The sequence below is a fragment of the Mesonia aquimarina genome, assembly GCF_003667275.1.
GTDB classification, from domain to species: domain Bacteria; phylum Bacteroidota; class Bacteroidia; order Flavobacteriales; family Flavobacteriaceae; genus Mesonia; species Mesonia aquimarina.
This window is the reverse complement of record NZ_RCNV01000008.1, coordinates 57,672-115,342: the sequence shown is the minus strand read 5'-3', so window position 1 is coordinate 115,342 and position 57,671 is coordinate 57,672. Positions and strand designations below refer to the sequence as shown.

Annotated in this window: 60 protein-coding genes, 1 tRNA gene and 1 pseudogene (2 of these 62 cut by a window edge); 44 read left to right on the top strand and 18 right to left on the bottom strand. The window is 33.7% G+C overall.

Translation table 11 applies throughout. The features are described 5' to 3' along the window. From D9R05_RS11240 to D9R05_RS11230, 3 genes are all read right to left on the bottom strand, one after another. A protein-coding gene (locus D9R05_RS11240) for a DUF4919 domain-containing protein (protein WP_121667327.1) crosses the window boundary here: on the bottom strand, positions 1–404 show its 5' portion. It extends 268 nt beyond the left edge of the window; the window shows 404 of its 672 coding nt (coding positions 1–404); the start codon lies at positions 402–404; its stop codon lies off the left edge, out of view. An 89-nt stretch (positions 405–493) separates the two neighbouring features. Further along, positions 494–1,318, bottom strand: coding sequence for a M23 family metallopeptidase (locus tag D9R05_RS11235; RefSeq protein ID WP_121667326.1), 825 nt, complete (start codon positions 1,316–1,318; stop codon positions 494–496). Between the two features lie 14 nt (positions 1,319–1,332). Beyond that, positions 1,333–2,160 carry a cyclase family protein gene (locus D9R05_RS11230; protein ID WP_121667325.1) on the bottom strand — a complete coding sequence of 276 codons (828 nt, stop codon included), beginning with the start codon at positions 2,158–2,160 and terminating at the stop codon, positions 1,333–1,335. Between the two features lie 60 nt (positions 2,161–2,220). On the opposite strand from D9R05_RS11230, the gene D9R05_RS11225 reads away from it, so the two are divergent. Further along, on the top strand, positions 2,221–2,910 hold the full coding sequence (locus D9R05_RS11225) for a DUF6705 family protein (protein WP_121667324.1): 690 nt from the start codon (positions 2,221–2,223) through the stop codon (positions 2,908–2,910). 39 nt (positions 2,911–2,949) lie between these two features. Continuing rightward, positions 2,950–3,591, top strand: a complete 642-nt coding sequence (locus tag D9R05_RS11220; RefSeq protein WP_121667323.1) for a DUF6705 family protein — start codon at positions 2,950–2,952, stop codon at positions 3,589–3,591. Positions 3,592–3,925: 334 nt separating this feature from the next. On the opposite strand, the gene D9R05_RS11215 is transcribed toward D9R05_RS11220, so the two are convergent. The 7 genes from D9R05_RS11215 to D9R05_RS11185 form a co-directional block, all read right to left on the bottom strand. Continuing rightward, entirely contained in the window at positions 3,926–4,897 is a 972-nt protein-coding gene (locus D9R05_RS11215; protein WP_121667322.1) for a DUF4421 family protein, read from the bottom strand. Between the two features lie 110 nt (positions 4,898–5,007). Continuing rightward, on the bottom strand, positions 5,008–5,826 hold the full coding sequence (locus tag D9R05_RS11210) for a hypothetical protein (RefSeq protein WP_121667321.1): 819 nt from the start codon (positions 5,824–5,826) through the stop codon (positions 5,008–5,010). A 406-nt stretch (positions 5,827–6,232) separates the two neighbouring features. Next, positions 6,233–7,618, bottom strand: a complete 1,386-nt coding sequence (locus D9R05_RS11205) for a hypothetical protein (RefSeq protein WP_121667320.1) — start codon at positions 7,616–7,618, stop codon at positions 6,233–6,235. A gap of 5 nt (positions 7,619–7,623) precedes the next feature. Beyond that, positions 7,624–9,783 (bottom strand): sensor histidine kinase, encoded by a 2,160-nt coding sequence (locus tag D9R05_RS11200; protein WP_121667319.1) that lies wholly within the window; start codon positions 9,781–9,783, stop codon positions 7,624–7,626. Further along, positions 9,771–10,991 carry a DNA cytosine methyltransferase gene (locus D9R05_RS11195; RefSeq protein ID WP_121667318.1) on the bottom strand — a complete coding sequence of 407 codons (1,221 nt, stop codon included), beginning with the start codon at positions 10,989–10,991 and terminating at the stop codon, positions 9,771–9,773. Before D9R05_RS11195 ends, D9R05_RS11200 begins: the two co-directional genes overlap by 13 nt. A 230-nt stretch (positions 10,992–11,221) precedes the next feature. Further along, on the bottom strand, positions 11,222–12,142 hold the full coding sequence (locus tag D9R05_RS11190; RefSeq protein ID WP_121667317.1) for a DUF4062 domain-containing protein: 921 nt from the start codon (positions 12,140–12,142) through the stop codon (positions 11,222–11,224). 81 nt (positions 12,143–12,223) lie between these two features. Then, positions 12,224–12,634, bottom strand: a complete 411-nt coding sequence (locus D9R05_RS11185; protein ID WP_162984962.1) for a helix-turn-helix domain-containing protein — start codon at positions 12,632–12,634, stop codon at positions 12,224–12,226. A 150-nt stretch (positions 12,635–12,784) separates the two neighbouring features. On the opposite strand from D9R05_RS11185, the gene D9R05_RS11180 reads away from it, so the two are divergent. From D9R05_RS11180 to D9R05_RS11030, 31 genes are all read left to right on the top strand, one after another. After that, a complete protein-coding gene (locus D9R05_RS11180; protein WP_121667315.1) occupies positions 12,785–13,048 on the top strand; it encodes a hypothetical protein in 264 nt (87 codons plus the stop codon). A gap of 1 nt (position 13,049) precedes the next feature. After that, positions 13,050–13,277, top strand: a complete 228-nt coding sequence (locus D9R05_RS11175) for a hypothetical protein (RefSeq protein WP_121667314.1) — start codon at positions 13,050–13,052, stop codon at positions 13,275–13,277. A 5-nt stretch (positions 13,278–13,282) separates the two neighbouring features. Further along, complete coding sequence (locus D9R05_RS11170) at positions 13,283–13,612, top strand: hypothetical protein (protein WP_121667313.1); 330 nt, start codon at positions 13,283–13,285, stop codon at positions 13,610–13,612. 147 nt (positions 13,613–13,759) lie between these two features. Further along, a complete protein-coding gene (locus tag D9R05_RS11165; RefSeq protein WP_121667312.1) occupies positions 13,760–15,409 on the top strand; it encodes a hypothetical protein in 1,650 nt (549 codons plus the stop codon). A gap of 5 nt (positions 15,410–15,414) precedes the next feature. Then, positions 15,415–15,717: a hypothetical protein gene (locus tag D9R05_RS11160; RefSeq protein WP_121667311.1), complete on the top strand. Its 303-nt coding sequence runs from the start codon at positions 15,415–15,417 to the stop codon at positions 15,715–15,717. After that, positions 15,714–16,109, top strand: a complete 396-nt coding sequence (locus D9R05_RS11155) for a hypothetical protein (protein WP_121667310.1) — start codon at positions 15,714–15,716, stop codon at positions 16,107–16,109. Before D9R05_RS11160 ends, D9R05_RS11155 begins: the two co-directional genes overlap by 4 nt. A 19-nt stretch (positions 16,110–16,128) precedes the next feature. Further along, positions 16,129–16,260: a hypothetical protein gene (locus tag D9R05_RS15705; protein WP_262696578.1), complete on the top strand. Its 132-nt coding sequence runs from the start codon at positions 16,129–16,131 to the stop codon at positions 16,258–16,260. A 48-nt stretch (positions 16,261–16,308) separates the two neighbouring features. Then, positions 16,309–16,593: a hypothetical protein gene (locus D9R05_RS11150; protein ID WP_121667309.1), complete on the top strand. Its 285-nt coding sequence runs from the start codon at positions 16,309–16,311 to the stop codon at positions 16,591–16,593. 55 nt (positions 16,594–16,648) lie between these two features. Beyond that, positions 16,649–16,987, top strand: a complete 339-nt coding sequence (locus tag D9R05_RS11145) for a hypothetical protein (protein WP_162984961.1) — start codon at positions 16,649–16,651, stop codon at positions 16,985–16,987. Positions 16,988–17,053: 66 nt separating this feature from the next. Next, complete coding sequence (locus D9R05_RS11140) at positions 17,054–17,518, top strand: hypothetical protein (protein WP_121667307.1); 465 nt, start codon at positions 17,054–17,056, stop codon at positions 17,516–17,518. Positions 17,519–17,843: 325 nt separating this feature from the next. Continuing rightward, on the top strand, positions 17,844–18,116 hold the full coding sequence (locus D9R05_RS11135; RefSeq protein ID WP_121667306.1) for a hypothetical protein: 273 nt from the start codon (positions 17,844–17,846) through the stop codon (positions 18,114–18,116). Between the two features lie 82 nt (positions 18,117–18,198). Further along, positions 18,199–18,444 carry a hypothetical protein gene (locus tag D9R05_RS11130; RefSeq protein ID WP_121667305.1) on the top strand — a complete coding sequence of 82 codons (246 nt, stop codon included), beginning with the start codon at positions 18,199–18,201 and terminating at the stop codon, positions 18,442–18,444. Between the two features lie 20 nt (positions 18,445–18,464). Next, complete coding sequence (locus tag D9R05_RS11125) at positions 18,465–18,647, top strand: DUF2158 domain-containing protein (protein ID WP_121667304.1); 183 nt, start codon at positions 18,465–18,467, stop codon at positions 18,645–18,647. Positions 18,648–19,075: 428 nt separating this feature from the next. Then, the gene (locus D9R05_RS11120) at positions 19,076–20,791 is read left to right on the top strand and encodes a hypothetical protein (protein WP_121667303.1); all 1,716 of its coding nucleotides are present in this window, start codon (positions 19,076–19,078) and stop codon (positions 20,789–20,791) included. Further along, entirely contained in the window at positions 20,778–21,860 is a 1,083-nt protein-coding gene (locus tag D9R05_RS11115; protein WP_162984960.1) for a hypothetical protein, read from the top strand. Before D9R05_RS11120 ends, D9R05_RS11115 begins: the two co-directional genes overlap by 14 nt. A gap of 52 nt (positions 21,861–21,912) precedes the next feature. Continuing rightward, a complete protein-coding gene (locus tag D9R05_RS11110) occupies positions 21,913–22,401 on the top strand; it encodes a hypothetical protein (RefSeq protein WP_121667301.1) in 489 nt (162 codons plus the stop codon). Positions 22,402–22,466: 65 nt separating this feature from the next. Beyond that, the gene (locus D9R05_RS11105) at positions 22,467–23,066 is read left to right on the top strand and encodes a hypothetical protein (protein ID WP_121667300.1); all 600 of its coding nucleotides are present in this window, start codon (positions 22,467–22,469) and stop codon (positions 23,064–23,066) included. A gap of 81 nt (positions 23,067–23,147) precedes the next feature. After that, positions 23,148–23,501, top strand: coding sequence for a hypothetical protein (locus tag D9R05_RS11100; protein WP_121667299.1), 354 nt, complete (start codon positions 23,148–23,150; stop codon positions 23,499–23,501). Beyond that, a complete protein-coding gene (locus tag D9R05_RS11095) occupies positions 23,495–23,767 on the top strand; it encodes a hypothetical protein (protein ID WP_121667298.1) in 273 nt (90 codons plus the stop codon). The genes D9R05_RS11100 and D9R05_RS11095 overlap by 7 nt, the downstream gene beginning before the upstream one ends. Before the next feature lie 39 nt (positions 23,768–23,806). Continuing rightward, positions 23,807–24,646, top strand: a complete 840-nt coding sequence (locus D9R05_RS11090; RefSeq protein ID WP_121667297.1) for a hypothetical protein — start codon at positions 23,807–23,809, stop codon at positions 24,644–24,646. After that, complete coding sequence (locus D9R05_RS11085) at positions 24,627–24,821, top strand: hypothetical protein (RefSeq protein WP_162984959.1); 195 nt, start codon at positions 24,627–24,629, stop codon at positions 24,819–24,821. Before D9R05_RS11090 ends, D9R05_RS11085 begins: the two co-directional genes overlap by 20 nt. Before the next feature lie 3 nt (positions 24,822–24,824). After that, the gene (locus D9R05_RS11080; protein WP_121667295.1) at positions 24,825–25,568 is read left to right on the top strand and encodes a hypothetical protein; all 744 of its coding nucleotides are present in this window, start codon (positions 24,825–24,827) and stop codon (positions 25,566–25,568) included. After that, complete coding sequence (locus D9R05_RS11075; protein WP_121667294.1) at positions 25,568–26,026, top strand: hypothetical protein; 459 nt, start codon at positions 25,568–25,570, stop codon at positions 26,024–26,026. Before D9R05_RS11080 ends, D9R05_RS11075 begins: the two co-directional genes overlap by 1 nt. 4 nt (positions 26,027–26,030) lie before the next feature. Further along, the gene (locus D9R05_RS11070) at positions 26,031–26,381 is read left to right on the top strand and encodes a hypothetical protein (protein ID WP_121667293.1); all 351 of its coding nucleotides are present in this window, start codon (positions 26,031–26,033) and stop codon (positions 26,379–26,381) included. 2 nt (positions 26,382–26,383) lie between these two features. Continuing rightward, entirely contained in the window at positions 26,384–26,986 is a 603-nt protein-coding gene (locus D9R05_RS11065; RefSeq protein ID WP_121667292.1) for a transglycosylase SLT domain-containing protein, read from the top strand. Position 26,987: 1 nt separating this feature from the next. Then, positions 26,988–27,236: a hypothetical protein gene (locus D9R05_RS11060; RefSeq protein ID WP_121667291.1), complete on the top strand. Its 249-nt coding sequence runs from the start codon at positions 26,988–26,990 to the stop codon at positions 27,234–27,236. A 2-nt stretch (positions 27,237–27,238) separates the two neighbouring features. Next, on the top strand, positions 27,239–30,247 hold the full coding sequence (locus tag D9R05_RS11055) for a hypothetical protein (RefSeq protein WP_121667290.1): 3,009 nt from the start codon (positions 27,239–27,241) through the stop codon (positions 30,245–30,247). Positions 30,248–30,492: 245 nt separating this feature from the next. Further along, positions 30,493–30,681: a hypothetical protein gene (locus D9R05_RS11045; protein WP_162984958.1), complete on the top strand. Its 189-nt coding sequence runs from the start codon at positions 30,493–30,495 to the stop codon at positions 30,679–30,681. Then, entirely contained in the window at positions 30,681–31,298 is a 618-nt protein-coding gene (locus tag D9R05_RS11040) for a hypothetical protein (protein WP_121667287.1), read from the top strand. The genes D9R05_RS11045 and D9R05_RS11040 overlap by 1 nt, the downstream gene beginning before the upstream one ends. Then, complete coding sequence (locus D9R05_RS11035) at positions 31,295–31,759, top strand: hypothetical protein (protein ID WP_121667286.1); 465 nt, start codon at positions 31,295–31,297, stop codon at positions 31,757–31,759. The genes D9R05_RS11040 and D9R05_RS11035 overlap by 4 nt, the downstream gene beginning before the upstream one ends. A 17-nt stretch (positions 31,760–31,776) precedes the next feature. After that, a complete protein-coding gene (locus D9R05_RS11030) occupies positions 31,777–35,034 on the top strand; it encodes a zincin-like metallopeptidase domain-containing protein (RefSeq protein ID WP_121667285.1) in 3,258 nt (1,085 codons plus the stop codon). Between the two features lie 136 nt (positions 35,035–35,170). On the opposite strand, the gene D9R05_RS11025 is transcribed toward D9R05_RS11030, so the two are convergent. Both D9R05_RS11025 and D9R05_RS11020 read right to left on the bottom strand, forming a co-directional pair. Continuing rightward, the gene (locus D9R05_RS11025; protein WP_121667284.1) at positions 35,171–36,478 is read right to left on the bottom strand and encodes a tyrosine-type recombinase/integrase; all 1,308 of its coding nucleotides are present in this window, start codon (positions 36,476–36,478) and stop codon (positions 35,171–35,173) included. A 61-nt stretch (positions 36,479–36,539) separates the two neighbouring features. Beyond that, positions 36,540–36,621 (bottom strand) — tRNA-Leu (locus tag D9R05_RS11020). 144 nt (positions 36,622–36,765) lie between these two features. On the opposite strand from D9R05_RS11020, the gene D9R05_RS11015 reads away from it, so the two are divergent. From D9R05_RS11015 to mgtE, 10 genes are all read left to right on the top strand, one after another. Further along, positions 36,766–37,707, top strand: coding sequence for a ribose-phosphate pyrophosphokinase (locus D9R05_RS11015; RefSeq protein WP_121667283.1), 942 nt, complete (start codon positions 36,766–36,768; stop codon positions 37,705–37,707). Positions 37,708–37,736: 29 nt separating this feature from the next. Then, positions 37,737–38,384, top strand: coding sequence for a 50S ribosomal protein L25/general stress protein Ctc (locus tag D9R05_RS11010; RefSeq protein ID WP_121667282.1), 648 nt, complete (start codon positions 37,737–37,739; stop codon positions 38,382–38,384). Positions 38,385–38,460: 76 nt separating this feature from the next. Then, positions 38,461–39,090 (top strand): aminoacyl-tRNA hydrolase, encoded by a 630-nt coding sequence (gene pth, locus D9R05_RS11005; protein WP_121667281.1) that lies wholly within the window; start codon positions 38,461–38,463, stop codon positions 39,088–39,090. 24 nt (positions 39,091–39,114) lie between these two features. Further along, positions 39,115–40,035 carry a bifunctional riboflavin kinase/FAD synthetase gene (locus tag D9R05_RS11000; RefSeq protein WP_121667280.1) on the top strand — a complete coding sequence of 307 codons (921 nt, stop codon included), beginning with the start codon at positions 39,115–39,117 and terminating at the stop codon, positions 40,033–40,035. A 6-nt stretch (positions 40,036–40,041) separates the two neighbouring features. Beyond that, complete coding sequence (locus tag D9R05_RS10995; protein ID WP_121667279.1) at positions 40,042–41,364, top strand: HTTM domain-containing protein; 1,323 nt, start codon at positions 40,042–40,044, stop codon at positions 41,362–41,364. Between the two features lie 113 nt (positions 41,365–41,477). Further along, positions 41,478–42,749 carry a serine--tRNA ligase gene (serS, locus tag D9R05_RS10990; RefSeq protein WP_121667278.1) on the top strand — a complete coding sequence of 424 codons (1,272 nt, stop codon included), beginning with the start codon at positions 41,478–41,480 and terminating at the stop codon, positions 42,747–42,749. Between the two features lie 282 nt (positions 42,750–43,031). Further along, positions 43,032–44,816, top strand: a complete 1,785-nt coding sequence (locus D9R05_RS10985) for a tetratricopeptide repeat protein (RefSeq protein ID WP_121667277.1) — start codon at positions 43,032–43,034, stop codon at positions 44,814–44,816. 121 nt (positions 44,817–44,937) lie between these two features. After that, positions 44,938–45,246 (top strand): DUF4286 family protein, encoded by a 309-nt coding sequence (locus D9R05_RS10980; RefSeq protein ID WP_121667276.1) that lies wholly within the window; start codon positions 44,938–44,940, stop codon positions 45,244–45,246. Then, positions 45,243–46,112 (top strand): 16S rRNA (adenine(1518)-N(6)/adenine(1519)-N(6))-dimethyltransferase RsmA, encoded by an 870-nt coding sequence (gene rsmA / locus D9R05_RS10975; RefSeq protein ID WP_121667275.1) that lies wholly within the window; start codon positions 45,243–45,245, stop codon positions 46,110–46,112. The genes D9R05_RS10980 and rsmA overlap by 4 nt, the downstream gene beginning before the upstream one ends. Then, the gene (gene mgtE / locus D9R05_RS10970) at positions 46,093–47,445 is read left to right on the top strand and encodes a magnesium transporter (RefSeq protein ID WP_121667274.1); all 1,353 of its coding nucleotides are present in this window, start codon (positions 46,093–46,095) and stop codon (positions 47,443–47,445) included. Before rsmA ends, mgtE begins: the two co-directional genes overlap by 20 nt. On the opposite strand, the pseudogene D9R05_RS15625 reads toward mgtE, so the two are convergent. Further along, a pseudogene (locus D9R05_RS15625) lies at positions 47,434–48,087 on the bottom strand (DUF4870 domain-containing protein). The gene mgtE and the pseudogene D9R05_RS15625 sit on opposite strands and share 12 nt — an antisense overlap. 90 nt (positions 48,088–48,177) lie before the next feature. Continuing rightward, positions 48,178–51,558 (bottom strand): transcription-repair coupling factor, encoded by a 3,381-nt coding sequence (gene mfd / locus D9R05_RS10955; protein WP_121667271.1) that lies wholly within the window; start codon positions 51,556–51,558, stop codon positions 48,178–48,180. 138 nt (positions 51,559–51,696) lie between these two features. On the opposite strand from mfd, the gene D9R05_RS10950 reads away from it, so the two are divergent. Then, positions 51,697–53,052, top strand: coding sequence for a dihydrolipoyl dehydrogenase family protein (locus tag D9R05_RS10950; protein ID WP_121667270.1), 1,356 nt, complete (start codon positions 51,697–51,699; stop codon positions 53,050–53,052). A 206-nt stretch (positions 53,053–53,258) separates the two neighbouring features. Here the strand turns inward: D9R05_RS10950 and D9R05_RS10945 are convergent, their stop codons facing one another. The 4 genes from D9R05_RS10945 to D9R05_RS10930 all read right to left on the bottom strand — a co-directional run. Next, positions 53,259–54,044, bottom strand: a complete 786-nt coding sequence (locus D9R05_RS10945; protein WP_121667269.1) for a tryptophan-rich sensory protein — start codon at positions 54,042–54,044, stop codon at positions 53,259–53,261. A gap of 9 nt (positions 54,045–54,053) precedes the next feature. Then, positions 54,054–54,692, bottom strand: coding sequence for a ligase-associated DNA damage response endonuclease PdeM (pdeM, locus tag D9R05_RS10940; protein ID WP_121667268.1), 639 nt, complete (start codon positions 54,690–54,692; stop codon positions 54,054–54,056). 8 nt (positions 54,693–54,700) lie between these two features. Beyond that, on the bottom strand, positions 54,701–55,162 hold the full coding sequence (locus tag D9R05_RS10935; RefSeq protein ID WP_121667267.1) for a protease complex subunit PrcB family protein: 462 nt from the start codon (positions 55,160–55,162) through the stop codon (positions 54,701–54,703). Positions 55,163–55,247: 85 nt separating this feature from the next. Next, positions 55,248–57,671, bottom strand: partial view of a ligase-associated DNA damage response DEXH box helicase gene (locus D9R05_RS10930; RefSeq protein ID WP_121667266.1) — the 3' portion only. 51 nt of this gene lie beyond the right edge of the window; only the last 2,424 of its 2,475 coding nucleotides appear in the window; its start codon lies beyond the right edge, outside the window; the stop codon is at positions 55,248–55,250.

The following is a 57,671-nucleotide window of genomic DNA, read 5'->3' as shown; positions in this document are numbered from 1 at the left end:
CGGTCCATTTTTTCTAAAACGTATGATTGATAATTTAAGGCTCTTATACTGAATGGGTTTGCCGATAAAATTGAATCGCTAAACTTTAAAATTTTATCGAGATCTTTTGGGTTATGATTTTCTTTTTCAAGCACAACTTTTAAACTGTCATTATAAGCTGACCGCGCATAAGGAGAATATTCGTCTTGAAAAGTGTAACCATAATAGAGGTGCCTTTTTTCTTGAAGCGTCATGGTAGCATCTGCTTGTAAATATTTCTTCATTAAGGTTTCATAAAACAGATTTGATTTTTTCTGTTGAATGTTTTTTTCAATTTTATCGTAGTCTGGAGCTTCAAAATCCCAATCTTGAGAAAACAAAGAGAAGCTCACTAGTAAACAAAATAACATCACAATTATTTTCATAATTTTAAGGCTGGATTAGATTTATTTTATATCATCAAAAAACAACAATTAAATATATATAATTTATTTGAAAAGAAACTTAGCAATCTTTATTTCACTTTATATAGCTTTCCTGTTTTAAGAGTTTTTCCCATATAGCCTTCAAAATATACAGGAATAGCAATATCATTTTCCTTTCGCACAACAAAATGTAAATGTGGACCTCTTGTATAACCGGTTAAGCCAGAAACTCCAATTTTATCTCCTTTATTTATGCGTTGTCCTTCTTTAACAAAACTTCCTTTGTAATCTAAATGTACATAAGAAGCCATGGTTCCATCATCGTGAAGAATTACAATTTTATTGGCCGCATGTATTAATTCTTTGCCACCTTGTTTAGTAAACCAATCAATTACTTTAACTACAATTCCTCCCCTGGCAGCATAGACTTTCTCTCCTGCATTTAACTGAAAATCTATCGCATATTTAGATTTTTTACTATGATGAGAATTTTTACCGTTAAAACTCTGGCTAACCTCATACTTACGCCCTTTTTTAAATGGAAGCCTGTAAGGATAATCTAACTTGGGATGTATTAAAGATTTATGTCCGAAAAAATAACCAACTCGAATACTGTCATTAAATCTATTGGTGATTAGGGAATCTTCTTTAGTACTAAAAATACTAGCTAACACCACACTATCCTTTGGTTTCAATAGAAATGAATTGAGTTCTGAATTGTTTTTTCTTGAATAAAAATAAAGTTGAATAGGAGCAAAAATTTTACTTCGCGCAATTAATTTTAACGTGTCATTATTTTCTTTCCACCCAAAGGACAAATCATCTTTATACGTAGTTGGCTCATCTGCTTTTTTCTGACTAAAAACAGCAAGCGTAAAAAAGAGAAGAATAACCGATAAGATATTATTTTTCATTACAGATTTTCTAACTATTTTTTTAAAGCTACAATTCTTAACGGCGCTCCACTACCTTCTTTAATTTTCATAGGCAATGCAATTATTTTAAATTCAGTGGCGGGTAATTTATCTAAATTAGTCAAATTTTCAAAAGCCGGAATATTTTCAGAAAGTAAGATAACATGACTCTCAAAATATTCAGATTGACCGTAATCTATACTTGGGGTGTCAATTCCAATAGCATTAATATTCCGTTTTTCCACAAGCCAAGTTGCGGCTTCTTTAGAAAGCCCTGGAAAATGCAATTGTTTTATAGCATCTTCTCCCCTATCTACAGTCCCCATATATTTTTCTTTATCCGGATAATATTTTGAATACCCTGTTTCTAACAACACAATACTAGCATTTGGAATTTTCATTTTCTGCTGATTTTCCCACGCAAGTAGATCATCAATTGCAATTAAATAATCAGGATTATTTAGTGCTTTTGCAGAAACATCGATTTTAATTCCTGGTCCTATTAATTTTTCAAGTGGAATTTCATCAACTGAAAGCCCTCCTTCAGCAAAATGTATAGGCGCGTCTATATGTGTGCCGCCGTGCTCTGCCGTACTAAAATTATTCGCACAATAATAAAACCCTTTATCGGTTTGACCTTTAAATACAGTATCTAATTGAAATTCTTCAGCAGTAACCCAATAAATTGTTTCGTTAGAATAATCGTGCGATAAATCTATTATTTTTTGATTTGTTGTAGCTCGATTTTTTTTCTCAACCTCCTGTAATGAAGATGTATTTTTCTCCTTACAAGCAAATAAGATTAAAAATACTGGTAACAAAAAATATAACAACTTTTTCATTTTAATATACTTATTAGTTAACTTGCTGTAAGAGCAGCTATTTGTACCACGCTAAAAACTATGAATCAAACAATTATAAAGATACACAATCTCAGCTTTACAATTATGAAGATATTTTTTATCCTCCCACTTTTATTCAGTTTTATGCTTTGTAAAGCACAATCGCCCGTTCTACCAAGGTATAGCAACCCAGATTACGCTTCAATAGCGGGCGCCTATTACAAAGATACGTTTAATGATTATGATAGATTTGAAGGTACTTGGCAATATAGTAGTGGAAACACGCTACTCACCATTACCCTAGTAAAGAAAGAAATGCAATACATTGACAATTCAGCAAGTCCTATGCTAGGCGTAAATTATTATGAAGACATTTTAATTGGTGAATATCGTTACGTAGAAAACGGAATTGAAAAAGTAAATACATTACCAAACTTACAGATTAACTATAGCGATCCTTATGCATATAACCTATACGGTGGGATCATTCAAAAATATAGTAGCATACCAGATGTTTGTATAGGATGTAATCCAGGGGAAGTAAGAGTAGCTCTTCTTTTTAATGAACCTAATATTAATATACCAGGCAGCGTAATGTTATATTATTTCAGACATTTTACAGAAAATGGTGTGGAAAAATCAGAATTAACTATGACGGATCAAGGGTTTATTAGCCATGAACAGGGTACCGTAAGTCTTAATAACAAATATAGTATACCTCAGCAGAGTTTTATATTAATAAAAGAATAAATGAAATAATTCAACTTTTTTAAGAATAAGAAAAATGTTATGACAAATACCACTTTTAAAAATTACTTTTTACTACTATTATTTCTCGCTTCAACTTTAATCTGTAAAGGGCAAATAGTAATTGAAAGAGGAAAAGAATATAATTTGCCAGCAGACTTCTATAGTTCAGGCTTATACTATTATAAAGATGTTAATGGATACTTAGACTATTTTGAAGGTACTTGGGAATATGTAAATGGCAATAAAAAGTTTGAAATTATTTTACAGAAGATCACGAAACACCATACGGTTACACCTGATGTCAATCTATATGAAGACGGAATTGGTCTAAGTTATAAGTTATATGAAAATAATACGTTAGTTTATAGTTCTCCTTTAGATAATTATCCTAGTTTATATGCAAAGTCTGGAACTTTATTGCAAGGATTAATTATAGATTATGGTAGACTAACAGAAGCATACTCTATTCCTTCTTTGAATATCTCTTTAGATGCCCCTGGAGGCGAACCAATAACACCAAGTGCGTTAATATCGAGAGTATTGAACTCTGACCCTAATAGTCCAGATAAAATTCATTTTGAAATTGCCTGTGTCTTTTGTGGTAATTATGATGAAGATGCATATCAAGGAGAGCCTTATTTTAGCATTCCAAATGATATAACCTTAGAGAGAGTTAATTAATTTTAAAAAAATAACCCTATTGTTATTCCAAATCGAGCATACCACAAACTATAAAAGTCTATTATTTTTTTGCATAGAGATCGTTTCAATCTTATAGATTTTTTACAACCCAAAAAACAAAAAACCCCTGAAAATTCAGGGGTTTTGTAATTAAGTACTCGAGGCGGGAATCGAACCCGCACTTCCGAAGAAACTGGATTTTGAATAAACATCCGCTGTTTTTACAAAAAATAGGGTTTGATTTTCAGGCTTGTATATTTTAAAAGTGAAATTTTTTACTATTAAATAGGTACAATTATAGGTGCATTTTTTGTTCACCTAAAAACAAGGTTTATTATGATTTGCTATTTAATTTTCTTAAGAATTCCGGAGGATCAAATCTATAACCTAAATAAAATACCCCAAACCAAATATTGTTTGTTACATCATCACTGGTTGTATTAAAATACGCCCCTTTAAAACTTCCTCGCAACCCCATAAATAATTTATCGGTATTATAAGAAAACTGAACACCACCTCCATATTTTGTAACAAAGTAAGAATCTTTTTCCTCTATATCTTCCCTCGTATATTTATAAAACCTAGGACCAATACCTGCATTTATATAAGGAGATATTACTAATTTAGATGATATCGCCCAATTATAATAGTAACCCAAGGCAGCATTAATATCTATTTGATTTTCTTTTGAATCAACCTCATTAGTACGATTAGTTAATTTTATAAAATCATATGACAGCTGAGGCACTAAACTTCCTACGCTTATAATTTGCCATTCCTGCTGATTGAGAGCAGATCTAATTGAAAAATCAGGATTTAGCACATAACCCGTACTACCTCCCCACGTAGTGGCTTTTAAGTCAGGAAACTGTAAATAAGCATCCTCGCCTTCTGTCCAGTTAGAGAAAAAGTCTTCTGTATTTTCCACATAGAAACCTTTTATTCGCCGATAATGTAAGCTTTGAACAAATCTCCCCGGAAATAGATTAAGCTGATAATCGGTGAGTGAGCTTTCCCCTTTTAATTCATCATCATCATTACCTGGTAAAAAACTTGGCGCAAAACCAAAACTAAAATTTATAAAACTATAATTGACTTGTGCCGATAGTTTTACTGAATTATTAGATTCTAAATGTACTGATATATCACCATCAGATATAAAATACTCTTCTATATCTGTACTGAAATTCAGAGAATACGCTAACTTATCTGTATAGCTTTTAACCGTAGTACTGTCTGCAGTCTGTGCTTTTACTTTTACGATGATAAGAAACAAAAACAATAAGGCAAGTTTAATTTTATACATAAATTCAGTAATTAAGATTAAAGAACAATCAACCTAAGCGGCCAAAAAAAGAGTTTTTAAATTGAATAAATCAAGTGTTAAGCTTACAATCAATATACATATAACTAAGTTTATTTACCTTTAGAACCCCACGGACACCTCTTGATCAGATAATCCAAAGTAGCCTTATAAGAATCTAACGATGAACCAAAAGAATTCCTTTTTACACTATAAACATTGTTCCCTTTATCATTATAAATAGTCATCTCTATATTTGTATTATACTCCTCAGTAGTAGAAGAGTAATTAGAACCATAGGATTTACCTGTTGTTTTGCCTTTAGATTTTTCATCTTTTTCTTTATATACACTGCTTGTACTACCTGAAGATCTAGAACCTTTGTAATTAATGGTCGCAATACCATACACAACGTATTCAACTCCTAAAATTTCTGCCAATTCATTAGGCATAAACTGTTTTATACTTTCTGATGTAATACTATTTTTAATCAGTAACGCATTAACTTTTAAAGGATCTACGATGGTTAATCCTGTTGTGTGCTTTTCAAAGGAAATTACTGAAGAATGCTGTATATCTTCCGCTACAGTTTTTTGAGTTAGAGCGGCATCGTTAGACACCATGGTAAATGGAATAATAGCAAGTTTATTTTTTGTACTTACAGATGCAGTCTTGTGTTCTACTGGGTTTATTTCTTGTATACGTCCACTAGAAAATTCTATTTTATGAATTTTTTCTTTTTTAAAAGAATACTCCAAATCTTCACCTGTATAAATAAATTTAATAGAATTTTGTTTAATAGCGGTTACCTTCCCTTCATTAACTTTGCCGTCTAACATATAAACCATGTCACTAGTTTGAGCAACAATTATGTTTATAAAAAAAAGTAATACATAAAAGTAAAGCTTTGGAATTCTGTAGACTTCAACCATAATTTATAAACAATTCAATAGATAGCTTATAAAATTATGACTTTTAATTTATTTTAACAACATTATTATTTAAATGTCAATTTATTTTAAAATAAGATAATATTATATAAACAACAAAACCTCTGCATTTACAGAGGTTTTTAATTCAGTACTCGAGGCGGGAATCGAACCCGCACTTCCGAAGAAACTGGATTTTGAATAAAGATCCTCTGTTTTTATAAGAAATAGGCGCTGATTTTCAGGCTTATATAATTTTAAATTAAACTTTTTTAGTCGTAAATAGGTGCACTTATAGGTACACCTCCTTACAACTATATTAGGAATTTGATTTTAAAGAATTATTATAGACTTCAGGAAAATCCTAAGCTCAAATAGATCATTAAAATATGAAAGAAGATAACATTAATTAAAAGTCATCTAAAAAAAGAATTCCCTGCCTATTAACGTGTCTAGCTAACTTCGACTGAATTTCACTCAGAATTTGTCTTCTAAGACGAAAAACTATATTTAAATTATCTTTTTCTTTTATACCTCCTTTCAAAATCGTAAAAAAATAGCGAAAATCACATATAAGTACCATGCTTTTACCTTCAAATGTAAACTTTGGGGATAAAAAAACTGCTTCAGACTTAGTGTCAATATACTCAAGAAAACTTGATTCGATTAATAAGCCATATACACATCTGTTATACTTGTATTTTGCTTGGGCAAAATCACAAAGAGGAGTTAAATTTACGTATATTTTCTTCCAGTTTTCCCGCATTTTCCCTCTAATTTTCTTAGCCTCCTTATCAACCTCTTTAGCTAATTTTCTTTCTTCTAACTCTGAGGATTCTTTTTTAATTCTATCTATTAGCAAACCTCTATTTATTAAATTATTTTGAAGAGCTTTAAAATTTCCTTCTTGAGTATGATTTAATTCCTCCACTACACATCCAGGGTATTCGAAATCATTTTCATTTCTAGAAATTAAAAATTTCGAATTAATACTATGATTTATAGTAGTATTATTTATGCTATCTAACGTTATTTCTTGATACTCACGAAGATCTAAAGAATTAATTTTTGTTTCTAGGGTGTCATTAAACAAATAAATCATGGCATTAAATGAACTACTAATTTTTTCTCTTGGTGATGACTTTTTAAATGAGGATTTTCCAAGTGTATTTAAAGATAATCTGGAAAAAATATAATTTGCGTGATGTTCCCACTCTTTTTCGTCGTGATAATCTTTAAAAATGTCTTGCAAAGTTGAATCAGCGGAATTATGAATTAAATTTTCCCAATGCAAAAGATATTTATATACAGGTATCTTATTCAACAAACCTGTTATTTCTTCAAAGAGAGAATCAATAAATTCTTCACTTCCTTCCTTCATTTCTCCGGCGTAACTGAAAATCTTATCTTTTGAAACACTTTTAAAAGCAATAGGAGCTCTATCTTTAAGATCATTTTTAAAGATATCATTTTCAATCATTTTCGTATGATCCTCCTGACGAGTCCAATAAACGATTACATATGGATAGTTTTTTTTTGTGATAATACGTTTCAGTACGGGGATCAATTTTGCTTTAAGTTCTTTGGGCTTTCTAACTTTGTTGTCTAAAAGATTTACATCCAAGAATAATACTCTTATATCATTTTCTACATTGTCTTCCTCAGGAAGATTTTCATTAGTTGCATCAAAGTAAGAAAAAGGAATTTTTCTTTTTGAAAAATTATTCATTAATGGGAGAGCCTGTTCAATCTTATCATCTACAATTGCAATACGGCCATTAATAGGTAAACTCATAATATTTATTTTTTAAACTCAAAAACTACTGATGCACCCTCCTTAAATTCATCTGGTATATCAAAATCTCCTTCATCGGGAAAAATTAACCTCCCCTTTTGGGCTTCCATAATTTCACTAGCGATATGAAGACCTAACCCTATACCTCCTGATTTGGCCGTAACGAATGGTTCAATCATATCTTCGGTAGGTATCATAAATCCAGTTCCATTATCAGCGATAATTATATTAATTGTCTTTTCTTCAACTACAATATCAATAAAAAGTTTTTTTATGAATTTCTCATTATTTTCAATCTTGTTTATTTTTTTTCTATCAAGCCAATAAATTGAATTATCTATAATATTCATAATACTTCCAATCAGTAAATTTTTGGCAATTTTAACGTTAGGGAAATTAGGTTTTTTCTCTTTATACCCTTTTATAACTTCTATTTGATGCGATTGAAGTCTATATTCCACATTAAAAATTGCCTGCTCTACAACATTTAGCAAATTACTGCTTTGTTGATCTGAAGTTCTGATTATTTCCGAATAACCATCTATTAAAGATGAAAGGTGCTCAACAAGTTTTAATACTCGCTCAGAAGCCTTTTCTTTTTTAAGTACAGTATTAACTTCATAAATAATCTTCTCTACCTCATGAACCACTACTGACATACTCAAACCGGCACCGGCAGCTTTTAATAGATTTTTACTTAAAGCTTTATAATCTGCTTCAATTTTATCAAAATAATTTATAATCGTTTTCTGTGTATTACTTTCTTTTACCTTATCATGAACAAATTGTTTAGCTTCATTCAAAGTTGACATAACAGGAGCAGATTTTGGAGTTGGCCCGTATCGTTCCTTTAATTTTCTTTTGTCCTGTGCTCTTATTATTTCAATGATTTCAATACAATGAAGTATAGCCCCTTTAAATGCTTGATATGCATTATTTTCTTTAAATCCTTCTCTATTGGTTTTTTCTTGTAAATCACCGCTTTCACTACGCTGTAGAGATACAGCGCCTATTAAAATATTATTACTAATTCTTTTAGCAGGTTGTTGAAATCTCCGGTAATCTAGTCCTAACCAGTCATTTTCACGCTCTCCATAATCATAAACCCTCAGGTTATCCCTAAAAACCCGAACACCTCCGTTTGAATTTAAGTAACCCTTAAAACCTGATTTATCAGAAACCCCCATTTTCATTACAAAGCTATCACGATCAAACACATATCCCTTAAAATTAATTTCTCCAATATTATAATTATTCAAATGAATAGTTTTACCTGCAACCTCCTTTTCAAAACTATTAGGATACTCTAAGTTTATATAGTTACTCACTATATTTGCTTCTTCTGTAATTTTATTAGGAAAAACTTTACTCATAGTATTCCATGGAGTAAAATTATATTCAAATTTTTCTATTTTGCTTCCAGATAAAGTAATATCAAAGTTAAACAAAGAATATTCCTGGATATCTTCCCACTCCATAATACCATCAAACCATTTCGGTTTATCTACAACTTCATAATTAGGCTGAAAAAAATCTGATCTATCAAATGGAGAGGATAATGCATTTATAGATCTTTTTACATTTCTTGCCATTCCTCTAGTCCAAGATTCTCTTAATTTTGATATAGTTATATTAGTTCCGGTTTTTCCCTTAGAAAAAAGTTTAGGCTCTTTCCGTTCAATAATTGTTATAGGTACATCGCTTAAATAATCATATTCATCAAAATGTTCCCAATTAATTTTAACGTATACTTCATTACTGTTTTTTGCTTTTGTAGTAAGCTCGATTATATTTCCCAGCTTATGAACTCCAAAACGACCAATACCCTTTTCTCCAATTGGAAGTCTTTTGTATTTTGGTGTTTTTTCTTTATTTTTTATTTGTTTTGATTTAAAATCACTACCTGGTTCAAGCCAAACATCTTCCACAATTTCAGGAGTCATACCAAATCCGTCATCTTCAATTATAATAACACCCTCTTCTTTATTTTCAACATTCTCCATATAAATATTGACAATGTTAGCGTCGGCATCATAGGAATTTTTAACTAATTCAACTAAAGCAATACTTTCATTTTTTATAAGCTGATCTCCTAATTGCAAAAGCAATCTTGCTTTAGGCTTGAAATTAGCCTCGTGTTCTTTTGAAATATTTAAATCTGACATAAATATTCTCTCATTTTATTTGCAATAGCACTGGCCATTAATGGCGGTACTGCATTTCCAATTTGTTTAAAAGCAGCTGTTCTTGGCCCTTCAAAGAAAAAGTTATCTGGAAAAGACTGAAGTCTCGCAGCTTCTCTTACAGATATTGAACGGCACTGTTTAATATCCGGGTGAATATAATGATGTCCGTCTTTTGCAATATGAGCGACCACCGTATGAGAAACACCCTTACCATCTACAACTTTAAACCTGTCAATAAACGAAGACTCATTCTTATGTGTTTTAAGATGTGAGGGCAAATCCGGATATTTAATACGTACTCTTTCTCTATTCCACTTTTTAATGGCTGTTTTATATATATTTAAATCTCTCTCATTATGAGGTCTGGCTATGTGTTGAGTAACAAAATCTACTCCGTTTCTCAACTCATACTTCTCTAAATATTCATTTTTATTTAATGAATATGGTGTAACCTTTAATGCCTCACCAGGTTTTAATTTGGGCAGATCCTGAAAGCAATCATTAACTGTAAACTTTCTTTTAATTTTTTCAATAGCTGGGAACCCATGATCATTATCTTTTCTCCATCCTACTATTATAATTCTCTTGCGCGCCTGTAACACACCATAATCAGCTGAGTTTAATTTATCATGATATACTTCATAACCCATTTTACGAAAATATGTTTTTAGGTTTTTAAAATGCTGACCTTTCTGTGCGCTCAATAAACCCGGAACGTTTTCAAAAACAAAAGCTCTCGGTTGATATTTTTTTAAAAATCTACCGTACTGAATATATAATTTATTTCTAGGATCGTTTTCTATATTTTCTTGATGCCTTCCTAATATAGAATATGCCTGACAAGGAGGACCTCCTATAATCAAGTCAATTTCTTTATCGCCCAGTCTTTTATCTATTTTTTCAAAAATAGATTTTATAGATTTATCATTAATTTCAATATTTAAAACGGAATCTAAAATTTGTTTAGGAGCATGCTCATATAATTCTTCCCTGGAAATATTCCCTTTTAAATAATCATTATAATAATCTTCTTTATCATTTTCTTTTAGATAATGATAAACCGCTCTGGTTCTGATAGAATCACAGGCATATTTATCCATTTCTATATGTGAAACAGGTACAAAGCCAGCATTAATAAAACCCTCTGACATACCTGATGCACCGGCAAATAAATCTATAAAATTCATTCTATTCTCAGCTATAAATAAACATATATTGGGTCAATATACTAATTTATTCAGACCAGACCTGGTAAAATTCCATATATCTATATATAATTATACTCTAAGATATAAAATTTATCTAATAATTAGGACTTAGTATATTCATTTTGACTTACAGTTTTTCTAACACAGAATCCTATCGCTTTTTAATTTGTCTCCACAAAAATCTTAGCACATCCGAGCAATTATAAATTTTATTTTTTTAATGGTAATTCGTATGTGACTTTTTGAGGTTTAATAAGAGTTCTTAAATAATAATTATGTCCATCTTCAGTAAATGAGTAAAAAGACTGATGAGGATTTTTTAGCGTTCTTACTTCTTTAAGCAATTTAAATCTTACTAATTCATCTGCAGTCTTCTTATCATCACCTAGAAACCAATTAACATTGACAGCAAACGAAATTCGCCGTAATGCTTGATATAAGTCTAACTCGATTCCATCAATTTTTGTTTTATGTCTCTTCAATAATTCTGTTAATTGCTCAAAACTCAGTCCGTTATAGAGTACATTTTCTTGAGAATTTGCTTTTTCTCTTAATTCTGAATTCTCCTTTGTAAGTCTTGCAATTTCTTCAGCTAAAGCTCCTGAATTTACTTCTTGATCGCCTCTTACCCAACCTATCAACTTTTTAGTATGGCTGAATTCTGCAACAGTTTCATGAATGGCTAATTTAATATCTTTTTCATCGGACCAGAACTTTACCATGTTTTGTAAAACTTTCTTTCTAAACGTTTTTAATTTTTCAGCGTTGGTAATCTCAATAACATCCGACCCGAATTTTTTTACTCTTTCCTCTATAATATCTTCATTAATTACAACAGAAAATAATGGTTTTTCTAGTTCCAAAGCATAATCATATTCTAACTCCGTATAGCTTTTTTTAGTAGTTTTTTCAAGGCTTCCATATCTACCCCCTAGAATTAAAAGAAATATATCAGATTCGTCAATCCACCTTTTAATAACAGTCATTTGTGATTCATCACCCGCCGAAAACAACTCCATTCCAGCAGGAATATTACTCGAACTTAATATAGCTTCAACAGCTGCTTGACGCTCATTGATTAAATCTGTATAAGTTGAAGAAACAAATATTTGAAATTTCTTATTTCTCATCTTTTATAAATATAATTACGGCTTAAAATAAACCAATTCCAAACAAATTTTTTTAGCTTCGCTCCCCATTCCAAACTACACTTAGCCGGCTTTGTTAGGCTTATTGTTTTCGCTTTCGTACTTTATTTTATACAATTCAATACGATCTTCTAAAAGTTCAATGGTTCGAGCTTGGGTATTTTTAAAGTCAGTCAAGGTTTCAATTTGAAGTTTTAACTGCTCATTCTCTTTCAATGCTTCTTGAAGCTTATTTTCTAACTCAGTATCTGTTTCTTTTGAAAACTCCGGAAGATTATAATTTAGAGCTGCTTCCTCGCCTAAATATTCGCCAAAAACATAAGGAAATAATTTCTTTATTGTATTACTAGGCTCTCTTTCTCCTCCTTCAATTTTTTGAATAGTTCCAACTCCCACACCTAATTTCTCACCAAATTCTGTCTGTTTTAACTTGGCTTTGTGCCTAATTTCTTTAAATAAATCACTGTAATTCAAGAGTGTACAAATTTTAACAAAACAAATACCTCTTTTGTACACGTTAAACCAAATATTTACATGTATATTTGTTGTACAAAATGAGTTTAACCCGTACAAAAAATTGTTTAGCCGCATTTGTGCGGGTTATTAAACGCTAATATATAAATTATGTTTACTGAAAAGGATAAAAAAAGGTTAAAAAAGATATTTCCGCATAGGTACGGAAGTTTCATAGAAGCCCAACTTCTAAGAGAAGGCATCACACAATTAAACGGTAAACCATTTAAAAACCAATCAATTAAGCTCTGTATAAAAGGTAAAAGACCAAACCTTTATTTAGAGGAGGCGATTGAAAAAATAGCTGAAAAAGTTAAAAATAAAGAGCTGGTTACTCTGAACTCTACTCACAACGCAAAGCAACCAAGATCATAAAATGAGCCAATTAACTGCAAATAGCGTACTGCCAATTGTTTCTTCTCTACCCCAAGAGGAGCAACGTGCGCTATTGCAGAAATTGCAGCAAATGGTAGAGCCGGTAAAGGCTAAGTCAAAATCTAAATCACGAAAAACAATAGAAGATAAAGTAGCAGAGCAATTAGGTGAAGAATTTAGACCCGAAAATATAGAATCGCTTGCTGCACTTATAGCACTAGAAAATTAAAAATTATGAATGATAACGAATTAGCAGTTTACTTAATAGAAAGTTTCCCAAACAGCAGAATTATTTGGAGCGAACACGAAGTGATTATTCGCTTACAAAATCTAGATCAACTAGACAAAGCTATACAAAAAGTAGATCGTTTAGACAGGACTTTTTCTATTGATGAAAATGAATACCTCATTAAGGTAAATAGAGATTTAAAGCAAAAGACAACCGAAACAGAAACCGATAAAATTGTGAATACGGTTTTAGACAAAATAAGGGATTCTATTGAAACTGCGGTTCGTTTAAAACCCAAAAGCATAGGAGTTGAAATTCATATTGAGAGAAATTAAAATGAGTTTCAACCAAAAATACCCACAGGCAAGATGCCTATCCGGGCGCTTAGCAAAAGCGGCGCTCGGTTTTTTAAGTATAAACCAAAAAAAAGGAAGCATTAAGGTTACAGCCCTGCTTCCTGATTTTTCTAAATAAACTACCAAATGCACAATAACAGCAGCTTATTAGGGCAAATTACGCAAAAAATTCTGAATAACCAAAACAATCAAACCGAAAAAACCGTGAATCAAACCGCCACGGTTGGTGAGCAAAAAAAACCGGAATTTATACACCCTATTCTTACTACTAAAGATTTTAAGGAAACCATTAAACAGTACAATTTATACGTTAAGAAGTACAATATTGAGGTTTGGAAGCTTAATGCAAAGGTTAGAGACTACAATTTAAAAGTTAAGCGTTTCCGTAAAGGCTTACAACAAAACATGGAAGCTAAGGTTCGGGAAGAAATATGGAAAAAACAGCACCGCTCCTACCCACCTAAAGAATACAACAAGCTAGTTGAAAAATACAATACAAACCGTGACGGTTGGTATTTACAAAAAAGGAATTTACGAGAAGAAGTTAAAAAAGAAAGCGAGAAGGTTTTTATTGCCATTCTTCATCAGCTTAACCAACAATTGTACAAAAGGAAGCAAATAAGAAAACGTCTAGGGGTTCATATTGCTGCCGAAATGCCGAAAGTTGATATTTACCCTAACAAGATTACTACAATAGAGCGAGACGGCTACACCAATTTACCTGTCTCAAAAAACACTTTTAGGCATCATAGAGAACGTTTAGAAGAAGCTAGGGTACTTGTTGACTATGAATTTAAAGGCTCTAAAAGGGCGGTTAAAATGCGTATAAACCCTGAAATTTTAACGCTTACCGACAACAAAACACCAAAATCGACCGCCACTGAAAATCAGTCGTTTAACTCAGTTGGAACTAAGAAAGTTGTACATGACAATGTATCTAGTAGAACATTATCAGATAAGAATAAGATAAGGGATGAAAGGAGTTTGCTACCGCAAACAGATAACAACTGTACTGGAACTTCTACTGGAACACCCAACAAGCAAGATTCAGAAAAAAATTTTTCCGGCGAAAATTTAAAGCCGGTTTCTGAAAAATTATTGAGCGTGCTTGAAGATCAAACCGATGTTTGCAAAGATTTGGCCGCCGGCGATTATAACGACTACTCCCCTATTTTTAAAAAATACATTCACGAAGAAGCCTTGCGCGGCTCGATGCTTCAGGAAGATTTTAAAGAGTTGGCCATTCAGGATATTTTAAAATTTTCCGCAAGATTGTTCGGAAAAATGGAGGTGCATCCGGGAAGCTGGCAAAATGCTTACAAGTATTGGTTACAGGATAAATTTATTTCGCCTAACGGCTATGTTTTAAGCAAACCGATAATTGCTGAACGCTGGGAAAAATCGCTAAAAGTTTTAAAAGAAGCTTATAAATACCAAAAAAATAACCCGGAGTGGGATATTCGTTACCCTTCCATTTATTTCGACACCGCTCGAACGCATAAAGAAGAAAGCAGTTTTGAATATGCGTATAGATTCTTCCGCTTAGAAAAGAAACCGGCTAAATCTAAAAAAGCCCGAAAATTAGAACATTTACGCAATTCAAGAAAACACACCGACCTTAAAAAAGCGCAAAAAGCGGCTAGAAAATACGTCCAAGGTCAGATTAATTTACAAAGCGTTTTTGAATACGTAGAGCATAACTGTAATGCTGAAATTTTCGAACAAATTACAGAAATAATCAAGAAAGAGTTTAACAAAATTCACCGTCAAAAATAACAGTCATGAGAAACGATAAAAAATGTACTTGTGGCAAAAGAAACAAAATATTTTGCCCGGTTTGTAGCAAAATCAAAATGGTAATTCTCCTAAAAAACGGAAATGAACATTTACAAATTATCAAAGGTGATAGAGTAATTAACCCGGTTTGGTACTCAATTTTAAAGTATAACCGATACGATTACAACCGTATAACCGAAAAAATGGAAGAAGCCTTTAGAAAGTCACCGCTATTTTCGGCTGCAAATTGCCTCCAGTTCTATTTAACCGACAATCGAACGCATTGTATAAAAAAAGTAAGACTATGAAAGCTCATTTATCAGACAAATACGGAAAAAAGCAAATTAATAAGCTTACAAAAAGTGAAATTAATGCAATTGCCAACGGTTTAAAACTACATCAGGAATTGCTGGAGACCTTTTGCGAATCACTTCAAAAATCAGAATACTACAAAGATTACAGCATTTGCAAATTGATACGGTTTGAGTTATTCAGAAAAGCAAGCAGTAAGCGACCACCAAAAAGCATTTCGTTAGAGCTCCATGAAGAATTTGTTTTTTTCGATGCTATGCGAACGCTTCAACAAGAAGGAAACCCATACGAGAAAAGTATAGCTTATCAATTAATTGCATTAATACACAGCCAGCTTCCTTTTACCGAAAAAACAGGAATGCGAAAAATAGAAAGTAAGATCAACTAATACCAAAAACCACAGAAATATGAGTATTCAAAAAGAACTTAGAAATAAGTGGCTTCCTGTCTTAAAACAGGACGAAATTTCAGAAGAAGACCAAAAAGCCTATGAAAAAGATTTAGAAAAGTACCAAAAAACCACCACGACACAAGCGTAACCGTTAACAATATTAATCAATCTGTAGTAACTTAAATATCTGTAGTAAATGGACGAGGAAAAATACTTGCCGCTTAGCGTAACCAAAGGAAAAGTAGTAGAAATGTATTTAAAAATACATTCCGAAAAAAAAATTAGAGCTTGGATAAGAGATATTCAGGAACAAACAAGAGGTAAATTCTTTAGTAAAGACGATCATAGCTTAACGCTGTTTGAGTGGCTCATTTTCATTAAAATATTTCAAACACCACCGGGTTATAACAGGATTTTCAATGACTTTGAGCTTGTGGAAGATAAAATAAAGAAGTTTCCCGATATACAAAAACATACTTAAAATTAATTCAAACCGTGAGACAAACCGCCACGGTTTGAAAATCAAATCAAGAAAAATGAAAAAATTACTATTTATAGCAATGATGTTACCAGTTGTAACTCTAGCACAAACCGAAAACCGATTTAAGAAAAAATTCAAAGAAGCTGATTTAGAATTTAGCAAAAAAATAGACTGGCAAGAGTTTGAAAAAGAAGTAAAAATTGCTTCCAAAAAAGCGGCTTTATTAACCGATTATCAATTGAAATTAGATGATATAATAGGGAATGAAAAAAGAGTAGAACTATTAATGATATTTACTAATTACCTTGAAGAAAAAAAGCTGTTCGATTCTTATAGGGTAAATCCATTTTACACTGTACGTAGGTTTATTGATGATACCAGTAGAGAAAAATAAAAGCATAATTTAACTATGGTTTAATTAACCATAAATCTTTTCCACGGTTAAACCAATAAATATTAAATGAAATATTCTGTTGAAAATAAAGATAAACTCTATTACTTTTCAATAAAGGTAAAAGCTTTAAGGCAAGATAAACCTATTGAATTTCTATACTGGAACGGATTTAATTTGCACGAATTTGTAAGGTGGAAATGGTATTTTAAGTATAGAGAAGCTTTGCTTCGAGTTAAATACCCAAAACATTTTTTTGACATCAATTCCGGGTTTTATTTTCCCGAGAAACCAAAGGATGAAAAGAAAGTTTTAAAAAACAAAATAACTTCTGCAAAGAGAAATTTAACCAAATGGAAAAATAAGCTGAATAAATATAAAGAAACCGTTCTACATGAAAATAAAAGCCGACTTATAAAAAAATCATTTGACGATGATCCCAACTATGAAAAAGCAATATTAAAAATAGAAAAATTAGAATTTGAATTAAAAGAAATACTTCACAAGAAGAAAATCGCTTATTATCCAGATTAGCGCAAAAGCAAGGGGTTATTATTGACAACGTCTATCGTATATGAAAAGAAACGTGATTTATGAGATTACTTTTCCTCCGTTGTGATTGTTTTGTGATAAACTTTAATTTTTCGGGTTATCACTTGCCAAGTTATTTTTTATATACAGTTTTGGCAACAGTTTTGTAAGCTTCATTAAAATCTACTTTGTCTTTTGTAAGAGGAGGATTACTTATAACTTCATATATAACTTTTTTAAATGAATCTAATTCGGTGATCTTATGTTTGCACACAATAAAATGATTAGTAACTTTACCTTATTGGTGTAATTTTTAATATAGTTCATTATGGTTCCTATTATTAATGGTTTTTATGATTTTGAAGAAGGTCTTGTTAAGGTTAAAGACTTTTGCTTTATTGGTGGTTTACTAGAAAAAGTTATAGTTTATAAAATAGTGAATACAGAAGAATTTTTAAAAGATAAGCACAACATTGAAACCGAAGAAGTAGAATATCTACATCCTAAAATACCTCACAATATCGAATCAATTGTATTTGCTTATAAAGATATGAGTCAATCAATGAGTGATTTTAAATATAACAATCAGTGTAATAAATAAACTTATTTTTTAATCACGGATTATCGTAAACTACTTATCGTTTAAATATTCAATTTTATATATCTAACTTAATTTAACTTTTATGAAAAAATTTATTTTACTTACTATTTTATCAACCTCGTTAATTTCTTGCGGTCTTGTTGCAGGTAACACTGTAGGTAATAGAGATTTGAAAAAACAAGTATCCATCGAAAAAGACTGCCCTTTTGAAAATATTGAGATAACAGATAAACATACCGACAGAGGAACGGGAACTTACAAAGTAAATGCTTGTGGTGAAACTTATATTTACAAATTGACAGGAACAGTATTTCAAGAATCTAAATAATTAACTAAAACTATTTTATTATGGCACAAAAATTTCCCGATGGTTCTATCGTTTGGCTCAAATCAGGTAGTCCTGCAATGACCGTAAATACATTTCACAACCCTACACAAAGATATAGATGTGTTTGGTTTACAGGAGATGATGATAATTATGGTCAATTTTATGAGAACGCTTTAACCGATAGCGACCCTTCTAAGAATTAATCCTTTTATTTTATATACAACTCTGTGTATATTTTGTTTATAATCGAAATATATACAGTCAGTTTTTTCATTTGAATTTTCTACGGTCATTTTGTAGTTATGTGTATTTCCTTTTACGACATCTCCTGTTTTTAATTCATACGAGTTACACATTTTTTAAATTGTTGCAAGCTAAGGATAAACAAAAGTTTACCATTTATAAGTATTTACAAAAACTTCTAAAAATAAATTCAAACCGTGAATCAAACCGCCACTATTTTTGGCGGTTTGATTTTTAAAATAACTAGTCAATTCTAGTCGAAACTGGTTATTTCTAGCAGAAACTAACCATAACTAACCAAACCTAGTCGAACCTAGTCGAACCTAGTCGAAACTGGTTTTTAGATATTTTCTTCTCCCAATATTTGTACTCAATCAATCGCATAATATTGAGTTTAGTACAACAAATATCAGCACCATTACAGCGACCAATCAAGGACGGAAAACGTTACAACAAGCTTTTTGAAAAAGTGAGTTGTGCCGTTTCTAATTTTGGAGACGGTAGCAATAACACTTTTGAAGGTGTTGAGTTTATGGCAGAGTGGATAGATAAGTATTCTTATCAAACCGATAAACTTGCCAAGCTTCTTATTGGTCAAACCGTGAGCCAAACCGTGAATAATATTTACGAGTGGTTATACAATCATATTCAATACTTAGCAGACGGCCAATTGCAACAATTACGCTCTCCAGCTTGTGCGTGGTCGCAACGAAAAAAAGGTATAGACTGTAAAAGTTATACCGTTTTTGCTATGTGTTTACTTAAAAGCATGGGGCTTACCGGTGTAATACGTCAAGTAAGACAACCCGGTGAATATTCTCACTTATGGACGCATGTTTATGTAGTTGTACCTACCAATCAAAATGCAAAAAACATAAAAAAAGAACTCGCCCATGAAAACTATTTAGTACTAGATCCTACGACGCACCACAACATAGAAGTAAACTTTTTAGAATCAAAAGACAAAATCATGCAGCAGCATAAATACGTGGGGCTTAACGCGGCGCAACCAAGCATAGCGTTAAATCAAAAGCAAAAAAACGCCTTAGAGGTTTTTAAACAAACCGTGGAAAACCGTTACGGTTTCACACAAAAAACCGCCACACAAATGGCTGGTTATATTCAATATTTAATTAGTCAAGGTGTTACAAGAGAAACATTAGCCTTTAATATTACTAGTGAAGGAATTAGAATTTCAGCCGTAAATAAAGGCGGTTTTTTATTTGAGTTCCCTAATCGTGGGTTAAATGCCGGTAACGGTGGTTCGGGTAATGGTATAGATTGGGAAAATTTACTAAAAGACGGAAGTATAGGAGATTGGATTAGTGATATTTGGGGAGACGTTGAAGATTTTTTTGATGTAGAGCATTGTAATTATTATAACAGCGGTTGGTTAAAGCCAAAAGAAGCGAAGTCCAGAGCAGATAAAGATTTTCCTTTTATAATAAGTCAGTCATTAGCGAAAGGAGTAAATCAAAAAAATTATGATAAATATTTACGTCTTTGCAATCTGTATTACAACAAGTTAGACAAGAATATTAAAGGAGATTGGAGTAGTTGCACTATAAAAAGTTGCGAAATGTTATTAGATCTTCTTAAAGAGTTTAGAAGTAAAATAAGAAAGAAACTTACAGATGCCGGATATACTTTTAAAGATACTTTTCTTAATCCTGCTGTATATTCTATGAATGTTCAGTTTCCCGGTTGGGGAAAAATAAGCTATTCGGATAACATTTATTTTCAAGAGAAAATAATAGCACCTAAAAATGAAACTAACGTTGATTTTGGGGATATAGGTTCAGGAAATAATTCTTCTAACAATAACGGTAGCAACAATAATAACAACGGTGGGTTTAATCTTGGAGATTTAATAGATACAGTTTTTACCGGAAAAGAAAAAAACAAAGGAAACAATCAATTTCAAGTACCTAACGAAAAGCTAAAAAACGTTCAAGGCAATACTTCTACTGCCAAATTTGGCGGTTTAGGTGTTTTAGCTGGAATTGCACTACTCGCTTATCCAAGCATAAAAAAGGCGATGAATGAAAATGCCAAAAAAACGAATACTCCAACCAAAAAAACAAACAAGAATGCAACAAAGTAATACAGGATTAAACGGTTTTTTCGGCGATTTATGGAATAGTGTAAAATCTTCTATTGCAAAAAACTTAGCCAAAATTGGTGGTGCTTTAGGTTTTCTTATTGGTGGCCCAATTGGTTCTGCTATTGGTTACGGTGTAGGACAATATTTTCAATCAAGGATATTGAATTTTAAAGATCAAAATAACGGTAGCGCTCCGGGTGCAATGGCACCAAAATTAACGTTAGCTAAAGAGCCTACAAAAGAAGAAGTAGAAGAACTAAAGAAACTTGAAAAATGGGTGGAGAAAACCTTTAAACCTTATATCTATGCTTTAGGTAAAACAATTAAAGGTTCTCAAAATACCACTTATTTAAAATCGGCTGAATATAGATCGAGAATAAATAAGGTAATTGAATCGCTTAGCGTAGCTCACTTATACTATACGGTAAAGCGTAAAGAATTAGGATTAAATGGAGTAGGTTTTGAAGGTGCTGATTATTCACAAGATGAGACCAAGCCGGAGATCATCAATACTTTTTTAACGTCTTTAAGAGAAAGCTATATAGAAGCTTTAAAGAAAGTCGGTGTAACCGCTCAAGTAAAAACCGTAACGCTACAAGGTTCAAAATATTTAGGAAAAACACCTGAATTATTGAACTGGAATAAAGACGGTAAAACAAGCTTTGAAGTATTTGTTGAACCGGGTACAGGAAAAAAACCTACTAGAGCTTTACAAATATTACAAGGTAACGGCAAAAATAAAGGAGGTTTAAGTCCATTTAATCCAAATGAAAAAGTTTTTGAAAGCTTAGACGATAATCAAAAATTAGTAGATAAGGGCTATTTACAGAATAAAGATAAAGGGTCTGTAAATAAGGAAATTAATCCTGAAAATGTAGAAGGTACAGGCACTTATCAACCTACAATACAAGAGCCAACCACAACACAGCCGGAAGATCAAACCAAAGAGCAACCAACCGAACAAACCGTGAATCAAACCGCCACGGTTTCTGAAGAAAAAAAGAATAGTGGTTTATGGTGGAAGCTTCTTTTTGGCGGTGGAGTTATTTACTTAATAGCAAAAAAATAACAAAGAAAGTTCAATCAATTAATAATTATTTATCAATCAAAAATCGAAACGTATGAATTTCAAATTAAGTAAGAATACGCTTAGCGATTCAGTTATAATGCTTGCTGCCGTTGGTGCCGGTATTATGACTAGTAATGCCGGAATGGCTTTAGTTCCTGAATCTCAAAAACAGATCGGGCAAGGCGCAATGACTGCCGGTGGCTTAGTAGTATCTAGTGGTTTATCAAAAGATAAATCTACAGCAGGTAAAATCTTAAAAGGTGTGGCTTTAGGAGCTTCCGCAAAACAAGGTTATGACCTAGTAACAGGATTAGTAAAAGACAAGGTTAGCGTGCCAACTGAAAATGCTTCAGTAATGGATAAGTTAACTGCCGGAGCTTTGGGCTTAGCTTGTCCTTGTGATGCAACCGGAGCAATGGCTAGTCCTTTTTTAGCCGAACCGGTTTTTAATTTCGGCGGACTTCCTGAAAATGATGTAAGAGTTATTGATGAAGGAGGGAGAAATGAAAACGATACAGAAGCTATTGCAGCTTTAACGTAAGAAAATAGAATGCCTTACAAGGCTTAAAAAATTAAATCAAAATCAATCAAAAAATTATTTCAAAGATGAAAGTACAATTAGATAATTTAAACGCTACACGAGCTATTTTTAAAGCTTTAGCTAATCAAGGACGATTTTCTGCTGAATTGAACGAGAGAATTAAAGCAGACGATTTTTCAATCCGTCCTATTTCTCATTTTGTAACCAAAGATATTTCCGGTAAGAGCGGAACTATTGATATTTTGGATGCACAAACCAAAAAAATTGACGGAGTTTCGACAATTTCTGAAAACACTTTGCCTAGAAATGAAGGTCACCTATCTTCTATGATCGGCGTAAGTCTAGCTAAAGGAACAAAAGCCGGAGATAGCAAGTTTAACCAAAACTTCCCGGCTGGCTTAGAAAATGCGACTTTGCAAATTATTCAACGTGGTAATGTAATTGTAGAACGCCCAATGTCAGACTTAATTGCTGAAGCGACAAGTGATGATCCAAGAGATCAAGTAGTTGATTTAGGTATTCCGTTTTCTTTACGTGATGCTGAAGAAACCAAAATCAAAATCGCATTCCCAGCAGATTCAGAAATGACCGCTGCTGCTGATGCAGACAATAATTGGTTCTTTAAGATTAAAACTTGGGGCTATTCTACTGCACCAAAATCATAGACTTTTTTCGTGATTATTCATAATTCTAAAAGCCTTGCCTAAACAAGTAAGGCAAGGCTTTTTTTAATCTAAAACATTCCCATGAAACCAAATTATAAAAGTGTTCTTTTTGTACTTAATGAGAACGAACAAATAAAAGATAAAAAAGTAACCTTAGATAGTGGCGAACGTGTTTTTGTAGCTGCTGTAAAAGGAGGTACTTCTAATGAATCTGTTAGAGTTTCTATAGATGAAAATGGAAGCGAGTTACACCCACCTATGGACGTTAAATTTTATGACGGTCAGTTTGGAAATTTTAAGCAACGTGCTTTAGAATTAGACCATAAAGGTGGTTCAGATTTAACGGTAAAATTAAATGCAAGTGCGCCGATTGCAAATGGAGAAAAAGCCATTATTGAAGTAGTTTTTTTAACTGAAAAAACCGCATCATGCTAAATGTAAACTTAGCAAATAAGCAGATAACTAGCGATGATCTTCAATTTTCAATTGATGCTATGATCGAGCCTAGAATACACAACGTTGGCGATACTAACGTGTTAATAAACGGAGTATTGCTCCAGCCAAAAGAAGCTTTTAATGCCGGTTTTCAAGGGGCTAAATCTTACGGCAGATTATCTATAGAGTTTCCTGAAAATCAAGAAGGAGTTAATCGCTTGGTTTGCTATTACGGTGTAGAGAGACAAGAGCCTGAAAGCTGCTAGAGACAAAACACTATTCCACACACTAACTAAATTAAATTTATGAATTTACAGGATTACATAAAATGGCTATACAAAGCAGATACTCATTCACTTGAAGTTTACAATTATGCTGATGAAAAGGAATTGAATAAAAGTGTAACTTCTGAATGGTTAAGTGAAAAATTTACAGATCCTATGGATTATTTTGCTGAGCTTCTTGATAAGGGCTACAGTAAAATAATTATTCAACGCATAAGAAAATGGGGATCTTCTTCTCGTAGAATAGGAATAGCAAAGCCTTTCCTACTTTCAAATGACAGCAAACCGAAACAATCAACCAAAGAAGAGCGTGTTGTGGAAGGGGGCGGAAATTCAGCACAAGCTGCCGCCCCTACACAACCGCATTTTCATCAACCGGCTATGAGCTCACCCGGTTTAAGTGGTGAACAATCATATAAGATTATAAATCACGATAAGTTAGAAAGGAAGTTTGAAACTCTAGAAGATAAATATGAATCTGCTAAAGAGGAGAATCAAGAACTAAAAATTAAACTTTTAAAATACGAACTAGGTGTTGAAGGAAAGCCCGGAGTTTTTGAGAAGTTAATGGAAAGTTTCAACCCAGACACTATTTCTACAATTGTCAATGGTATTGTGGAAATGAAAAGCAGCAAACCGGAAGCTGTTGAACCCGCCTTGAATGCTGTTAACTTATCTAGATATAAAGGAGAGCTAATTAAAATAGTTAGTCGAAAAGATGTATCGGACGATGCTGTTCAAATGGCTTACCAAGTTATAGATCGCTTTATGAATAAGGATGAAGAATTTTTAAAACAATACACGCAATTAGTTCAACAATCATATAAAAAACAAAATGAAAATGCCACAAGTTCAAGTTAGATCGCTCAATCCGGTAGATGCTGAAAAAAGAAGGGAGATACTTCAGCATATAGAAGATAGCCTAGACAATCAACAATTAGAACGTTTAGGGAAAATCGCCCAAAGTTCAAAAGCTAAAGAATATTTAACAGCAAATAGCAAATTCTTAATGCTCAAATCATTTTTAAAACTCTAAACTATGCTATTAGCCAATCCTTTTGCCATAGGAAGCCTAGCCTTAACGGCACTATCTACCGGAGAAAAAGCCAAATCTTTTATCAAAGATAATGGTAAAACTATTGTGGTAGGTGGTGCTGCATTGGTAGGTGGTTATTTTATTTATAAGCATCTAACCGATAAACCTACCAGCATTACCATAAGAGAAGATCAAAGCAAAACGCCTTCTTCTTTATCTAGTTTTGATGCAAAACAGGCAGCCGATACACTTTATGAAGCGATGCGTTATCCGGGAACAGATACCCAAGATATTTATGAAGTCTTAGACGGAAAAACCTACAACGATTTTGTAAAAATATCAAATGCCTTTGGTAAGAAGTATTATCAAAAGCAGCTGGGGGCTGACGGTGGTTCTTGGATTGACAACGCATACGGGTTATACGAATGGCTAAGGTTTGAACTAGACAATGATGAAATTAAGCACCTTCAGCAAATAGCACCGCAAGTAATTACAACGGCTATGCCGATTAATGTAGGTAGCAAAGTAGCTTCAAACGTACAAGGTTTAGCAGTTTACGAAGCTGAAGAAGTCAACAATCTTTGGCAGAAAGGGGCTTTTTCTCAAAACTACAATAAGGGAGACAAAATCGGAACGGTAGAAAAATTAATCCCGGACGGAAACGGCGGTGAAATTGCAATTATTGATAAGGGCGTTTTTTCGTGGACGGAAGTCATGGCAAATGTTAATGATTTAATTGTAGCGTAATGGAGGAATTAAGCAAAAAAGTACAGTTTTTAGACGCTAATTTACAACCGATTAGCAACGTTTACGTGCAGCCAAAATACGGTAATTCTGTAAGTGGTTCAAATGGTTATGCAGTTGTTTCCGTAGAAAATGAAAATGAACAAATAAGCATTACGCCTTATGGTTTAGAAAGCTTTTCTGTTGCTTATCATAAGCTTAAAAGCCCGGTTATTATTACTAAAAATAACGGACGTTTTACTATCGCCACAAAACAGCAACCGAAAACTGAAAACCAGCAACAAACGGCAAGCATAACGGAAAATCAAACCGAAAACCAGCCAACACAAACCGTGAATCAAACCGCAGAACAAACCGCCACGGTTTCAGGCGAAAAGTCAATTATTCAAAAGCATTGGGGCAAAATGGCTTTAGGAGCTTTAGGCTTATTTATGATCGCAAATAACAACAAAGAAAAATAATCTTATGCCAACCAAAACTATAACCATACTAGACAGTAATGGCAACGCTTTAGAAGGAGCGCACATTATTCCCGAAAATGGCGAGCCAACTATTTCGGATAAAAACGGAATGGCTACCGTAAGCGTAGCAAATGCAAATAACGATTGGGTTAAAATCACCCACGTTAGCGGAGCAACCGCCAATTTACCATTTGCTGATATTGACGAAATGATACACTTAGGCGATAATGAGCTTCAGGCTGTTACCATTACACCGAAAAAAAAAAGCTTGTTCCCCTTGCTGCTTATCGCAAGCGCAATAGGGCTGGCAATACATCATCAAGCAAAAAATCAACCGGTAAAAGTAACACTATAGAAATGCTTATATACGAAGAAAATATACCGTCAAGTTATCGAACTGCATTTGTGGCAAAGCTTAAACAAATAAGCAAGGAATTAGGTATTAATCCTAATTGGCTTATGGCTGTAATTAATTGGGAGAGTGCGAAAAGTTTTAGCCCTTCAATTAAAAATCCTTATACCGATGCTACCGGTTTAATTCAGTTTATGCCGAATACAGCTATTGATTTAGGTACTACAATAGAACAACTTGCACAAATGAGTGCTATTGAGCAATTGGATTGGGTAAAAAAATATTACGCTCCGTATAAAAGTAAATTAAAGCGTTATACAGATTTATACTTAACAACCTTTTATCCGGCAGCCGTTGGCAAACCTTCAAACTATATTTTAGGAAGTAGCCAATATTGGCAAAAAAAAATAGCAGAACAAAACCCGGCTTTTGATCCTAACAAAGATCAAAAAGTAACTAAAGGCGAAATTGAAGAAAGTATGCTTTCTAAGATTCCCGATTTATGGAAAGGCGAGTTTTTAAAAAACACGCTATCCATAGGATTAATTGGAGTTTCACTTTTAGCCGGAGTAGCCTTATTATCATACAAATTAATAAACCAATCTTAATATGCCCGGATTTATATTTATGCCTAATGTTTCAGGTGGCGGAAATACACAAAACACTAATAAAATAGCTTACGGAAAATTTATTGTTTTCAAAAAAGAAGGTAACAATAATCAAGAAGCCATAGAGCAAGGCGATATAGTTAAAGGAATAAGCGAAAATATATTTTTTGAAGGAATTTATAAAGGTGGCGATCCTTTAGAAGTTACCGAAGCTAACTATCAATTTATTGTAAAAGATCAAATCGACTAAAAATGAAAAAATTATTTTTAATATTACTATCGGTATTTATTGTTTCAACTTCTTGCGCACAAGAAATTACAAAGGAAATACCAACAAAACTAAAGCTTACTAACCTAGCAGAACAAACCGAAAATGACAGAATTTTAGTTGTAGATCAAGACGGTTTAGTAGGTTATATTTTAAAGCAAGATTTAATTTCTGCTGCAAATGCCGGTTATGGTTTAGAAGTGGTAAATGATTCTATTAAGTTAGGAAAAGAAGGTACTTTTCAAGGTCAACCACTTAGACAGATTAATATTTTTGAAGGTTATAATAATTTTGCGTTGGGAGATATTAATAATGATAGTCCTTTATTTAATATTTTCAATGCTCCAACTAAAGGCGGTTATTTTGTTGCATCAACTAGGGGCGTTACGGTTACAGATGATTTTTCTAGTACAATACAAGGTTCTTCAGGTACAGATGAAAACAGTACTTTTTTAACTTCAAAAGTTGTCGAGCCAAACGGTTTTTCAGAGGAAACTATAAAACCAAAAAGCCACGAAATTGAAGTTTACTATGGAGATTCAGCCGTTAAACAGACAATAACGGATTTATCTTATATTATTGATAGCTCCGGCAGTTTTGCCGGTATTGAATATGCTGAAGATTATTCAGAAAATTTTTCTGCTAGAAGTTTAGTAGATAAATCTTATGTCGATAACGCTATTTCAAATTCAAGCGGTGGCGGTGGCACGTTAGAAGAAGCTATTTTAGCTAGTCCAATTGTCAAAGCTTTAAATGATACGTTGCATTTTGAAATGGCAAATGTAAAGTTAGACAGTCTTTCTACGCATCACGTTATTCAAGGTTCTATTTCTAAAGTTCACGGTGCTTCCGAATTTGAAGTTTTTGGAAATGCTGCTTTAAAGGCGATTAACGGTGCTAATGTTTTATTCGATCAAAGTTCAGATGTAGATGTACTTAATTCTACTATTAATATGACCGGAGATTCAAGTATCAATATGGATAGTAACGCTACTCTTAATATAAGCGGTTTGCCGGCTGTAGATATTTCTTCTACTAATTTAGATATAGGAAATTGGTTGAGTATGACTTCCGGCTCGTCTATGACTTTAGACGGTAGCGTAAATATTACTTCACAAGGAAGCACGCTTAATATGTCGCAAGGAAGCCAAATTAATACTTCACAAGGTTTTGGAATGACCGGAGATCAAGAAGGCTTAAAATACAACAATCCGCCTAGTTCTTATACTGATCTTACTATGATTAATAAGAGTTATGCTGATGATAATTATTTAGTTAATGGTAATAATATTGGAAATGTGGTTATTGAAGAAGAAACCGCTTCCCCTGCTTTATATTTACAAGGATATGGTAATTCTACTAGTCCTACTTTAAAGATATTTAATCATAATGACGGAAGTACTGGTTGGGTTACTCCCCTTACAATGACTAATGGTTTTATGGTAGATGATTCAAGAGCTGTTGTAAGACTAGGTAAAACACGTTCTTATAATAATTTAGCAAATTGGCTTTTTAAGTATAAAGGCGATTCAAGTGATGATAATTCAATGAGTTTTGGTTTTTGGGGTAATTATGATTTACTTGAAATATTTGGTAGTGGTAATGCTGCTTTTTCAGGTAGAGTTTCGGGAGCTGATGCTGTTAGTGCTGATGAATTTACTACTAAAAATCAATTAGATGCAAAACTAGATACAGGCGGTTATGCCGGTACTGGTCAAGATTTATCAAATCAATTAAATGGATTAAGCGCAACAATAAGTTCACTTTCAGCACAATTTGCTTCTAAAGGTTCTAATAACACTTATTCAGGCAGTAATACATTCGTTGGCAATGCTCGTTTTGAAGGTACTAATACTTATACCGGCAGTAATACTTTTAGTAACCCTGTTAAAGGTGCTGATGCTGTTAGTGCTGATGAATTTGTTACAAAAAACCAATTAGATAATGCTATTTCCGGTGTTGATACCGGTAGCGGTGGCGGTTCTACTTCTTACGAAAGTTATGACGAACGAGGTACAAGAGCCGGTAATGATTTAGTCGTGAATATTGGAGATTATGACGATTCTAGCAACGGCAGACGTTTACAAATTGATACTCAAAACGGTACGGCTAATTTTAACGGAGAAATAAGTGCAGATGTATTAAGGTCAGGTCAAGCAACAATTAAGGATGATAATTTAACTGCTAATAGAGAATTTCAATTACCGGATGAAGCTGGAACGGTAGTAACAGAAGAACGTTTAGACGGACTTGTATTTCCGTTAGGTGGAGATTATAATGATGTTCTTATTAAAGGTTTTTCAGAAGGACAATATTTTTGGGATGATAGTTTTTTACGTTCGCCTAGTCAAGAAAAAGAAAACTTTGTGTTATCTACAGACGGAAATGGGGATTATTCTTGGGTTGATAACGGTTCTGTACGGAGCTTTTCTGAAGAAATAGAAGAGGGTTCAATTAGTTTTAGTCAAGGAGCAAAACATGTTTATTTCTATAATGGCGCTCCCGGTGGTACGGTTGATATAGGTTCTTTAGGTAGTAATAATAGCTATAATATAAAAATAGTAGCTAGAGAAGATTTTGTTTTTGAGGAAACTTATTATGATGCCAACGGAGTTGGTTTATATGGGGAAACTATTAGAAAAGGGGAAATATTACACTTACAAAGTGATAGTAGTAGAAATTGGTTTCAAGTTAATGCGCATCCAAGTAAAACATCAATCCGTACAGAAAATGCTACAGACGGTTTTAATTTAAGCGCTAGAGATAATCACATTGTTTATTCAAATTCAATAGAAGCAGCTTTGCCAACCGGCGCAACATGGGAAGGCGTACAATTAACCATGATCTTTCAAGATGAATGGTGTTTTACCAATACTACCGGAGAAATTCTTAACCCGGACGGTTCAATATTTGAAACTTGCCAATCTACCGGCGCAACGGTTAATTTAATTTATCACGCCGATAAATGGTTAATCAAATCTATCAATCAATAAATCAATCAAAAAATGAATACTTCTAACGTAAAAACAGATAAAAAAAGCACTATTGTAGGCGTTATATTAATGCTGCTTGGCTTTGCCTTGCTTTTTATTAAAACTAATTACAATATACCTCAAATTGTGCTATGGCTGCTAATTATTGCCGGCTTCCTATGCCTTTTTGTGAAAGATAGACTTATAGATTTTCTTTTTGAAACGCTTAGATCATTTCGAGCTAAACACTTAAAAAAGTAATGAAAATGAGACTAACCGATTTAAAAGTATATATGGCACAAGCTACAGCATTTATTTTTTCATTCGCCCACGTAAAGGAAACCTTGCAAATTTTCTTACTGGTCGTTTCCATTGTTTATACGGTTTACAAATTTTCTAATGATTACCGGAAAAACCGCCAAAAAAAAAACAACGATTCTGAAAAAGATTTATAATGACTTTAAATTTACAGCCCGATTTTTCTAAGATGCTAAAAGCCCTGTTTATTGGGCTTTTGGCGTTGTTATTATTTGCTTGTAAGAGCAAGCAGAAAACCGTTACCCGGAAAGCTGAAACCGTTTCAGAATTAGAGCAAAAAGATATTGAAAATCAAGAGATCACAACGGAAACCGCTACGTTTAAAGAATTAGAAAATACACTTATAGAACGTGAACAAAAAGATACTGTTTCAGAGCAAAAAACGGAGTTAGAAGCCAAGCTAACGCCTATAGATACCACGAAATCAAGTAGTGCAACCATTAACGGAAAAACCTACACTTGGCAAAATGCTAATCTTGTTTTAAGCGAAAAAGAAACGGAAACGAACGCCGGTAGTTCTGAACGTTCTAGGCTTAATATTACTAAGAATACAACCGAAAAAAAAGATAAAAAGCAGCAGAAAAACAGCAGCGATCAATCGAGAAAAGAAACCGATAAATCAAGTTCAGAAATGAACAAGAAAAAAGATACTAGCGGTTTTAATTGGTGGTGGCTTTTGCTTTTGGCTATTCCGGCAGCTATTTATTTCATCTACAAAAAACGAACATCAATCTATAAAAAATTACTACCATGAAAAAATTACTTTCCATAGGCTTAATAGTGGGCGGTCTAGCGTATTACGTTGGTCGCACTAAGTTTGACGAGTATTCGCAAACCTTCGATAAAATGAGTGTTGAATTTTTAGGCTTGCAAAATGTAAAAATTAAAAATGGCGGTTTAGAATTTGAAACCGATTTGAAGCTTAAAAATGCTTCTCAAAAGCCTTTAGATTTTGATAGCAACAAAAATATTGTGCTAAAAAAAATACGCTTTTTCTCGCTCGATAATCAATACATAGGAGAAGCCACGCCTAATATTTCAGCAATTAGTGTACCGGCAAATGGAAGTGCAAAACTTGAAAATATACCAACCTACTTACCGCTTTCAGATTTTGGCGGAATCATTACTAATGCTTTAAACATTGTTAAAGGCGAAAAATTAAACCTACAAATAATTGTAGAAGCTTTAGGAAAAAATTACACGATTAACGCATAAAACACAACTAACCAACTATGAAATCAATTCAACAATACAACGGACTTAATGGGGCTTATACCAGTAGACAAGATGTAAAAGAAATTATAAAAACCGCTAAAAAAGAAGAGCAAAAGCATATTGCTGATAAACTTTTAAACTTACTGCGTTCTTATCCAAAAGCCAAAGAGTTTGAAATTGATCTAAGCGAAAAACAGGAAGAAATTTTGCCCGAATCCCTTTTACCGGGAATTGATTTTATGGCCATTCCTGAAGAAGGTGATAATCCCGGAATGGGAAAAGCAGTTAGTCCGGATGAAATTTACCAGTACATAACCGATTTAATGCTTAGCACTATTAAAGAAGTTGGGCATTTACCATGGCAAAAAGAATGGAAGGAAAGCAGCCTTGCTAATGGTAGTGAAGCAATGAACTGGAAAACAAAAAAGAAATACCGCGGCATTAATTATTTTCTGCTAAATTTTGAAGAAAAAATTATAAACGGTGAAAGGGTTATGTTGCCACGAAAATTTAAAAATCCGTTTTTTCTCACTTTCAACCAAATTAAAGAAGCAGGCGGAAAATTAGAAAAAGGCAGTAAAGGAGTAAGGGTAGTTTATTTTACTCGATTGTATAAATACGAACAAGCAGAGCCACAATTAAAGTTCAGCACATATAGTTTTCCTAAAATGGTAAACTGGCTAAAGAAAAACAAAAGTCAAATTCGTCTCCTAAATAGTTTTGCTCCCGAAAGTATCGCATCACAAAGCGCTATTCCAATTTTAAAATATTACAATGTTTTTTCTGCTGAAGATGTAACCGGGGTTGAATGGGAGATTCCTGAACCTAGAGAACTAACCGAAACTGAAAAAATTAATATTTCTGATGCAATAATTTCTAAAATGCCACAAGCTCCGCAAATTAACCATGGCGGTGGGCGTGCCTTTTATGTTCCTTCAGCAGATTATATTCAGATGCCAAATAGAACTGACTTTAAAAAGATACAAAGCTATTACACTACGCTTTTTCACGAAATGGTTCACAGTACCGGACATCATACAAGATTGGATCGAGAATTAAAAGGTAGTAAAAAAAGTAAAGCTTATGCATTTGAGGAACTCATTGCCGAAATGGGAGCGGTTTTTCTTTGTGCTGAAAGTGGAATTTTATTTGAGACCAGAGAAAACAGCGCAAAATATTTAAGAGGTTGGAACGGACGCTTAGTAAAAAAAATGAAAGAAGATAATCGTTTCTTTTTTCGTGCATCTAGCAAAAGTCAAGCAGCTGCCGATTATATTTTAGACAGAAACAAAGAAGGCGTACCGGCATATCAAATTGAACTAGAGAAAAAGCGCAAGCAAAAACCTGAAAAAAAGGAAGAAAAGCAAAAGAAGAAAAATAACGATATTGATAAATCTACTTTAAATCAATATTCAAAAGTTCACTTTGTTTTAAATGATTTACCTAAAAAATACGAAAAACGCATTTTTAATTCTTCCTTAGCTGAATTGCGAAAAGATGCTATTCAAGAAGAAGATAAAATTTTACAGTTTGCTGCTATGAATATGTTGTGGCTGTTAGATAAAAAACTTTTTGTACTACTTAATTTTAAACACGGTTACGGTAGAAATTCTAAAAAACAGCAACATAGAAACGTACCGGTGGTTTACCGTAAACTTTTAAAGAAAGGTTTACAAAAAATCGATAATGAAAAAGCCTTAAAATTTATACTGGAGAAGTTAAAGGAGTATCATTATGAAACCGCTTGGGAAGAATACTCCTTTAATGGTAAAAATGCAATTGAAATAAATAAAATTGTAAAATTCAACATTAGAAGTATCGAGCGTTTTTTAGAGAAAAATACCGAGCCTAAAAAAGAAGAAAAGCCTAAAAATTCACTTAAAAGTGAATCAAAACCAAAAGAAAAAATTAACGATAACGGTCAAATGGCTTTATTTGGAGCTTCCGATTTTTCAAGCCTAAAAGAGTTTGCAAAATATGCTTACGAATGGGCTAAAAAACATCTTACCGGGAAAACTTATTTTCATGATGAAATAAAAGAAACCGTGCATTTTAAAAATAGTGGTATTTACCACGCTATTAGAAGTAAAAGGAATCAATTGAAAATTCAATTGATTTTCAAAGCTATGGAAATGCTTAAAAACTCAACCTTCATAAAATTTGAAGAAGATAAAAAAGGACGAAAAGAAATTGCCGGCGTTTATAGAATGAAGTCCTTTACAGTAATTGAAAAAGTTCCTTATGAAGTAATTTTAACCTTACGCAAAGGAGAAAACGGAACAGTATATTACGATCACAAAGCAACAAAAATAAAAAAGCTTACACTCGATGCAGAAAGCGACTGTAAAAACAGTACCCAGTCTGCTGTTAAGCGTAAGCCTTTGAACAAAGATAATGAAAAAAAGAATGAAAGCTTAAATGCTCCACCAGAAAATTCAGAAAAAAAGATTGAAGTTGAACCTTTGCCAGTTAATTTGAATGATTGCGAAAATGAAAACTTACCAAGGCCAGCTGAAAAAGAAGTTCAACCTGTAGAAAGTAAATCCACGAGTTTAGCCAGCAGATTGCAACAAAACCAAAATAGAGATTTTGAAACTTATAAAATTTCAGATCCGGAAATTTCTAAGTTTTTAGGTAATGTCGAAATTAAGGAAAAAGATAGTATAGGTATAAGTATTACAGCTCCACAAGGTGCTGGTAAAACACGTTTTGCATTTCAACTGGTTAATGCTTTTGCTGAAAATTACAAAGTGGGTATTGCGAGCATGGAAGAACATCCGGAAAGTAATTTATTTCTTAGTAAAGTACCTGAATATATTTCTAAAACAAATTTGCACAATGTAGATGCGCCGGAAATTGAATCGATGCAGGATTTACATAAGCTAATTATGGCCAATGATGTAATTATGATCGATAGTTTTGAAAAGCTCAGAGAAATAGATAAGAATGTACAAGTTGACAAAGATTTACGTAAAAAATATAATGGTAAATTATTCATTATCATTTTTCAATTAACGTCAGACGGAAAAATGCGCGGCGGTTCAAAAAGTCAATTTGACGTAGATATAGTTTTAGAAACTGAAAAGTTTGATGATTACAAAGAAAACTATGTTTATGCGAATAAAAACCGTTACAACAATATACCGGCAAACGAATTAAAGTTTTCTATTTACTATCGAAAAATGTTATCATCCGCCCAGGAAGAAAAAAATAATTCAGAAGAAAATCCTGTTTCAAACAAACCTAAAATTGTGGCTACTCCAATTGAGTGGTAAATTTTTCATGAATAGTTGGTTAAAACCGTAACGATATCGTTACGGTTTTTTTTCTTATATTCGTAAACGTATCATAAAAATGATACTTTTCTACTAAACTCCGGGCGAAAACTGGTAATTATTTCCCGGAGTTTTTTTAAATATCAATTGAATAAATATCGCTATGATCGTCAGGAATGAAAGCCTGTATTTCTCTTAAATAATTTCTTATTCCAGTTTGTGATTTATGACCGGTTATAGGCATTAGTTTGATAATTATTTCCTGTTCGTTTAAGCCTTTCTTTTGTAAATTATTGAATAAATCTAAAATTGCCGTGTGGCGACAACTGTACAAGCCGTAATTATCAGTATAACCCAATTTTACCAAGATTTTTTTAAAACGTTTTCCTAACAAGGTAACTTTACTGCTCAATTTTTTGGTTTCCCAAATTGCCGGCTTATCGTATTTGGTTATCAAATGATAATTACCCGGATATTTTTCAAGCTCCATAGCTTTAATGACTGGCTTTAGTTTATCTATAATTCGAGAATATCCTAACGGATGATTTTTCCTTTCTACACCAAGAATCCAATCTTTTGTGTTTATATCTTCTACTTTTAGCCTTACAATTTCGCGAGGTCGCAAAATTGGGTAAATCATTAAACTAAGTACATTTATTAAGTATGGATCACTTTTTACAATTTCTTCCTTAATATCACTTAATTGTGAAACGGTGAACGGTTTATTTTTTACTGGTGTGCTTTTTGTTTTCGGAATATCATTCACAAAATTATGCGGAATAATTCGCTTATGCTGCAAAACGGTGAAAAGTGCCGATAACGCACGTTTGTAATTATCAATTGAAGTGTTTGAAAGTCCTTTTCCGCTGGGTTGCTTGTACTCTAATTGAAGAAAATCTAAATATCTATAAATATGTTCAATTGTTACTTTTTCAATCGACAAGCCTATTAAATTGTTGTTTTTAAGCCATTCAAAAAAGAAATTAAGTCTAACGGAATAATCATCTTTTGTCGCTTCTTTTACTTCTCGACTTTTAATTTCAAAAGCATATTGAAGAGCTTCTTTGATAGTTTTACTTTTACTATAATTGTCGGAATCACCTATTTTATTTTTTACTTGGTCTGGAATCCACCCCCTACTTAGTGCTAATTCTGTAGCCTTTACTATAGCATTTCCAGCAGCCTTTCTGTGTTTAACAGTTTTTAATCTATTTATTCCTTTTGTGAAAGTAACTTTAATATCAAACCTATCTGTTTTCGGGTTTCTCCAGTAAAAATAAACATACCATCTTTTCCCGGGTTTAGCTGAAGGCACTCTTTCACCGTTCTTGTTCTCGGTAGCTTTAAATAATTTAACTTCGCTATATTGTTTTTCACCCAAAATAATTTTTATTTCAATAGGGGCACTTTTAGGGGCACTTTCAATTTTATAGGCTTTTTTCATAACTCAAAAGTAAGCCCTAAAAACGACAAAACCCCTATAAATACAGGGGCTTTTAATTCAGTACTCGAGGCGGGAATCGAACCCGCACTTCCGAAGAAACTGGATTTTGAATCCAGCGCGTCTACCAGTTCCGCCACTCGAGCAAATTTGGATTGCAAAATTATAAAATAATTTTACATCTTTGCTTAAAAATATTGAAAATATTACTTTTTAGCTTCAAATAAATTCCTAAATTTGCAGCTTGTTAAAAGAAGCATATAAAATAACTTTTAGAAGCGTATCTCATTATGGTTAAAGCAATTACAGAAGCACAAATTTTCGCTTGTTCACAAAGCACAGAACTCGCTGAAAATATTGCAAAATCCTACGGAATTCCGTTAGGAAATGTAATTACTTCAACCTATAGCGATGGTGAATTTCAACCTTCGTTTGAACAATCTATTCGTGGAGCGCGCGTATTCATTATTGGCTCCACTCATCCGGGAAGCGATCATTTAATGGAAATGCTCCTAATGCTAGACGCTGCAAAAAGAGCTTCAGCAAGACATATTACTGCAGTTATGCCTTATTTTGGGTGGGCACGCCAAGATAGAAAAGATAAACCGCGTGTGCCAATTGCTGCAAAATTAATAGCAAAAATGCTAGAAACTGCAGGAGCTACAAGAATTATCACAATGGATTTACACGCTGATCAAATTCAAGGGTTTTTTGAGCGTCCAGTAGATCATTTATTCGCTTCCACCATATTTTTACCGCATTTAAAAGCTTTAGGATTAGACAATCTCACTATGGCATCACCAGATATGGGTGGCTCAAAAAGAGCGTACGCCTATTCTAAAACTTTAGAAAGCGATGTGGTTATTTGCTATAAACAACGCGCAAAAGCTAATGTAATTTCACATATGGAATTAATTGGAGATGTAACAGGCAAAAACGTTGTTCTGGTAGATGATATGGTAGATACTGCAGGAACGCTAACCAAAGCCGCAGATGTAATGATGGAAAAAGGCGCAAAAAGTGTTCGCGCAATTTGTACGCATCCGGTTTTATCGGGTAATGCTTACGAAAAGATAGAGAATTCAAAACTAGAACAACTTATAGTAACCGATTCTATTCCATTAAAACAAGAATCAAAAAAAATAAAAGTCGTTTCGTGTGCAGAACTGTTCGCTGATGTAATGAAAAGCGTACACGAAAATAAATCAATCAGTTCAAAATTTTTAATGTAAACTATTTTATTAATTAATATTTTTTAGAAATGAAGTCAATTACGATCAAAGGATCTAAAAGAGAAAGCGTAGGCAAGAAAGCAACAAAAGCCTTACGTAATGCTGGAGAGGTTCCTTGCGTATTATACGGAGGAGAAAACCCATTGCACTTTTCAGCACCAGAAGTGTCTTTCAACAGTCTTATCTATACACCAGATGTGCATACGGTAATTCTTGAATTAGAAGACGGAACAAAAGTGAACGCTGTCCTCCAAGACATTCAATTTCACCCAGTAACAGACGCTATTTTACACATGGATTTCTATGAATTCGATGATGATCAAGAAATCACGATGGAAATTCCTGTTCACTCAGAAGGCGTACCAAAAGGTGTTAAAAATGGTGGAGTTTTACGTTTCAATTTACGCCGTATGAAAGTAAGAGGTCTTGCAAATAAATTGCCAGATTATATTGTAGCAGACGTAACACCACTTAAGATTGGTAACAAATTATATGTAACCGCTGTAAAAAGTGATGATTATAATATTTTACACCCAGATAACACGGTAATTTGTCAAGTTAGAACATCGCGTAACATTGTTACTACAGATGATGATGAAGATGAAGTTGATGCTGGAGATGTACCTGCAACAGAAGTTAATGACGAAGGAGCTGCGGCTGCTTCTAATGATGGATAGAATCATTTTTTATCTCTTATACAGAAAAGCATCCTATAATTGGGATGCTTTTTTTATTTTTACTGAAAACTAAACAATGCTATCATTTTTCGGTAGAATTTTAAGTAAGAAAAAGAAAGATCAGGAAAGCGACAACTCCATGAAAAAATTTTTAGTGGTCGGTTTAGGAAATATCGGACCTAAATACCATAACACGCGACACAATATTGGCTTTAAAATTTTAGATTATTTAGCTGAAAAAGAAACCCTAACTTTTGAAACCGTTAAACTAGGCGATAGAACCGAATATAAATACAAAGGCCGCACTTTTATTTTACTCAAGCCAAGCACTTTTATGAATTTAAGCGGAAAAGCTGTTAATTATTGGTTAACCAAAGAAAAAATTTCATTAGAAAATCTTTTAATCATTACAGACGATTTAAATTTACCTTTCGGAACTATTCGGTTAAAAACCAAAGGAAGTGACGGCGGCCATAACGGATTAAAAGATATTCAGCAACAACTCAATACCAATAAATATAACAGGTTTCGGTTTGGGATTAGCGATGAATTCTCCAAAGGAAACCAAATTAATTACGTACTTGGCGAATGGAGTGAAGACGAAAAAAAACAAATGCCCGAACGTTTAGACAAAGCTGTAGAACTCATTAAATCATTTGGCACCGCTGGCATTTCAAACACCATGAATAGCTTTAACGGGAAATAAACGGAAGTATTTTTAAAATCAACTATGGAAGAATTTCTTCAGAAAAAAGATGCAGTAATAACCATTGGTACATTCGATGGCGTTCACGTGGGTCACCGCAAAATAATAAAACGCTTGGTAAATTCAGCAAAAAAAAATAATTTAAAAGCGACTGTGCTCACATTTTTTCCGCACCCAAGAATGGTTCTTCAGCAAGAAAGCGATATTAAACTCATAAATACTATTGAAGAACGTAAACAAATTTTAAAAAAAGCCGGCGTAGAAGAAATAGTAGTTTATCCGTTCACTAAAGAATTTTCTCGCCTCACCGCGCAAGAATATGTACAATCTATTTTAGTAAAAAAACTACATGCAAAACGCGTAATTATTGGTTACGATCATCGCTTCGGAAGAAATAGAACCGCAGATATTAACGATCTTAAAAAACTCGGAAAACAATTTCATTTTGAAGTTGAAGAAATCTCTAAAGAAGATATCGAAGAAGTTGCCGTAAGTTCAACTAAAATTAGAAAAGCCTTAGAAAACGGTGAAATAGAAAAAGCCAATACGTATTTAAGTAAACCGTTTATGCTTACCGGAAAAATTGTAAAAGGAAAAGGTTTAGGAAAACAATTAGGCTACCCTACCGCAAATTTGCAAATTGAAGAAGACTATAAACTTATTCCAAAAGGCGGCGTTTATGTGGTGAGTTCTGTAATTGATAAGAAAAAATATTACGGAATGATGAATATTGGAACCAACCCAACCGTTGGCGGAAAAGAACAAACTATAGAAACTTACTTTTTCGATTTAGATAAAAATCTCTACGGAAAAGAAATAAGCATTCACTTACTTACTCGAATTCGTGATGAGCAGAATTTTAATGATGTAGATGAATTAATTTCAGCAATGAAAGAAGATGAAGAATTTAGTTTTAATTACCTTAAAAAACACAAATCAACCTAAAACGCAATGCTTCAAAAATGGTTGTTCAAACAAGTAGATAATAGCGCGTTAATTGTTTTTCGCGTATGTTTTGGTTTACTCATAACTATTGAAGCCTGGGGCGCAATTTTTACCGGCTGGATTAGAAGAGCCTTAATTGAACCTACGTTTACCTTCAATTTTATAGGGCTTGATTTTTTACAACCGCTTCCCGGTAACGGAATGTATTATTATTACGCCGTAATGGGTCTATTTGGCGTTTTTGTTACCCTCGGCTATAAATACAGATTTAGCATGGCAAGTTACACGCTTATGTGGTCTTGTGTGTATTTTATGCAAAAATCGAGTTATAATAACCATTATTATTTATTGATTCTCATTTGCATTTTTATGCTAATTGTTCCCGCGCATCGCTATTTTTCTCTTGATGTAAAGCAAAACTCGGCATTAAAAAAATTCTCAATGCCCAATTGGGTAAATATTTTCATTATTCTACAATTGTGGATCGTTTATACGTATGCTTCGGTAGCGAAACTTTATCCCGATTGGCTCGACGGAACCGTACCAACTTTATTAATGAAAAGCAAACAGCATTACTGGCTTGTTGGCGACTTTTTACAGAACGAGTGGGTTCCTGGAGTAATCACATATTTTGGATTAATATTCGATTTAATTGTAATTCCATGTTTACTGTGGAAACCTACACGAAAACCCATTTTTATTGCCGCGATTTTCTTTCATCTTTTTAATAGTTTCATTTTTCAAATCGGAATTTTCCCTTATTTGTCGCTTGCTTTTTGCTTGTTTTTCTTTCCGGCAAAAAGTATTCAGCAACGCTTTTTACCGAAAAAGAAATTTTACGAACTTGAAGAAGTCAACATTCCGAAATACAAACCTGCTCTGATGAGTTTTTTTGCGGTTTGGTTTTTACTTCAGCTTTGCCTTCCACTTCGCCATTGGTTTATTCAAGATAATGTTTTATGGACAGAAGAAGGTCACCGATTAAGTTGGCGAATGATGCTTCGTTCCAAAAGCGGAAATAGTACGTTTAAAATCGTAAATAATACTACCGGAAAACGGACAATTGTTCCTAAACGGAATTATTTATCGAAAAAACAAATGCGCATCGTTTCTACAAAACCAGATGTTATTTGGCAATTTTGCCAACGTCTGAAAAAAGAATATGAAGAAAAAGGAGAAGATATTTCAATTTATGTAAATGCAAAAGTTCGGGTAAATAACAGATCTTCGCAACCATTAATCGACCCAAAGGTTGATATGGCAAAAGCCGAATGGAACTATTTCTCACATAACGACTGGATTTTACCTTCAAATTTGGAAAAGCAATAAGTAAATGCCTATTTATAATCTCCATTTTTTCTGCTAAAAAAGAAATAGATAATCCTTAACTTTGAAGTTTATATTTTTCTGAAAAAAGTAATTTACCTCAAAACTAAAAACCGATGTTGCAAGTCACTCAAATTAGAGAACACAAAGAAAGCTTTATTGCTGCTTTAAAAAAGCGAAACTTTCAAGCTGAAGAACTTTTTGAACAAGTGCTTCAACTTGACGAAACCCGTCGCGCTACGCAAACCGAATTAGATAATACCTTGGCAGAATCTAATAAACTTTCTAAAGAAATCGGGATGCTTTTTAAATCTGGCGAGCACGAAAAAGCTAACAAAGTAAAAGCGCAAACCGGAAGTTTAAAAGAGAACTCTAAAAAATTATCAGAAAAACTTCAGCAAGTGGAAGAAAAAATAAATCAAATCCTTTACACCATTCCTAATGTTCCGCACGAATCGGTTCCTGCAGGAATTTCAGAAGACGATAACGAAGAAATTTTTAACGAAGGTGATATTCCCGTTTTAGCTGAAGGAAGTTTACCACATTGGGAATTAGCTAAAAAATACGACCTCATTAATTTTGATCTAGGAAATAAAGTTACCGGCGCTGGTTTTCCGGTTTATAAAGGAAAAGGAGCACGACTACAACGCGCGTTGATCACGTATTTTCTCGATAAAAATATTGAAGCGGGTTATACCGAATATCAAGTGCCGTTAATGGTAAATGAAGATTCCGGGTTTGGAACCGGGCAATTACCCGATAAAGAAGGGCAAATGTACCATGTGCAAAATGACGATTTGTATTTAATTCCGACTTCAGAGGTGCCGTTAACCAATATGTTTCGGGACGATTTATTAACCGAAAAAGATTTACCGATTCGTTGCACTGCTTTCACACCTTGTTTTAGAAGAGAAGCGGGATCTTACGGTGCGCACGTTCGCGGATTAAATCGTTTACATCAATTTGATAAAGTTGAGTTGGTGAATTTGGTAAAACCAGAAGATTCTTATGAAACCTTAGATAATATGGTAGCGCACGTAAAAAATATTTTACGTGAATTAAAATTACCATATCGCGTATTACGATTATGTGGCGGCGATTTAGGCTTCACCTCTGCCCTAACCTACGATTTTGAAGTCTTTTCTACCGCGCAAGACCGTTGGTTAGAAATTTCTTCGGTATCAAATTTTGAGACTTTTCAAGCCAACCGCTTAAAAGTTCGTTATAAAAATAAAGAAGGTAAAAAAGAATTGGTACACACCTTAAACGGAAGTTCATTGGCTTTACCACGCGTACTGGCCGGAATTTTAGAAAATTACCAAACTGAAAACGGCATTAAAATACCGGAGGTTTTAGTTCCGTACACCGGTTTCGATATGATTGATTAAGAATTTGATTTTTTCGGCCTATCGAAAATTTATCGTAAAATTTGAAGTGAAATCACCGTAAAATTTTAGGCTGTTTGATCCCGATGGCAATCGGGAGAGTTCCTAAAATTTAGGTGATGAACAATAAATTTAGATAAAGATTCGTAAGCCTAGATTTTTTTGGTTCGTTTTTTCATCAATGGAAAAAATGAACGCTCTTAAATCGCCAGTCAACGTTTAATGTTTATCAAGATAATTTCGTTTAAAGCAATATTTCAAAACGCATTTTGTTATCTTAGCAAGATGCGTTTTTTTATTTCCATACTATTCTTTTTATTTAGCAGCTTTGCCTTTTCACAATCGCTAGAATTAGCCAAAAATTATTTTGAGCAAGGCGAATATGAAAAAGCCAAAAGCGTTTATAAGAAATTGTATCAGGAAAACCCTAGAAATCTTCAATTTACCTACGGATTAATTTCTTCGATGCAAGAATTAGCCGAATATGAGGAAGTTGAAAACATCTTACTCAACAACAAAAAGCAACTTTCCATTTACCCTAATTTATTGGTAGAATTAGGATACAATTATCAATTACAAGAAGAAAATGAAGCCGCGGAAAAATATTACCGCCAGGCAATTGATAAAGTTAATGATCAACCCAATTACGCCTATCCTATCGGGAACGCTTTTCAGAAATACAGCTTGCTAGAAGAAGCTGTTCAAGTTTATGAAATATCGTTGAGCGAACGTCCAAACGCCAGTATAACAGTGCAATTAGCACGAATTTATGGTGAACAAGGACAAATCGAAAAAATGTTTAACAGCTTTATTAAACTTATCGAAGAAAAACCGGAATATTTTTATGCTGTAAACAGAAATTTTTCGGCTTATGTTACCGAAGACCCCGAAAATGAAGCCAATCAAGTTTTACGAAAATTATTGCTTAAAAAAATTCAGCAAGAACCAAAAGTCTTGTATAACGAATTGCTGAGTTGGTTGTTTACCCAGCAAAACGATTTTAAAAAGGCCTTTATTCAAGAAAAAGCAATTGCCCAACGCAGCCCCGAAAAAAACTTAAGTAAAATTTCGAGCTTAGCCTTAATTGCTGCAGAAGCCGGCGAAATTGAAGATGCAAAAGAAATATTGAATTACGTGACAGAAAATGCCGCTACAGATCGTAATAAAATTGCTGCCTATGGAAATTTGATGCAAATAAAAATTGATAATTCCTCAAGTGAAGACATCGAAAAAATTGAAGAAGATTTTCAGCAGATTTTTGAAAGCTTCGGAAAAGAAAACGAAACCTTTCAACTTCAAATTCAATACGCAAAATTTTTAGCCTTCAACAAAGACGAAAAAAACAATGCTGAAGAATTACTAAATAATTTACTAGCAAAAAACATCAACAGATTTCAAGAAGCCAATATTAAAATGGTATTGGGAGATATTTTGGTGTTAGAAGAAAAATTTAATCAGGCTTTAATTTATTACAGTCAAGTGCAAAAACTGGTAGAAAATACAGAACTTGCACAAGAAGCGCGTTATAAAGTGGCGCAAACAAGTTACTACAAAGGCGATTTTGACTGGGCGCAAACACAACTCAAGATTTTAAAAACTTCTACCTCGCAATTAATTGCAAACGATGCTCTGCAACTGAATTTATTAATTTCAGACAATTCACAAGAAGATTCGACACAAACCGCTTTAAAACTTTTTGCAAAAGCCGATTTGTATAAGTTTCAACAAAAAGATCAACAAGCGTTTTCTATTTTAGACAGCATCTTGCAACAGCATAAAGGCGAAAAAATTGAAGATGAAGCGCTTTTTAGAAAAGCACAGCTCTTAGAAAGTCAGCAAAAATATGCGATGGCAGAGGCAGCTTATCAAAAAATTGTTCAGTATTTCGGGCAAGATATTTTAGCAGATGATGCCCATTATTTTTTAGCTGAACTTTATCAAAATCAATTAAACCAATCGGAAGAAGCAAAAAAACACTACGAAGAAATTATTTTTAATTTCGCCGACAGTATTTATTTTGTTGAATCTAGAAAAAAATATAGAAAACTCCGCGGAGATGCAATTGAATAAACTACCTAGGGGCAAATAAACAAAGTACTTGTTGGATTTTTTAGTTTCAGAGTAAACCTTGGGGCATTATGTCCTTTTACGGCATCAATAAATTAAACTTATCTTTGCAAAAAATTATGCTATGTACATTTACAATGTTACCATAAATATTATAGAAGAAGCACACGACGAGTGGGTTAAATGGATGAAAAAAGAACATATCCCAGATATGCTTTCTACCGGAAAATTCACCAAAGCCTTAATGACACGTGTTTTGGTACAAGAACAAATGGGCGGAATTACGTATTCTGTTCAATATACTACTGAAAGCAAAAAAATGCTCGAGCGTTATTATGAAGAAGACGCCGATACCTTGAGAAAAAAATCAGCTCGCTTTAAAGATAAATTTGTAGCATTTAGAACGGAGTTGGAGATTATAAGCGAACAATGAGTAAAAACTACAAAAAAAAGATAGATCGGTTTTCTGATAAAAAAGAAAATGCTAATTCGCCGGTAAAAGCCAAAAAACATCTAGGACAACATTTTCTAAAAGATGAAAATATTGCAGAAAAAATTGGCGACACCCTCACGTTAAACGGTTACAATCAAGTCTTAGAAATTGGTCCGGGAACCGGCGTACTCACAAAATACCTTTTACAAAAAGATCTAAAGGTTTTCGCGATGGATTTGGATACCGAATCTATTGAATATTTAAACACTAATTTTGAACTTGATCATCCTGAAATTAAAGCCAACAAAGGTTTTCAAGTTTTAGAAGCTGATTTTTTAAAATACGATGTTCAACAAATTTTCCGTGAAGAACAATTTGCCATTACAGGAAACTTTCCGTATAATATTTCTACGCAAATCGTTTTTAAAACCTTAGAAAATCGAAACCAAATTCCTGAATTTACAGGCATGTTTCAAAAAGAAGTCGCCAAACGTATTTGCGAAAAACCGGGCAGTAAAACCTACGGAATTCTTTCCGTTTTAACCCAAGCTTATTACGACGCAGAATATTTATTTACCGTTCCGCCAAGCGTTTTTAATCCGCCGCCAAAAGTAGATAGCGGAGTGCTTCGCCTTATCAGAAAAGAGAATTTTTCGTTAGAATGCGACGAGAAATTATTTTTTAGAGTCGTAAAAGCCGCCTTTCAGCAACGACGAAAAACGTTAAGAAACAGTTTAAAAACCTTCAACCTTAGTGCAGAATTAAAAGAAGATAGTATCTTTGGTCAGCGACCCGAACAATTATCGGTAGCTCAATTTACCCAACTTACCCAAAAGATAGCGAAGGATGCAATTTCAGATCAGTAGGGAGTTTATCGAACAAATAGAGCAACTTGTTGAAGATAAAAACAACAAGCAACTCCTTTTACATTTAGAAGATTTACACCACGCCGACATTGCCGAAATTCTAGATGAACTTTCGCTAGACGACGCCACATACGTCATTAAACTTCTTGGAAGCGACAAAACCGCCGAAGTTCTTATGGAACTCGACGAAGACGATCGAGAAAAAGTCTTAAATAATCTTACGGCAAAAGAAATCGCGGAAGAAATCGAAGAGATGGACACCGATGATGCCGCCGATATTGTTGCTGAACTTTCGCCAGAAATTAAAGAACGGGTAATTGCGCAAATTGAAGATGAAGAACACGCCGATAACATTGTAGAATTATTGCGTTACGACGAAGATTCTGCCGGTGGTCTAATGGCAAAAGAGCTCGTCAAAGTTAATGAAAATTGGAGTGTTACGGGTTGTATGAGCGAAATGCGCGAACAGGCCGAAAATGTACGTCGTGTACATTCTATTTATGTGGTTGATAATAAAAATAGATTAAAAGGAAGACTCTCTTTAAAAGATTTACTTACTGCTGCAAGTTCGGCGCAAATCAGTGATATTTATATCGATAAAGTAGATTATGTAAACGTGCATACCGAAGGTGAAGAAGTCGCTAGAATTATGCAAAAATACGATCTTGAAGCTATTCCTGTAGTTAATGAAATGGGCAAACTTGTCGGTAGAATTACTATTGATGATATTGTAGATTTTATTCGTGAAGAAGCTGAAAAAGATTACCAAATGGCAGCCGGTATTTCTGAAGACGTAGAAGCAGACGATAGCGTTTGGCAACTTACCCGCGCTCGTTTACCCTGGTTAATTTTAGCTTTATTGGGAGGTTTTATAAGTGTAAGTGTTTTAGAAACTTTCGATTCTGCCATGCAAAAACATGCCTCTTTATTTTTCTTTGTTCCGTTAATTGCCGCAATGGCGGGTAATGTTGGTGTACAATCTTCTGCCATTGTGTTGCAAGGTTTAGCCAATAAAAGTTTAAAAGGCTCGCTCCTCAAACGCTTATTAAAAGAAATTTTACTCAGTTTGTTCAATGGTTTTGTACTTTCGGTTTTACTTATTGTTGGCGGAATGTTGCTCCTCGATCTCGATTTCGATTTTGGCTTAACCGTCGGTATTTCACTAATTTCAGTAATAATTACCGCTTCTCTTATCGGGACTTTTGTTCCTATTATTTTAGATAAACAAGGTATCGATCCTGCGATGGCAACCGGACCGTTTATTACCACCAGTAATGATATTTGCGGAATCCTTATTTATTTTTCCATCGCTAAACTTATCTTAGGATTTTAAAAACCGTATTGTAGGAAAATACTTTGTCCTTTTTTGCTTGCTGCTTTTTATAGCGTTTATAATTGCAAAACAAATAAGGTAAACATATAAAAAACCTCCAAAAGCATATAAATAGAGAACTGTTTTCATTGGATCAAATCCTGAAGTAAAAAACGAAACATCAGAAGGATTAACACGCAAACCTCTCACTTTAAGAATCATTAAAATTATAGAGCCTAAAAATATAAGAATAAAAATAAGCGCCAGCGATAATTGAAAATTTAAAAATTTTCTTTCCTTCTTTAGCTATTTTTTAGATTCATTTTTCTTAGCGATCCATAAAACCCAAGGAACTAAAACATTTAAAAATGGAAATAACAAGATACTTAGGGAAGATAGGTGTAAAGCAAGTAAATATCCTGAGGAATTTTCTTCAGTTTTTTTTGGTTTTTCTGAGGTGCTTTCCTCCTCAATTAAGTCTTTAATTTCAACTTCTAAAGCTTCAGCTAATAAACACAAGGTTTCGCCTCTTGCTTGAGAATATCCTTGTTCAATTCGCTGAATGGTTCTTAATCCTAAACCTGATTTTTGAGCCAATTTGTCTTGCGAATAACCTTTTTCCTTGCGAAATTGCTTAATTTTTTTAGCCCGAATTTCTGCCATAATTTAGTTTGCTTATCGTGGCAAACCTAATAAAAATGTAACAACAGAGTGGCGTCATTATTACGCCAAACTTACGTCTTTCACTATTTATTAAGCTATTTCTTCTTTAACTTTCGTGCGAAAATCCAAGGGTTTTAAAACTTTTAAAGCTTTTTCTATCGAATTGATTTTATCAAATGTCAATAAAAGTCGTAACCCGTTTCGGGTTTGTTTTTCTTTCATTTTACAAGATTGCGGGTGACTTTGTACGTATTGTAAAACTTTGGTAAACGTTTGTGTTTGGTAAAAACGTGACTGCTGATCGGCGATAAAATAGCCCACAAATTTTCCTTTTTTCAAAATAACACGTTCCAAACCAATTGAAGAAGCAATCCATTTTATTCTTACGCTGTTTAACAGATCAATTGCTTGTGTGGGTAATTCTCCAAATCTATCGGTTAACTCTGCTTCAAATTTTTGTAATTCTTCTTCAGTACTAAGACTGTTGAGCTTGGTATATAAATTTAAGCGTTCTGTAATATTATTGATATAATCATCGGGGAACAAAATCTCGAAATCCGTATCAATTTGTGTTTCTTTTACGAAGGTTTTTTCTTCAACATTTTCTTGATCGGCGTAGAGTTCTTTAAACTCATTTTCTTTCAACTCTTCAATCGCTTCACTTAAAATTTTCTGATAGGTATCGAAACCTATTTCGTTGATAAATCCGCTTTGTTCACCGCCTAATAAATCTCCCGCACCACGAATTTCCAAATCTTTCATCGCGATATTAAAACCACTTCCTAATTCTGAAAATTGTTCTAAAGCGGTAATTCTTTTTCGCGCATCGTCGGTCATTGCAGAATATGGCGGCGTGATAAAATAACAAAATGCTTTTTTGTTGCTTCGTCCAACTCTACCACGCATTTGGTGTAAATCTGACAAGCCAAAATTATTCGCATTATTTATAAAAATAGTGTTGGCGTTGGTTACATCAAGTCCGCTTTCTATAATTGTAGTTGAAACCAGCACGTCAAACTCGTTATTCATAAAACTGAGCATCAATTTCTCCAGTTTTTTTCCGTCCATTTGTCCGTGACCAATTCCTATTCTCGCATCGGGAACCAAACGTTGAATCATTCCGGCGACTTCCTTAATATTTTCAATTCTATTATGAATAAAAAATACTTGTCCGCCACGCTGAATTTCATACGAAACCGCATCACGAATACTATCTTCAGAAAAACGAATTACGTGACTTTCAATCGGGTAGCGGTTTGGCGGCGGTGTAGTAATTGTCGATAAATCGCGCGCTGCCATTAAACTGAATTGAAGCGTTCTCGGAATTGGCGTTGCTGTTAAGGTTAGCGTATCTACATTTTCCTTAATCGTTTTTAATTTATCTTTTACAGCGACACCAAATTTTTGTTCTTCATCAACAATTAGCAAGCCTAGATCTTTAAATTTTACCGCTTTATTTACCAATTGATGCGTTCCAATAATTATATCTACACGTCCATTTTCTAAGTCTTCTAAAGTTTCACGACGCTCTTTTGCAGTTCTAAATCGGTTGAGGTAATCTACCGTCACCGGAAAATCTTTTAAACGCTCAGAAAAAGTTTGGTGATGCTGAAATGCCAAAATAGTTGTTGGTACTAAAACAGCAACTTGCTTCCCATTATCTACGGCTTTAAAAGCCGCACGAATGGCAACTTCAGTTTTTCCGAAACCAACATCGCCACAAACCAACCGATCCATTGGTCGCTCGTTTTCCATATCTTCTTTCACCGCTTGGGTAGAAGAACTCTGATCTGGCGTATCTTCATAAATGAAAGAAGCTTCCAATTCATGTTGCAAATACGTATCGGGACCGTAAGCAAAACCTTTTTGTAAACGACGCTTGGCGTATAATTCAATTAAATTATAAGCAATATGTTTTACGCGCGCTTTGGTTTTCTTTTTAAGTGTTTTCCAAGCTTTACTACCTAACTTATAAATTTTAGGCGCTTTACCGTCTTTCCCGTTAAATTTGGTGATTTTATGAAGCGAATGAATACTGAGATACAAAACATCGCGTTCTCCATAAATCAGTTTTATGGCTTCTTGTTGTTTTCCTTCGACATCTATTTTTTGAAGTCCCCCAAACTTTCCTATTCCGTGGTCAATATGCGTAACATAATCGCCAACTTCAAGATTTGTTAATTCTTTTAATGTAATGGCTTGCTTTTTTGCGTAGCCATTTTTTAAATGGAATTTATGATAACGCTCAAAAATCTGATGATCGGTATAACAAACCATTTTTGCATCTTCATCAATAAAACCTTGAAACATTGAAAATACCACGGTTTGGTATTTTACTTCTTGTTCTTGGTCATCAAAAATATCGTGAAAACGTTTTGCTTGTTGTTCGCTTACGCAAGCAATATAATTGGTGTAACCTTTTTGAGTGTTTTCAATTAAATTCTGAATTAATAAATCGAATTGTTTATTGAAGGAAGGCTGTGGTTTTATTTGGTAAGCAATACTTTTTGTGGGATTTAAAAAAGCCTGATTACCTAATTCTACCGTAGAAAAATCTAAAAGTTGTTTTCTGATTAACGATGAATCACAAAATAATTCTTTCGGTTCACTTTGTTTTACTTCGGAAGAAAGTTGGGAAAAAGCTTCTTCCGCTTTTTTGAATAATTTATCGAGTTGAGCCGAAAATAAATCGAGGTTTTTGATAAAAACCACCGTTTTTGAGGCGATGTATTTTAAAAAGCTTTCCCTAATTTCATCTAAATGCTTATTCTCCACATTCGGCATCACCGAAATTTTCTTCACCTTGTCTGTAGAAAGTTGCGTTTCTACATCAAAACTTCGAATGCTGTCAACTTCATCACCAAAAAATTCAATTCGGTAGGGTTCGTCATTACTAAACGAAAACACATCGATTATTCCACCGCGAACAGAAAATTCACCCGGTTCGGTTACAAAATCTACGCGCTTAAATTTATATTCAAATAAAACTTCATTTACAAAATCGATGGAAAGTTGATCGTTCAACGAAATTTTCAACGTACTCCTGTCAAGCTCTTTTCGGGTAACCACTTTTTCAAAAAGTGCATCCGGATACGTAACAATTATTGCCGGTTTTTTTCGGGAATTTATCCGATTTAAAACCTCAGCCCGAAGCAAGACATTGGCATTATCAGTTTCTTCAATTTGATAAGGTCTGCGGTAACTTCCGGGATAAAACAAAACGTTTTTTTCCCCGATAAGTTGTTCTAAATCGTTTAAATAATAAGCCGCTTCTTCTTTGTCGTTAAAAACCAACAAATACGGTTTATCACTTTCTTTAAAAGTATTGGCAAGTACAAACGATAGCGAAGAACCAATTAAGCCTTTTAGGTGAACTTTTAAACGATCTTCTTTAGATTGGGCAATAGCGTTTTGCAATTCCTGCTGCTGCGGGAGTTGTGCAAAGCTTTGGGCGATAATTGTTTTACTCATTGCCGCAAAGATAAATGCTTCTGCAATGCTTCACAATAGCGAATAATTATTTAACGCTTTCTTTATTTTGGTTTTATCATTTTTATAACAGTACTTTTTCGGTTTTCCTTGTATTTTCAGTCACATAAAAATAAAATTATGGCCTTAAAAGAGTTTGATGTATTTGTGATTGGTACAGGAACAGCTGGAAAAAATGTAGCCAAAGCTTGTGCAAAAGCAAGGCAAAAAGTTGCTATTGCCGATAATAGAGAATTTGGCGGAACTTGTGCTAATAGGGGTTGTGACCCGAAAAAAGTACTTGTTGGTTTATCTGAAATTTTAGACCGATCTCATAAAATGTTAGGCAAAGGAATTACAGAAATGCCCAAATTTAGTTGGGAAGATATCCAAACGTTTAAGAAAAAATTTGTTGATGCTGTTCCGGCTGCGACTGAAAAGGATCTAAAAAAACTAGGGATAGAATTATTTCATCAGTCGCCAAAATTTTTAGACGAACAAACGCTGTCTGTTGAAGGGAAAACAATTAAAGCAAAAAAAATTGTCATCGCTACCGGAAATAAACCGACAGAACTAAAAATACCCGGAAGAAATTTTGCACTTGTTAGTGACGATTTTTTAGAATTAAAGAATTTACCCGAAAGCATGATTTTTATTGGCGCCGGTTATATTGGGATGGAATTTGCCCATATTGCTGCAAGAATGGGTGTAGATGTTACCATGATAGATTTCGCCGATCGTGCATTAACGCCTTTTGAGGAAGCAATTGTAAATCCGCTAATTGAAGCTTCAAAAAAGTTAGGCATAAAATTTATGTTTAACACGTCAGTTTCTGAAATTGAAAAACTCCGAAAAAATTTCCGCGTAAGCGTTTTACAACAAGAGAAAAAAATTGATATAAAAGCTGAATTAGTTTTTAATACTGCTGGAAGAATTCCTTCCATCGATGAATTAGATTTAGAAAAAGGAAATGTAAGTTTCACCAAAAAGGGAATTTCAGTCAATAAATTTTTACAAAACCCAAGTAATAAAAATGTGTATGCTTGTGGCGATGTTTCAGATAGTGAAGGTTTACCCTTAACTCCACTTTCTTCACAAGAATCTAAGGTGGTAATTTCTCATTTAACTGAAGACAACATTAAGCAAGAGGCAAAATATCCGCCCCAACCTTCGGTAGTTTTTACGAATCCTCAATTAGCTTCAGTTGGCTTAACAGAAAAACAGGCGCAAGAAAAAGGTTATGAAATTGTAGTTGAAGAAAAAATGCATCTTAACTGGTTTAATGCAAAACGCATAAATGAACGAAATTACGGTTACAAAACCATCGTCGATAAAAAAACCAACCTTATTTTAGGCGCTCATATAATTGCCCCGGAAGCTGGAGAAATGATCAATCTTTTTGTAATGGCGATCTGTGGAAAATTAAAATGCCAAGATCTTAAAAAAATGATTTTTGCCTACCCAACTTGGGGAAATGATATTAAAGGAATGGTTTAGTTAGTATTGAGAATTGAGTAATGAGATATGAGTACTGAGATTTTGAAAATAGATACTTGGATGTAGATTTTAAAATTGCTGTATAAGTTAGGAATTTTCAAATCAGCAAATTGAAACATTATCAAATCACCTAAAATCTAACAGTGCAGCAGTCTAAATCCTAATCTCTAACAGGCGAAGCCGATCTAATTACTCAATTCTAACTACTATTTCATCAATTGATACATTGGATTTTGCTTTCGGTTTATAAAACCGTGATAAGCGGCATAAATTCCTATCAAAATTGCTCCAATTAAAGCTGAATAAGCTATTTCTGAAATTTCTCCGGAATGACGAACATAAATTGCCAGTAAAGCCCAAATTCCTACAGCAGCAAATTCGCGCATATTTCGTTTATAAATCATCAAAAGATTCAAAAGCGTAGCAATAAAAATCATTACAATTGTCCATTGAATTTCCGATAAAAAAACGCCGTCCCAATTTAATTTCACCAAATAAGCTGAAATATTTGCAATAGTCGCTACAGCAATCCAACCGGAATATAAACAAATTGGCCACCAACTTGAAGCAATCACTCGAAATGGCGCATCCCAACGTTCCATATTTGTATTAAGAATAATCTTAATTAACGAAAATAGAATCACTAACATAAAAAGTACTGAAAGCCCAGTATATTCAAAATACCAAGCAAAAATCCAACACATATTGGCAAGATTTGCCAATGAAAACCAATATTTGGTTTGTACTAAAAATTCAGTATGTTTTTTTAACCCAAAAGCTTGATAAAGCTGATAACCGGAAAAAGTTAATAGCGAAAGATAAATTAACCCCCAAATGGCAAAAGCGTAACCCTCGGGCGTAAATAAGGAATTATATTTCGCACTTAACGAAATCATTGAATTTCCATTCAACTTTACGGCTTGCGCATAATATGTTACCGCAATCGCGCCAATTACAGAACTGAAATTTAAAATTGAGTAGCGTTTTTCCATAGTTATAAATCAATTTATAGCGATAACTTCCGTAGGTGTACAAACAAAAATTTTATCTTCTGGTTCTGGTTGAACCCAATAATTTCCGGTAAATTCTCCAAACGCCGGTAAAACCAATTGATTTTCGGTTTTATAAAAACAACGTAATTTTAAAACTTGCTTTCCTCTTCCCGCTAATTTGAACCCTGGATGTAAATGACCGCAAATCGTGAAATAGCCTTTGCGTTCTTCAGGATGATGCGTGAGTAAAAATTTGTTTAAAATTAATTCTTTCTGAGTTTTTATGCCGAGTTCTTGATAATTCAATGGAGAAATTATATCGTGATTTCCTTCAATTAAAATGATTTCAGCAGTTTGTTTTTCTACCCATTTTTCAAATAATTTCCACTCATAATTTAAACTTGAATGGAAAAGATCACCCAAAAAGATTATTTTTTCAGGATGATATTTTTTGATAATTTCAGTAAGTTTTTCAAAATTTTTCTGAATTGAATCTGCTGGAATTGCACTTCCATGTTTTCTAAAATGACCAATTTTTCCTAAATGAACATCAGCTATCAATAGAATTTTTTTTGATTTCCAGAAAACTGTTCCAAAAGGATGAAATTCAACTTTTTCCGTACCTAAAAATACATCTAAAGTTTTCATGAAATTGGTTACAATTCAGCGTTTTTAAACACAACTTTTTTATCTGTTTTCGGCATTTTTGCTAAATAATAAGGTTGTGTCATTACACTTGTTGCCATTCCGTCAGGATGTTTTTCACTCACCATTAATTGCACTTCATTCTCGCTTGTTTTTACATCGCTCACCCAAATTGAATGCCCGCCGGTATTCATTACTTTATCAAAAACAGCAACGACTACTTCTTTTGAAAAATCAATGTCGTTGGTTTTAAAATTTTGTGACATATTATTGACAGAATTCATTTTTCTCACCAAAGCATTCCATTCCGCTTCCGAAGTAATAATACGTTGTTGCGCTTCAATTCCTTCTTCTCCGGCTCCGGTTAAAATTCCCTTAGAAATTTCGGTTAATGAATCTGAATTAAATTTTTTCATAGAATTACAGCTCATTAAGCTGATTGATAATACGATTAATGCAAATAACTTTTTCATAGATTGTTAATTTATTCGGAAATATAGCAAGAAGTGCGCAAAAAATAATGCGCTCTTAGTTTTTCTTAACTTTTGGAAGGGCATTTTATTTGTTTAGATATTTCAACATCCGCTGAATGCGATCTTCTAATTTTTCTGAAGATAATTTTTCTCGCAATCGATCTGTAATAATGGGGAATGAAAACGGAGTGGGTTTTTGGCAAGCTTTCCAAACAATTTGCTGGCTGTGAATTCGCTCAAGCGCTTGTCTCAACCTTCCTTCTTCTAACTGGTGCTCAAACGTTTCTCGAAACGCCTGCTGAAACAACAAATTATCATCTTCATAATCTCGAAACACATCAAACAGTAATTGTGAGCTCGATTGCAAGTGTTTATTTTTTATTAATTTGTTGGGGTAGCCGGTAAATACCAAGCCGGCAACGACGGCAATATCTCTAAATTTTCTGCGTGCCATTTCGGTTGCATTGAGACTTTTGTAAAGATCGTCCATTAAAAATTCTGAAGAGAACAAATTGTTATCTAGTACTTGCTGCATATCAATCTCTTGATCGGAAAGCAGCTCAAAACCATAATCGTTAAACGCTATACTGAAAGAAATAGGCGACAACAAACTGATGCGATAAGCCAACAGACTCCCTAAAGCCTCGTGCACAAAACGACCTTCGAAGGGATAAAATATGGCGTGATAACCTTCTCGCGTTTTAAAAGTTTCTATAAGAAATTGATTTTGTTTCGGAATGATAGATTCTAATTGCTGACGTTCTAAAATTGGCTGAAGCGCTACCATTTCCGGACTTCTCTTTTTTGAGTTTGAACCCACACTTTCTGCCGCTTCGTACAATTCTTCCCGAAGCAGTCCACTCATCTGTGCGGAAAAGGTCATTCGACCGCCCATCCAACTCGGCACTTTAGCGGTTTTCTTTTTCGACTTCCGTACTAACACTTGCATTCCTTTAATGCGGGAGAGTTCTAAATTTCTACCGGCAAATGTAAAGACATCTCCGGGCGTTAATTTAGAGACAAAATATTCTTCAATCGTACCTATAAAACCACCTTTTACATATTTTACGGTGAGCATCGCATCACTAACAATGGTGCCAATTTGCAAACGATGACGCATCGCTACACCACGATGGTTCACCTTAAATTTACCATCTTCTTCAATTTCTACTTTTTTATATTCATCATAACTTTGCAAACTCTGGCTGCCTTTGGTGATAAAATTTAGACACCAACGCCATTCATCTTCGGTTAAGCCCTGAAAACAAAATGTTGACTTGATTTCAGGATAAATTTCTTTGGGATAAAAACCATCTGAAACAGCCAAAGTGGTAAGGTATTGCACCAACACATCGAAACTTTGCAGATACGGAATCCGATCTTCTACGGCTTTTTTCGCTACGGCTTTTTGTAAGGCTGAAGCTTCGATCAACTCGATTGCGTGCGTAGGTAAAAAGTAAATTCGGCTAGCTTTTCCCGGCTGGTGACCGCTACGACCGGCACGTTGTAAAAATCGAGCTACTCCTTTTGGACCGCCAATCTGAATAATAGTTTCTACCGGGGCAAAGTCTACTCCCAAGTCTAAACTCGAGGTACAAATCACTGCTTTTAAACTTTCATTTCTTATGGCTTGCTCTACCCATAGTCGTGTTTCTTTATTGATACTTCCGTGATGCATCGCCACTTCACCGGCAAACTCAGGATATTTGTTCATTAATTTCTGAAACCACAACTCACACTGCGAACGTGTATTGGTAAAAATTAAAGTGGTTTTAGAATTATTGATAATAGGAACGACCTCATCTAATAAATGTAAACCTAAATGCCCACGCCAAGGAAATTTCTCCATCGACTGCGGAATGATCGATTTCACTTCTATTTGCTTTTGAATATTCGCCTTGATTAAGGTTGAATTTTGAAGCGCCTCACTTTCGGCTCCCAACAATACTTCTTGCGCCTGAGGAAGATTACCTATAGTTGCCGAAATACCCCAGATTTTCAAATTTTCAGCTACTGTTTTTAATCGAGACAAAGCCAATTCGGTTTGCACTCCCCGCTTACTCCCTAAAAGTTCGTGCCACTCATCTACCACAATGGCATTGAGGTTTTTAAACAGTTTAGGGTAGTTTTTAGAAGATAGCAGTAAGTGTAAACTCTCTGGAGTTGTAATTAGCAAATCGGGCATCGACTTTTTCTGTGCAGCTCGTTCTTTTTGAGTTGTATCTCCTGTGCGAATACCTACGGTTAATCCCGATTGCGTTTCTTCTGCAAAACGAGTAGCGGCTTGAGCGATTTCTACGGAAAGTGCACGAAGCGGAGTAATCCAAATGGCTTTTAAACCTTTTTCAGGTTTTGTTTTATAATCGGGATTTTGTTTTAGGTATTCTAACACAATAGGTACCCAAAGCGCGTAGGTTTTACCACTTCCGGTAGGCGCGTTTAAAAGTCCGTTTTTTCCTTTTAAGTAAGCATTCCAAGTTTGTTTCTGGAAAGGAAAAGGTTTCCAGCC

Bases quoted from the DNA above. Each gene is read 5' to 3' on its own strand.
- D9R05_RS11110 (WP_121667301.1), top strand. From the start codon at position 21,913: ATGAATTTCAAATTAAGTAAGAATACGCTTAGCGATTCAGTTATAATG.
- mgtE (WP_121667274.1), top strand. From the start codon at position 46,093: ATGCAATTTCAGATCAGTAGGGAGTTTATCGAACAAATAGAGCAACTT.
- D9R05_RS11115 (WP_162984960.1), top strand. From the start codon at position 20,778: ATGCAACAAAGTAATACAGGATTAAACGGTTTTTTCGGCGATTTATGG.
- D9R05_RS11015 (WP_121667283.1), top strand. From the start codon at position 36,766: ATGGTTAAAGCAATTACAGAAGCACAAATTTTCGCTTGTTCACAAAGC.
- D9R05_RS11010 (WP_121667282.1), top strand. From the start codon at position 37,737: ATGAAGTCAATTACGATCAAAGGATCTAAAAGAGAAAGCGTAGGCAAG.
- D9R05_RS11065 (WP_121667292.1), top strand. From the start codon at position 26,384: ATGCTTATATACGAAGAAAATATACCGTCAAGTTATCGAACTGCATTT.
- D9R05_RS11090 (WP_121667297.1), top strand. From the start codon at position 23,807: ATGAATTTACAGGATTACATAAAATGGCTATACAAAGCAGATACTCAT.
- serS (WP_121667278.1), top strand. From the start codon at position 41,478: ATGTTGCAAGTCACTCAAATTAGAGAACACAAAGAAAGCTTTATTGCT.
- D9R05_RS11150 (WP_121667309.1), top strand. From the start codon at position 16,309: ATGGACGAGGAAAAATACTTGCCGCTTAGCGTAACCAAAGGAAAAGTA.
- D9R05_RS11210 (WP_121667321.1), bottom strand. From the start codon at position 5,826: ATGGTTGAAGTCTACAGAATTCCAAAGCTTTACTTTTATGTATTACTT.
- D9R05_RS11070 (WP_121667293.1), top strand. From the start codon at position 26,031: ATGCCAACCAAAACTATAACCATACTAGACAGTAATGGCAACGCTTTA.
- D9R05_RS11125 (WP_121667304.1), top strand. From the start codon at position 18,465: ATGGCACAAAAATTTCCCGATGGTTCTATCGTTTGGCTCAAATCAGGT.
- D9R05_RS11140 (WP_121667307.1), top strand. From the start codon at position 17,054: ATGAAATATTCTGTTGAAAATAAAGATAAACTCTATTACTTTTCAATA.
- D9R05_RS11235 (WP_121667326.1), bottom strand. From the start codon at position 1,318: ATGAAAAATAATATCTTATCGGTTATTCTTCTCTTTTTTACGCTTGCT.
- D9R05_RS11085 (WP_162984959.1), top strand. From the start codon at position 24,627: ATGCCACAAGTTCAAGTTAGATCGCTCAATCCGGTAGATGCTGAAAAA.
- pth (WP_121667281.1), top strand. From the start codon at position 38,461: ATGCTATCATTTTTCGGTAGAATTTTAAGTAAGAAAAAGAAAGATCAG.
- D9R05_RS11170 (WP_121667313.1), top strand. From the start codon at position 13,283: ATGAATGATAACGAATTAGCAGTTTACTTAATAGAAAGTTTCCCAAAC.
- D9R05_RS11105 (WP_121667300.1), top strand. From the start codon at position 22,467: ATGAAAGTACAATTAGATAATTTAAACGCTACACGAGCTATTTTTAAA.
- D9R05_RS11230 (WP_121667325.1), bottom strand. From the start codon at position 2,160: ATGAAAAAGTTGTTATATTTTTTGTTACCAGTATTTTTAATCTTATTT.
- D9R05_RS11040 (WP_121667287.1), top strand. From the start codon at position 30,681: ATGACTTTAAATTTACAGCCCGATTTTTCTAAGATGCTAAAAGCCCTG.
- D9R05_RS10950 (WP_121667270.1), top strand. From the start codon at position 51,697: ATGGCCTTAAAAGAGTTTGATGTATTTGTGATTGGTACAGGAACAGCT.
- D9R05_RS11055 (WP_121667290.1), top strand. From the start codon at position 27,239: ATGAAAAAATTATTTTTAATATTACTATCGGTATTTATTGTTTCAACT.
- D9R05_RS11160 (WP_121667311.1), top strand. From the start codon at position 15,415: ATGAGAAACGATAAAAAATGTACTTGTGGCAAAAGAAACAAAATATTT.
- D9R05_RS11075 (WP_121667294.1), top strand. From the start codon at position 25,568: ATGGAGGAATTAAGCAAAAAAGTACAGTTTTTAGACGCTAATTTACAA.
- D9R05_RS10980 (WP_121667276.1), top strand. From the start codon at position 44,938: ATGTACATTTACAATGTTACCATAAATATTATAGAAGAAGCACACGAC.
- mfd (WP_121667271.1), bottom strand. From the start codon at position 51,558: ATGAGTAAAACAATTATCGCCCAAAGCTTTGCACAACTCCCGCAGCAG.
- pdeM (WP_121667268.1), bottom strand. From the start codon at position 54,692: ATGAAAACTTTAGATGTATTTTTAGGTACGGAAAAAGTTGAATTTCAT.
- D9R05_RS11220 (WP_121667323.1), top strand. From the start codon at position 2,950: ATGACAAATACCACTTTTAAAAATTACTTTTTACTACTATTATTTCTC.
- D9R05_RS11225 (WP_121667324.1), top strand. From the start codon at position 2,221: ATGAATCAAACAATTATAAAGATACACAATCTCAGCTTTACAATTATG.
- D9R05_RS11045 (WP_162984958.1), top strand. From the start codon at position 30,493: ATGAGACTAACCGATTTAAAAGTATATATGGCACAAGCTACAGCATTT.
- D9R05_RS11060 (WP_121667291.1), top strand. From the start codon at position 26,988: ATGCCCGGATTTATATTTATGCCTAATGTTTCAGGTGGCGGAAATACA.
- D9R05_RS11135 (WP_121667306.1), top strand. From the start codon at position 17,844: ATGGTTCCTATTATTAATGGTTTTTATGATTTTGAAGAAGGTCTTGTT.
- D9R05_RS11100 (WP_121667299.1), top strand. From the start codon at position 23,148: ATGAAACCAAATTATAAAAGTGTTCTTTTTGTACTTAATGAGAACGAA.
- D9R05_RS11180 (WP_121667315.1), top strand. From the start codon at position 12,785: ATGTTTACTGAAAAGGATAAAAAAAGGTTAAAAAAGATATTTCCGCAT.
- D9R05_RS11190 (WP_121667317.1), bottom strand. From the start codon at position 12,142: ATGAGAAATAAGAAATTTCAAATATTTGTTTCTTCAACTTATACAGAT.
- D9R05_RS11025 (WP_121667284.1), bottom strand. From the start codon at position 36,478: ATGAAAAAAGCCTATAAAATTGAAAGTGCCCCTAAAAGTGCCCCTATT.
- D9R05_RS11030 (WP_121667285.1), top strand. From the start codon at position 31,777: ATGAAATCAATTCAACAATACAACGGACTTAATGGGGCTTATACCAGT.
- D9R05_RS11035 (WP_121667286.1), top strand. From the start codon at position 31,295: ATGAAAAAATTACTTTCCATAGGCTTAATAGTGGGCGGTCTAGCGTAT.
- D9R05_RS15705 (WP_262696578.1), top strand. From the start codon at position 16,129: ATGAGTATTCAAAAAGAACTTAGAAATAAGTGGCTTCCTGTCTTAAAA.
- D9R05_RS10985 (WP_121667277.1), top strand. From the start codon at position 43,032: ATGCGTTTTTTTATTTCCATACTATTCTTTTTATTTAGCAGCTTTGCC.
- D9R05_RS10995 (WP_121667279.1), top strand. From the start codon at position 40,042: ATGCTTCAAAAATGGTTGTTCAAACAAGTAGATAATAGCGCGTTAATT.
- D9R05_RS11175 (WP_121667314.1), top strand. From the start codon at position 13,050: ATGAGCCAATTAACTGCAAATAGCGTACTGCCAATTGTTTCTTCTCTA.
- D9R05_RS11080 (WP_121667295.1), top strand. From the start codon at position 24,825: ATGCTATTAGCCAATCCTTTTGCCATAGGAAGCCTAGCCTTAACGGCA.
- rsmA (WP_121667275.1), top strand. From the start codon at position 45,243: ATGAGTAAAAACTACAAAAAAAAGATAGATCGGTTTTCTGATAAAAAA.
- D9R05_RS11205 (WP_121667320.1), bottom strand. From the start codon at position 7,618: ATGAGTTTACCTATTAATGGCCGTATTGCAATTGTAGATGATAAGATT.
- D9R05_RS11000 (WP_121667280.1), top strand. From the start codon at position 39,115: ATGGAAGAATTTCTTCAGAAAAAAGATGCAGTAATAACCATTGGTACA.
- D9R05_RS10945 (WP_121667269.1), bottom strand. From the start codon at position 54,044: ATGGAAAAACGCTACTCAATTTTAAATTTCAGTTCTGTAATTGGCGCG.
- D9R05_RS11215 (WP_121667322.1), bottom strand. From the start codon at position 4,897: ATGTATAAAATTAAACTTGCCTTATTGTTTTTGTTTCTTATCATCGTA.
- D9R05_RS11095 (WP_121667298.1), top strand. From the start codon at position 23,495: ATGCTAAATGTAAACTTAGCAAATAAGCAGATAACTAGCGATGATCTT.
- D9R05_RS11200 (WP_121667319.1), bottom strand. From the start codon at position 9,783: ATGTCAGATTTAAATATTTCAAAAGAACACGAGGCTAATTTCAAGCCT.
- D9R05_RS10935 (WP_121667267.1), bottom strand. From the start codon at position 55,162: ATGAAAAAGTTATTTGCATTAATCGTATTATCAATCAGCTTAATGAGC.
- D9R05_RS11145 (WP_162984961.1), top strand. From the start codon at position 16,649: ATGAAAAAATTACTATTTATAGCAATGATGTTACCAGTTGTAACTCTA.
- D9R05_RS11195 (WP_121667318.1), bottom strand. From the start codon at position 10,991: ATGAATTTTATAGATTTATTTGCCGGTGCATCAGGTATGTCAGAGGGT.
- D9R05_RS11165 (WP_121667312.1), top strand. From the start codon at position 13,760: ATGCACAATAACAGCAGCTTATTAGGGCAAATTACGCAAAAAATTCTG.
- D9R05_RS11130 (WP_121667305.1), top strand. From the start codon at position 18,199: ATGAAAAAATTTATTTTACTTACTATTTTATCAACCTCGTTAATTTCT.
- D9R05_RS11155 (WP_121667310.1), top strand. From the start codon at position 15,714: ATGAAAGCTCATTTATCAGACAAATACGGAAAAAAGCAAATTAATAAG.